The following is a 57,671-nucleotide window of genomic DNA, read 5'->3' as shown; positions in this document are numbered from 1 at the left end:
CAGCACTACCGTAAGTACCACGCAATTCCATGTCGGCCAGCGTCCCGGCCTCTGAAGACAGCCCGGTGACACGCCCGGAGAGCTTGCCGACATTGACGGTGTAATTAGGTTTGACGAAATAATCCGAGAAATTGACCCGGCCGTTATTCAGCGTGATCTTGCCGATCCTGATCGGCAGCGACGACCCGGCGGGTGGTGCCACGGCCGGCGTGACTTCCGGGGCGGCCGCAACCGCTGCGACTGCAGAGGCATTGCCGGACGCAGCACCGTCCGCTGGCGTGGCAGCAGCTTCCTGGCGCAGGATGTCAGCCAGGTTGAGGCGACCATTGGCATTCAGGATCAGGCGCGAGAAAAAATCGCTGAGGGCAATTTCGCCGACATCGATTTTCATCGGTGCCAGCTGGAAGTCGATTTTGCCAACGTGCAGCGACTTCCATTTCAGGAAGTCATTCTTGTTTTCCCGGTCAACCAGCTGCAGGTTGCCCAGTGTGGCCGAGCCACGATAGGCCAGTTTCAGCGCGTCTTTTGCCGCCTTGGGGTTGAGCGAAAACTCCAGCTCGCCAGTGTTGGAAAACTGGCCGCGTTGCAGATTGGCATTCAGGTGGGGATCGATATACCCCTGCAGCACGTCGATGGGCACACCGGTGGTACTGACTTTGAGTTTGCCGGCGAGCGGCTCCACCTGGACACCGCCGCTCACCTCCAACTGGCCGGTCCGGTTGAGTTGTGCTTTCAGCTGCAGCTGCGCCTGTTGTTGCGGAATTGTGCCCAGATTGTCGGCCACCAGTTCGAGCGCATCGATTTCCTGCACGGCGTTCGGCTGCACACTCCGATCTTCAAACCGCACGGCCAGATCGGACACCTGCAGGCGCGCCAGGGTGGCGCGCCAGGGTGGCGTCTGACTGGCGGGCGCCTTGTTCGCGCTACGTTTGCCGGCTTGCAACTGCGGCGGACTGAGCCAATGCACGGCGCCATCCGCCGCGCGCAACACGCTCAGCCGGGCACCCTGCAGACGCACGGCGGCGACCTCGACCTGTTGCCCAGCAAGATCAAGCTGCACCCCTTCCACGGCCAGCTGGCTGGCGCGCAAGGCGTCGGCAAAATCGATGGCAGCCGTCAGCGAGTCCACCTGCACTTTTTTCAAATCCTGATCGAGCGCCGCCAGGCGCAGCGTCACGCCATCCACACTACCGACGACCGGGGGCGTATTCGACGCATCCTGCCAACGCAGGCGCGCATCGTTGAGCTGCAATCCGCCCAGCGACCAACGCAACGGCGTCTTGCTGGCGTCTCCCGCCGCCGGCTGCACTGCCTCCTCTGCCTTGCCGGTGGCCTGCGAATCCGCCTGCAAACGCTCGATCACTCGCAGAAAATTGAGTTCCCCCCTTTGGTTCACCGCCGCATCGACTTCCAGGCCATCCAGCGTCACCTGACGCAGCGCAAAATTCTGGTTGAACGGATCGATTTCTGCCACATCAACGCTCAGCTTCTGCCAGGCAAGCAGCGGCGCACCCGCCGAATCGGTCAGACGCAAACCGTTCAGCGCCAGCTGACCGGTCAGCACCAGCGAGTTGACACCACCAGGAAGCTCGCGGAACACCGCCTGCACACGGCTGTCGAGTTTTGCCGCCGGCAGACGCAGGGGAAAGTTTGCCGGCAGGTATGCACCGATACCCGCCAGATCGAAAGCGTCCAGCGTCAGGTTAAGCCGGCTCTCCCGGTCCTCGGCAAACGGCGTGCTCTCGCCTTCCAGACGCAGCGGGGCGCCATTGATGTTGGCGGCAAACAACGGCTGCACCTCGACATCAGCCTGATACGGCAGGCTGGAGACGAAAGGCAGACCCAGCTGCACACCATCGATCCGGTGCAGCTTGCCATGCAGCTGGTCGTCGAAAAGGATCTCGCCTTCCTCGATGCGAATATTGTTAAGGGAAAAACGCGGCGGCGGACCGGCCGGTGTATCGTCTGGCTGCATCCATGCATCGAGTAGATCTGACACGTTCAACCGCCCGTCGGCATAGCGGCTGATCGCCAGGCGCGGGCGCCGCAGTTGCAATTCATCCACCACCACAGCCAGCTTGAACAATGAGGCTGAGGAAAGGTTGACGAACAGCTCATCGAATCCAGCGATTTCCACCGGTGCCGCCACCACCGTAGCGTCCGTCGCCTCGCCAGGTCTGGCGCGCACCGACACACCGTTCAGGCGCAAGGAAAGCCGTAACGGATTGATCTCGACCCGCTCAATCACGACCTCGCGCTGCAGGCTGGCACTCAGTTGCTGCAACAGAATGTTTTTCAGGATCGGCGGCAGCACAAAAAAGCCCAGCAGCACCAACACGACAAAACTGCCCAACAGCCATTGCCCGCGCCGGCGATTTTTCGGCGTATCCATTCGCTTACAAATCTGTGACAATTTCATTAAAAAATGCGAATTAGCTGTGTTCATGCTAAATTCCAGCGCAGGATAAAAATAATTCGCTGAATCTAGCACAGTCCCCCTCCAGCAAGATATTCACTTCGCGCTGTTTCACCTGATACCGTTACATCGCAGCCCTGCCATGCGCCTGCTCACCAACGCCCGCCCCCTGCACTGCACTCGTCGCTGGTGGCATCTGGGACGAACCTTCTGGGGGCCTGCCGCCTGCTGCATCGCCTGCCTGCTGCCCCTGCCAGCACAGGCGGACACGCTGACCCGCATCAAGACACGCAATGCCGTTGATATCTGCATCTGGCCGGATTACTACGGGATTTCCTACCGCAATCCCAAAACCCGTGAGATATCAGGCATCGGGATTGATCTGGCGCATGCGCTGGCGGCGGATCTGGCGGTAACACCACGCTTCATCGACAGCTCATTCTCACGCCTGATTGATGACCTGCTCTCCGAACGTTGCGATGTCGCCATTTTCGCCATCGGCATCACTGCGGAGCGGCAGAAATACCTGCAATTCACCCAGCCTCACCTCAACAGCGGCACCTATGCCATCACCACGCGCAGCAACCGGCGCATCCGCACCTGGCAGGACATTGACCAGCCGGGCAATGTGGTCGCCGTAGCACGCGGCACCTATCACGAAAACGTCATGCGCCGCCAGTTACGTCATGCGCAGCTGCTGGTCACCCAGCGCCCCAATGGGCGCGAGGAAGAAGTGCAGTCGGGCCGCGCCGACGTCTTCATGACCGATTACCCCTACAGCCGGCGGATGCTGGAAACAACCACCTGGGCACGTTTGATCGAACCGCCACCGGAGATGGAAAAAATCCCCTACGCCTTTGCCCTGAAACCGGGCGACCCCGTCTGGCACAGCCGGCTGGAGCAGTTCGTCGCCGACATCAAGGCCGATGGCCGACTGTTCAAGGCAGCCCGGAAACACTCCCTGCTTCCCATCATCGCGGCTGATGCCCATGCCCGCTAAACCCTGGTCACCCCGCCGCATCTTCTTCAGCGTGCTGACGCTGGTCAGCCTGCTGTTCCTGGGCAGCACCGCTTACACCCTGTGGCGCCTGCACGCAGAAACCATGAACCGCATCGCTGCCAGCAGCGATCTCTACGCCCAGGTATTCGCCACCCAGCTGGCGCACACCTTCAATGCCGTCCGCCTGACCCTGGAACAACTCGACCCACACGCCACCGACAGCAGCCTGCAGCTGGCCCTGCTGCACGCCCCCTACCTGCGTTCCCTGTCACGCCTGGATGCCCAGGGGATGATCGTGGCCAGTTCCAATCCAGCCAACGTCGGCACCCGGATCGACCTGCAGACCTTCCTGCCGGACAACGAATTTCCCGGTCACTTCCTGCGTGCCGCCCTCCCCTGGGCGGGGCGCGATTTCAACCAGGGCCGGCAAACCTCGGCGCAACAGCCGGCAGCGGCCGACAGCCAGTTTCTGATCCCCGTCCTGCGCCACATTGACAGCACCGCCGGGGAAGCCGGCAGCTTTCTTGCCGCCATCAACCCGGGTTACTTTCTTGATTACTACGAACAACACCGTGGCCACCCGAAAAACATCGTCGAGGTGCTGCGTTACGACGCCAGTGTGCTGCTCTCGACGGATCCACAACGCCGCCCCGGTAGTCTGCTGACTGGCGCCCCGGATGCACAGACACTGGCCAAGCAGGTCAGCGGACGCTTCACCGGCGAACGGCAGGGCCAGGCCGCCGGCCCGGGAAGTTTCTTCGAGGCCCGTGAAACCCCGTTTTTCGTCAGCATGCAGATCGATGAAAAAGAAGCCATGGCCAGCTGGCAACAGGCAGCCTGGCACAGCACCGCTACCACCCTGCTCCTGCTGCTGGCGACGCTCGCGGCCAGCAGCCTGTACTTTTTCCGCTACGAGCGGATTGCCCGCCAGCGGGCTGCTGATACCGAACAGATCCGTCTGCATCACGCGGCGCTTTCCGCTGCTGCCAACGCCATCATCATCACTGACAAGGAGGGGCGCATCGAGTGGGCAAACCCCGCCTTCTGCAACATGAGCGGTTACAACATGCCAGAAATCTTGGGCCGCACCCCCGGCGAGCTGCAAAATTCCACCAGCCAGAACAGCCGCTTCTATAAACGGATGTGGCAAACCATCCTGTCTGGTCAGGTCTGGCGCGGTGAAATCCTCAACCGCCGGCGCGATGGCAGTCTGTACAGTGAAGACCAGACCATTACGCCCGTCCATGACGACAACGGCGGCATCCGCCATTTCATTGCCGTCAAGCAGGACATCCATGAGCGCAAGGAAACCGAGCGCCGCCTGAGCGAGCTGTCACGGCAATTGATCAGTGTGCAGGAAAGTGCCCGCCGCCGCCTGGCGGGCGAACTGCACGACCGCACCAGCCCCAACCTGGCGGCCCTCAGCATCCATCTGGATGATGCATTCGACCGCCTGGCGGCGCATGACGACCCCGAGCTGGCGCTACGCTTGGAGGATATCCGCGCCCTGGTGGAAGACACCGACGCCAGCATCCGCGACATTTCCAACGACCTGCGCCCCCCCATTCTCGATTACGCCGGCCTGTGCGCTGCCCTGACCAGCCATCTGCAGGCATTTACCAGCCGCACGGGTGTCGCAGCCCAACTCCACTGCTCTGAAGAGGAGACGCGGCTGCCGGCGGCGCAGGAATCGATTCTTTTCCGGATCGCCCAGGAAGCCCTGACCAATTGCGCCAAGCATGCCCAGGCCAATCGGGTCGATGTGCATCTGCTGCGGCACCCCGATCACATCGAACTGCGCATCGAAGATGACGGCTGCGGCTTCGTCCTCGAAGAACTCGGCCAGAGCACAGGTTCCGCTGGCCTCGGTATACTCACCGTGCGCGATCTGACCGAATTTTCCGGCGGCCAATGCCACATCGACACCCAACCGGGACGTGGCACGACCCTACGCATCGTACTGCCCATACAAGGAGAAATTGCGTGACTTTTCGCTTGCTGTTAGTGGATGACCACCAGATGTTCCGCGAAGCTCTGCATCTTCTGCTGGAGCGCAATCCGCGCCTGGAAATCGTGGGCGAAAGCGGCGACGGGAACGAAGCACTGGCACTGGCGCGCACCCTGCTGCCCGACATCGTCTGCATGGACATCGACCTGCCGGGCATCAACGGCATCGAAATCACCCGCCGCCTGCGCGCCGAACGCCCACATGTGCGCATCATCGCCCTGTCGATTTTTGCTGACCGGGGTTACATCTCCGACATGCTCAGTGCCGGCGCCCTGGCCTACGTCACCAAAGCAGCCGCCAGCTCCGAATTGCTGCGCGCCATCGAAGCTGTCTGCTACAACCGCACCTATCTCTGCCCGGACGCCACGCAGGCCATCCGCGATGTTCTGGGCGACCGCAACAAACTGGCCACCGGCAAACTCGGCGGCCGGGAAACCGAAGTCCTGCGCCTGGTCGCCAGCGGCCTGACTTCAGGACAAATTGCCGAGAAACTCGGTATTGCCCAATCCACCGTCGAAGTCCACCGCCGCAACATCATGCGCAAGCTGCGCATCGACAGTGCCGTCGGGCTGACTCACTACGCCATCCGTCACCGCCTGATACCCTCGGTCTGAGCCACCAAATGCCAACATGATTACGTGTTTACCGGTAATCACCTAAGCATTTCCGGGAATAGAGCGTGCCTTGCCCAAGACCTAGAATGCGAAACACTGTAACAACATCAGTTATCCGCAAACGCCAGATGCTTACAGCAGAAGCCTGCAGTACGCAGAGCGGACTGGAGCAATTCTTTTAGCCCCTGAACCCTGACACTCATCTGACCGTGGACACCCGTACCTTCACCACTCAACTCACCAACCACCCTGAGCAGATCTGCGAGGTGTTCGATCACCTTGACGAAGGTATCGTCTGGCTGGACGAACAGTTCCGCATCAGCGGCTTCAACCAGACTTACCTGCACCTGCTCGGCTTCAATGAATTCGAGCCGCTGATCGGACGCCCGTTCAACGATCTGCTACAGCAGATGCACGACAGCGGTGAATTGATCGAACAAGCGGAGCAGGAAAACTACATTGCCGACAGCCTGCGCCGGATGCAGAACCGGGAGCGCTGGCAGCTGACCCGTGTGCGGCCCAATGGCACCGTCCTGAAAGTCAATTGCCGCCCCCTCGCCAGCGGCGGCTATGTCTTCACCTACACCGACATCAGCGGCGAAAGCCGTGCCTTTGAGGAATTGCGTCGCAATGCCAAGGCCACGGTGGTCGCCTTTGCCAACTTTTCCGAACACCGTGACACGGATACCGGCGCCCACGTTCTGCGGGTCGCCCGTCTGGTCGGTGAAACCGCCCGTCTGCTGCAACGGCGCGGATTTTTTCCCGAAATCCTCGACGACGCCTATATCGACCAGGTCGCCACCGCCAGCATCCTGCACGATGTCGGCAAGATCGCGACGCCAGACCGCATCCTGTTCAAGGCCGGACCGCTCGACACCAGCGAGCGCAACACCATGCGCCAGCATGCCGCTGACGGTGCGCGCATGCTGACCCAGGCCAGCCTGCTCATGGACAACAGCCGCTACCTTGCCCTCGGTGCGGAAATTGCCCTCACCCACCATGAGTGGTATGACGGCAACGGCTACCCCAACGGGCTGGCCGGGGAAGAAATCCCGCTTTCCGGCCGACTCTGCGCCCTTGCTGACGTCTTCGACGCCCTCACGTCGCGCCGCCCCTACAAAGCCCCCTGGAAAATCCTGCAGGCCATCGAACAGATCCGCAACCTGAGCGGCACCCAGTTCGACCCCGTGGTCGTTGACGCTTTCCTCGAGGTCGTCGAGGGACGCAACCAGGTCAAACTGGTCGAATGGCATCCCAGGATGAGTGTGGGCAATACCCACATCGATGAACAGCACCAGATCCTGATCGACACCATCAATCAGCTGGCCAACGCCGAAATTCAGAACGACCGCGCCATCGTGGCGATGATCATCGATGAGCTGATCAACTACACGGTGTTCCACTTCCAGTACGAAGAAGATCTGATCGCTGCGGCCGGCTATCCCGACCTCGAGCAGCACCGACGCATCCACCAGGGATTTGTGCGCTGGATCCGTCAGGTGCGTGAGGAATTCACCTACCGCACACGCTACCAACTGGGCAGCGAAATTCTCGGTTACCTGCGCGACTGGCTACGCAACCACATCCTCGGCGAGGATCAGCTGTACCGCCCCTTCATCCACGAAGAAGAAAACGCCTGACAACGGACCGGGAACTTTGGTCCCGAAACTCACCGGCGGCAATACGCCGGGAAGGGTGGTGCCCATGGGCAGGATCGAACTGCCGACCTCTCCCTTACCAAGGGAGTGCTCTACCACTGAGCCACATGGGCACTGCCGGATGACTGCCCGCTCGCCTGATAAAAACAGAAACAGAGAGACAAGGCGGTCAAGACGCGCGCCCCACACATACGATAACCCAGAGGTGGGTGCGGGCACGAAGGCGCGCATTAGACCAGAATAAACGCTACAAGCCAATCGATTTATCACTACGCAGCCTACCTGGCGGACTCGGGCACGGCCAGAAAACTCCCGCCCCCCGCGCCCAATCCATCTCAACACTCCCTGCGGTGCAACTCGAACCCCGCGAGCAACTGACTGAGGCTTTGCGCTGTTCCCAGCAGTTGTTCTGCCGCCAGCCGGGCGGCACGTGCCGAGTCGGTATTACGCTCGATCAGATCGGTAATCTGCTGCATGTTCACCGCCACTTCTTCGCTGGCGTGCCCCTGCTGCTGCGCAGCATCAGCAATCTGCCCAGTCATCTGCGACACCCGGGCCGAGGCCTGGGCCACCCCTTCCAGCCCTGCGACACTCTCGTGCAGCATGCCAATACCCGCCTCAACCTCGCTGCACGCCACCCCCATGCTGCTTACCGCACGAGCCGTCACCGTCTGAATAGATTCCACCGTCGCCTTGATGTCAGCGGTGGATAGTGTGGTTCGCTCGGCAAGTTTGCGCACCTCGTCTGCCACCACGGCAAAACCGCGCCCCTGCTCGCCGGCCCGGGCCGCCTCAATCGCTGCGTTCAGGGCCAGCAGATTGGTCTGACCAGCGATGTCGCTGATAACGCTGGTAATGTCACCGATCCTGGCAATCGCCTGGTCGAGCTGGTCAATTGTCTGGCTGGAGGCCTGCACGGCATCGACCACCCGTACCGTCGCTGCCATGCTTTCGCTGATATGACGGTTGCTCGCCACCACCTGTACTTGCGCTTCCGTGGCAGCCTGCGCCGTGTCCTGCACGCTGGCCGCCACTTCCTGAACCGACTGGCTAAATTCCTCGGTCACGGCCGCCACCCCCTCGACGCTTCTCTGCTGTTGCTCCGACTGGCGACTCACCTGCTGCATTCTGGTTTCCAGTTGCTGGCTGCGCGCATCGATGGTATGCGCTGCGCTACTGATTTCATCGAGCACCACTTTGAGGTTGTTCTGCATCACTGCCAGGTGGCTCAACAGCTGGCCGGTTTCATTATCACCATCGATTTCGATCTCATCGGTCAGCCGCCCTTCGGCGATACGTTCAAAAAGTGCCACAGTTTTACGGATCGGTCCGGCAATACCAAGGATGAGGACAGCACCTGCACTGATGGCCAGCAGCACAGCCAGTACCAGCAGACCAACACTCAGGTTGCGCACCGATTGATAACGCGCCTCCGATTCCTGATAACGCGCGCTGGCACCGGCTGCAAGCTCATCAATCAAGGCGCGTGTCGCACTTTCCAGTTCAAGGTAAAACGGATTGACGTTGGTCAGCAGCATCACGCTGGCGTTGTAATACTGTCCGGCCTGTAGCAGCTCGAACACCGGATCAAGACCATCGCGCGAATAATTCTCACGCGCCGCCAGCACCAGATCCAGCAGGTTCTTCTCGCTGGGGCGAAGTTCGGTGGCGTGCAGTTGGGTCAACAAGCTTTCGATTTCCTGGCGGTTATTTCGATACACCGCGAAATAACGCTCCTGCGGCTCGTCATGCAGGGCGGACGCCGCATTGGCAGGATCGTACTGCATGGCCAGCATGAGCTGCGTACGATTGTCCGCCAGCAGAAAATTGATGCGATTGACCAGATTGGTGGGCTGCATTCCTTCCTCATACATGCTCACCAGCTGTGCATTGGTGGCCTTGAGGCCGGACAAGCCGGTAAAGCCGAGTACCGCCATCATCGCCAGCAACAACAGCATCGTGCCGCCGATTAAGGCACGCAGGGACAGACGGCGCCGGCGCGTGCCGGGCAAGCTGCCTTTTTGCCCGACACTGGCATACAACTGTTCTGCCAGCGCCCGTTTGCTGACGCCCAGGGGGGTGCGTACCGATTGATAGCCCACGGTTTGCCCATCGCGTTTCAAAGGCATGGCAAACGCTTCAACCCAGTAGAAATCACCATTCTTGCAGCGGTTCTTGACCGCACCACGCCACGGTTTACCCGCCTGCAAAGTAGCCCACATATCGCGAAACGCTGCTTCCGGCATGTCCGGGTGGCGGATCACATTGTGGTTTTTACCGATCAATTCCGCCCTGGAAAAACCGCTGATCTCGGTAAAGGCATCGTTGACGTAGGTGATGATGCCTTTGAGATCAGTCCGCGAAACGATGTAGGTATTCCCGGGAAAGGGAACTTCATTCTGGGTGACGGGGTGATTGTTCTTCATGCCTGGCCTGTAAGTTGCGTTGCATGGACGGCGCAACGACGCTGCCAGACGTGGCGCTAACCCGCTGGCAGACCTCAGCGGAAAGTTAACAGCGCAGTGTTAATGCTTCTTTACAGGCAGGGAAAAACTGCTGTGTTTGCGACTGCACGCACGCGCAGTCCCCCCAGGGAAGTCTTTATTCCGGGGCTCAGGCAAAAACGTTACGCCAGGCGCGCAAGGCGGCGAACACCTCGACCGGGTCAGCACTCGCGGCGCCGTGGGCACGGGCAGCGGCAATCACCGCGGGCTGATCGCAGCGCAGGAAGGGATTGGTCGCCAGCTCTTCCGCCAGATCGAGCGGGACGGTAGGCAGGCCTGCCTGCCGGCGGACATCGACCCGTGCTAGGCGGGCCAGGATGGCCGGATTCCCCGGTTCGACGGTCAGGGCAAACGGCAGGTTCATCTGCGTGTACTCGTGGGCGCAATAAATGCGCGTTTCTGCCGGCAACGCGGCAATGCATGCCAGCGCGGCATGCATCTGCTGCGGCGTACCTTCGAACAAGCGACCACAACCGGCGCCGAACAAGGTGTCACCACAAAACAAGGCCGTCGGCGCCAGATAGCCAAGATGCCCGCGGGTATGCCCGGGAATGGCAAGGACACTGACCGGTACCCCGAGTACATCGATCGTTTCACCCCCGCGCAAATGCTGGCTGGCCCCTGTGATAGACTCGTCGGCCGGTGCAAACACCGGGCAGGACCAGTAGGCGGCAAGTTCCGCCACCCCACCCTGGTGATCGGCGTGGTGGTGCGTCACAAGAATGCCCGCTAGCCGCAGCTGCGCCGCCGCCAGATAGGCCTGCACCGGCGCCGCCTCTCCGGGATCGACAACAAAGGCTTCCTGGCCGCGTTGCAACACCCAGATGTAGTTGTCTTTGAAAGCAGGAATGTACGAGATTTGAAACATGCCGGAACTATCCCGTCCAGACTCAGGCTTGTCAAATAGACCATTGACCGAACAGGAACTGGCACGCTGGCTGCGTTCACCGCTCGGCCGTTACGTGGTGGACTGGGAAAGTACGCAGATCGATAGCGAAGTGGCCGACATTTTCGGTTTCAATGCCGTCCAGATCGGACTACCCCAGCAGGACTTCCTGCGTGCCAACCGCATCGCGATGCGGGCACGGATCGGCTTGGGTGAGACGACGCATCCGGCAGCCCCGGTGGCCGCCCAATGCCAGCCGGAAGCTCTGCCCTTTGCCGGACAAAGCATTGATCTCGTGGTCCTGCCGCACGTGCTGGAATTCTCCGCCGACCCGCACCAAGTGCTGCGCGAAGTGGAGCGGGTGCTGATTGCCGAAGGACAGATCGTGATTTGCGGCTTCAACCCCCTGTCACTGTGGGGCCTGCGCAAACAGGCCCGGCGCCGGGAAAGCTTTCCCTGGCGCGGGCGCTATCTTGCCCTGCCACGGCTCAAGGACTGGCTGAGCCTGCTCGGCTTTGAAATCGAATCCTGCCAGTTCGGCTGCTATGCCCCGCCGTTCGAGCAACAGAAATGGCTGCAACGCTGGCAGTTCACCGAGCAGGCCGGGCGCCGCTGGTGGAAATTTTCCGGTGCTGTCTATATGCTGCGCGCCGTCAAACGAGTGCCCGGCATGCGCCTGATCACTCCCTGCTGGCAAAAGAAAACCCTGCGCAACAAGGCCTTGCAGCCTGTTGTGCGTAAAACCCCAAAGGAAATCCATGGTCAGTAATCCGGCGCACACTGCGGTCGACATCTTTACCGACGGCGCTTGTCGCGGCAACCCCGGCCCGGGCGGCTGGGGCGTCCTGCTGAAAAGCGGCGGGCACGAAAAGGAAATGTGGGGCGGCGAAGCGGCCACCACCAACAACCGCATGGAACTGCTGGCGGTCATCCGCGCCCTGGAAGCCATGAAACGGCCGGTGCATGCCCGCGTGCACAGCGACTCGCAATACGTGCTGAAAGGCATCAGCGAATGGATTCATGGCTGGAAAAAGAATGGCTGGAAAACCGCCGACAGGAAGCCCGTGAAGAATGCCGATCTATGGCAGAAGCTCGATAGCCTGCGCCACCCGCACCAGCTGGAATGGATCTGGGTCAAGGGCCATGCCGGCCATCCGGAAAACGAACGCGCCGATGCCCTCGCCAATCGCGGCATCGACGAATTGCTGAAGGAAGCGTGATGCGCCAGATCGTTCTCGACACCGAAACCACCGGGCTGGACCCGCGCCAGGGCCACCGCATCATCGAAGTGGCCTGTATCGAACTGGTCAACCGCCGCCTGACCGGCAACCACCTGCACAAATACATCAACCCCGAGCGCGAGATCGACGCCGAGGCGCAACGGGTGCACGGCATCAGTCTGGAGTTTCTTGCCGACAAACCGAAATTCGCCGATATCGCCGACGAGTTCCTTGAATTCATCAACGGCGCCCAACTCATCATCCACAACGCGCCGTTCGATTTGGGTTTTCTCAACGCTGAACTCGACCGGCTGGGTCGGGTTCCGGTGGAGACCCTGTGCCAGGGCGTGATCGACACCCTGAAGGACGCCAAGGAACTGCATCCGGGCAAGCGCAACAATCTCGATGCGCTGTGCGAGCGCTACGCCATCGACAATTCCGGCCGCACCCTGCACGGCGCCTTGCTCGATACCGAACTGCTGGCCGAGGTGTACCTCGCCATGACGCGCGGCCAGAACAGCCTGATGATCGATGCCGACGACGCGCCGCCGGTACGCCTGGACGCCGACGGCAAGGCGCGGCAGCGGAAACCGCTGCAGGTGCTGCGGGCCAGCGCCGAAGAAGAAAGCGAACATGCCCGCCTGCTGGCCGACATCGACAAGGAAAGCAAGGGGCAGTGCCTGTGGCTGGCACAAAACGCGGCAGCGGCCACTGCGGCAGGCGGCTGAAACAATGCCGGCCCTGCAACTGCAGCTCTGGCTGCTGCTCGAACTCACCCTGTATGCCCTTCTCGGCCACTGGCTGTTGGCACTGACACCCGGGCAGGCCCTCCTCGCCGGCAGCGGCGGACTGGTTGCCCTGCGCGTGTGGCAAAGCCTGAGCACCTGGCTCTTTGCTGCGTACTACGCCAGCCCCGCTGAGCCACGCCCCACTTTCGGCCAGATCCTGCGGGAAGCTGGCGCCAGCGTATTCACACAACTCCTGGTCCTGCCCCTGCCCAGCCTGTGGATGCCGCCGGACCGCATCGTTGCCGGCCGCCCCATCGTCTTGCTGGTGCACGGCTACACCTGTAACCGTGCCGTCTGGTGGCTGCTGCGCCGGCGCCTGGAAGCGGGCGGCCTGACGGTTGCCAGCGTCACCCTCGGCCCGCCGCTGGCCAGCATGGGACGCATGGTGCCGCTGCTGGAAGAGCGCATCCAGGCGTTGCGCCAGCACTGTCGCAATGCGCCGCTGATTCTCGTCGGCCACAGCATGGGCGGCCTGGTCTGCCGATCCTGGCTGGCCCGCTACGGTGGCCAGGGCATCCGCCGCCTGATCACGCTGGCCACGCCCAACGGCGGCACCCACCTGGCCCGTTACGGCTGGGGGCAGAACAGCCGCGAGATGCAGGTCGATTCGCACTGGCTACGAGATCTGGCGCATGAACAGCCCAGCATCCCCGTCATTGCCCTGGAAAACCCGCTCGACAACTTCATCATGCCGCGCGCCGGGCAACGCCTGCCGCAAGCGCAGAATCTCACCACGCCCCCCGTCGGCCACCTGAGCGCCCTCTACGACCGGCGGATTGCCGATCAATTGATCTCACTCTGCCGCGATTGATCACCGGCAACCCCTTCATTTCCGCCCTTTCCGCCTTCTCCGAGAGCACCCGTCATGCCCAGCCCGCAGCAACGTACCGAAGCGCAACAGCTTGTCGATTTCATCGCCGCCAGCCCCAGTCCCTGGCATGCCGTCAGCCGTGCCAGTGCCGAGCTCGACGCCGCCGGCTTCACGGCCCTCGACGAAAGCCAGCGCTGGACACTTGCGGAGGGTGGCAGCTATTACGTCAGCCGCGGTGGCAGTGCGTTGATTGCCTTTCGCCTCGGCCACGACCCGGCGGCGGGCCTGACCCTGATCGGCGCCCATACCGATTCGCCAGGACTGCGCGTCAAACCGCAGCCGGCGGACAGCCAGCACGGTGTAGACCGACTGGCGGTCGAAGTTTACGGTGGTCCCATCCTCGCCACTTTTGCCGACCGCGATCTCAGCCTGGCCGGGCGTGTCGTCGTGGACACCCCGACGGGACCACAGACGCGCCTGCTGCACATCGATCGCCCCCTGCTGCGCCTGCCCAATCTCGCCATCCACATGAACCGTGAGGTCAACGAAGCAGGACTCAAATTCAACAAGCAGACCGAACTGCCGCCGATTTTTGCCCTCAGCACGGCGCTGCTGGCGAGCGAACGTTTCCGGCAGCTACTGGCCGAACACCTGAGCGTTGCCGCCAGCGACATCCTGACCTGGGAACTTGCCGTCTGCGACACGCAGAAAGGCTGCTTCTGGGGCGCCGATGAAGAATTCATCGCCGCGCCGCAACTGGACAATCTCGCCTCCTGCCACGCCGCCCTGCGCGCCCTGCTCGCCTGCCAGCAACCGCAGAAAACAGCACTGATCGCCTTGTTCGATCACGAAGAAGTCGGCTCGGAAAGCGGTACCGGCGCAGGCGGCCGTTTCCTCGAGGATGTGCTGGCGCGCATCGCCCAGCAGCAGGCACTGGATGCCGAAGACCAGCAGCGCGCGCTGCGCCGCAGTTTCTTCATCAGTGCCGACATGGCACACGCCTGGCACCCCAATTTCCCCCAGGCCTACGAACCCGGCCACCGCATCCGCATGAATGGCGGCCCCGTCATCAAGCACAACGCCAACCAGCGTTACAGCACCAATGCCGAAAGTGCCGCCCGTTTCATGGCCATCTGCGCCCAGGCCAAGGTGCCCTGTCAACAGTACGCGCATCGCAGCGACCTCGGCTGTGGCAGCACCATCGGCCCCATCCTGGCGGCCCGTCTTGGCGTACCGGCAGTCGATATCGGCAGCCCGCTGTGGGCCATGCACAGTCTGCGCGAAAGCGCCGGCTGCGCCGACCATGCCTGGCTGATCGACGCCCTGACGGCGGCGCTGCAGGAACAGCCGGCCTGATCTGGCTCAGTCGCGCCGCCCGGCGGCAATCTGGCGCGACAGGAAGATCAGCGGCAGCAGACCGACCACGACAATGGCCAAGGATGCCGTCGAAGCTTCTGCCAGCCGCTCGTCTGACGCCAGGGTGTAGGCCTGCACGGCCAGCGTATCGAAATCGAACGGTCGCATCACCAGCGTCGCCGGCAATTCCTTCATTACATCCACAAACACCAGTAGTCCCGCCGTCAACAGGCTGCCGCGCAGCAACGGCGCATGTACCCGGCGCAATACCCCGGCCTGCCCCATGCCCAAACTGCGTGCAGCGTCGTCCATGGCCGGCGTGATACGTGCCAGACCGGCTTCCACCGCATGCAGGGCGCTGGCCAGGAAGCGCACCAGATAGGCATAGACCAGTGCCGCCACGCCACTGCTGAGCAGCAGACCCGGCGCCGCGCCGAACCAGCTTGCCCACCAGCCCGCCAGCCACAGATCGAGACGCGTCACCGGAATCAGCACCCCTACCGCAATCACCGAGCCGGGCACGGCGTAGCCCAGCCCGACCACGCGATTGAGCAGGGTCGCCAGGCGTGCCGCCAGCCCGGCCTTGGCCCAGCGCGCGCCATAGGCCAGCAGCAAGGCGAGCAGAACACCGATGACTGCCGTCACCCCGGCCAGCAAAAAGCTGTTGCGCGCCAGTGTCAGGAAACGCCAGCCAAATTGCGCATCGCCATCGTTGATCGCCATATCGAGCAGACAGGCGGCCGGCAGCAAAAAGCCAAACAGCAGTGGCAGCGCACAGGCCAGCACCGCTGCCAAGGCAGCCCAGCCGCGCAAAGGCCGGCGCTGTACCGCATGCTTGCCGCCGGCACTGTCGTGGTAACGCGCCCGCCCACGTGACAGACGTTCGCCCGCCAGCAGCAGCAGGACCACCGCCAGCAGCAGCGCCGCCAGTTGTGCCGCTGCCACCCGGTCGCCGAGCGAGAACCAGGCGCGGTAGATGCCGGTGGTGAAGGTATCGACCGCAAAATAGGCCACCGTCCCGAAATCGGCCAGCGTCTCCATCAACGCCAACGCCACACCCGCAGCAATGGCGGGGCGGGCGAGCGGCAGGGAAACACTGAAAAAAGCCCGCCACGGTCCCTGACCAAGACTGCGTGCCGCTTCCATCGCCCGTCCGGCGCGCTCAAGAAAGGCCGTACGCACCAGCAGGTAAACGTAGGGATAAAGCACGAACACGAACATCAGCACCGCACCGGGCAAGGTGCGTACGTCGGGAAACCAGTAGTCGCCGTAACGCCAGCCAAACGCTTCGCGCAGCGCACTCTGCACCGGTCCGGCAAAGGTCAGCAGATCGGTATACATGTACGCCATGACATAGGCCGGAACCGCCATCGGCAACAACAGCGCCCACTCGAACACTCGCCGCCCGGGAAAATCGTGCAGCGCAGTCAGCCACGCCGTTGTCACCCCGATCAAGGCCACACCCAGCCCCACCCCGAGACACAGCGCCAGGGAATTGAGCACATACGCCGGCAACACCGTCGCCGCCAGATGCTCAAGGGTGGCGCTGGTGCCCCCCTGGAACAGGTTGGCACCGATACCGACCACCGGCAGCGCCACCAGGAAGGCGATGCACAGTCCGCCAAGCAGCAGAGGCGACGGGCGGAATCCGCGGAGCTTTTGCAAAAGAGTAATTGTGCGCATGATTGAGAATCGTATTCAATCGCGAATTATAATCGCCCCATGAACCGACTCGAACTTAGTGGCGTCGTCCAGCGCTATGGCAAGCACATCGCGGTCGATGGTGTTGGCTTCCAGCTCGCCGCCGGACGCATCGCCTGTCTGCTCGGCCCTTCCGGCTGCGGCAAAACGAGCCTGCTGCGCTGCATCGCCGGCTTTGAAGACATTGTCAGCGGCGAAATCCGTCTGCACGGCGAACGCGTGGCTGCGCCCGGTTTTTCCCTGGCACCGGAAAAACGCCGTATCGGCATGGTTTTCCAGGACTACGCGTTGTTTCCTCATCTGAGCGTGGCACGCAACATCGCCTTCGGCCTCGACCGCCGCCAACACGCCGCCAACGCCCGGCGAGTGGACGAGTTGCTCGCCACCATCGGTCTGACCGGCCAGGGAGACAAGTTTCCCCATCAGCTTTCCGGTGGCCAGCAACAGCGCGTGGCACTGGCCCGCGCCCTGGCGCCCCGGCCCGAACTGGTGCTGCTCGACGAACCTTTTTCCAATCTCGATGTGGATATGCGCGAGCGACTCTCGCTCGAAGTACGCGACATCCTCAAGCGGGAAGGCTCGACGGCGCTGCTGGTCACACACGACCAGCACGAAGCCTTTGCGCTCGCCGACGACATCGGGGTCATGCAGAACGGCCGCATCCGGCAATGGGATACGCCGGCACAACTGTACCGGCAACCTGCCAACCGTTTTGTCGCCGGCTTCATCGGCGGTGGCACGCTGCTACCCGCCATAGTCGGCGCCGCCGGCCACCTGTGCTGCAGCTTCGGCACGGTCAGCCCGGCCGCCCCGGTCGCAGCCCCGGCCGGCACCCACGTCGATCTGTTGCTGCGCCCGGATGACATTCATGCCGACCCGCTCAGCCCACTGCAGTGCACGATCCGCCAGCGGGCCTTCCGTGGCGCCGACATCCTGTACACCCTGCGCCTGCCCGACGGCTGCGAAATTCCGGCACTTCTGCCGGCAAACCAGGACTATCCGCCTGGAGCCACCATCGGCATCCGGCTGGCCCCACAGCACTCCATCATCTTTCCGCACGAATAAATACGAACAAAACAAACAAGAACAATTCTTGTTTACAAAACAACACAAGACCTCTACAATGAGAGCCATTCTCAACAACCAAGGAGGCATCATGCAGAGTTTGTTACTCCATACCAGTCTCGCTGCCCTACTCCTCTGGCTGGCTGTTGCCAGCATTGCCGCGTAGGAGGATGGTCATGCCGAACCCGGAATTATGGGCTGCCGTCCTCAGCCAGGTGTTGATTCACGCAGAAACCGGCTGCCGCCATTCGGCCCTGCATGCAGCTCGCCTGCTCGACCATCTGTGCGAACAGGAAATTGATCCCCAGACCCGCCTGCTGTGCGAGCGCGCCAGCCAGCGTCTCGATCTTTCGGGAATGCGCCATGCTTGCGCCGCTTGAAAAGCGTGCCGTACTGGAGCGCATGCCAGCATGTTCTAACGAAAAACCACGGCCCACGCCAACTTGATCTAGATCAAGTTATTGACAATGGTTCTTATTTATATAAACTCACGCCACTCTGCGGACCCACTTCAATCATGCACAGTACCGCCCAACCCCCGCTCCAGTCGCCGCAGCCTGCACCAGCGCCGGCACCACAGATGAATAGCGCCGAATTACTGAAAGGCGCCAGTTCCGTTGAAATCCAGCATGCCGGCCAGCGCTACCTGTTACGCGTCACGCGCGAAAACAAGCTCATCCTGACCAAGTAAGCCTTCATCCTTGCCGCACAGTTTTTTCTCTCCGTTGCAAGACTTTTCCCACAGCCAGCCCGCCGATATGCCAGCAAGCCAGTGGCCTTTTCAGCTCCGTGCGAAAATCTTCCCCTCCCGCCCATGAGCTACGCCCTCTCCCAGAAATCCACGTTCCAGCGCAGCGGCCTGCTTGGCATCGTCATTGCCGTGCATGTCGGCGTTCTGCTACTCGTCTTGGCAGCCAAAACCATCGCGCCGCAGATCATGGAAATGCCCCTGATCGTCGATTTGCTGCCCGCGCCTGAAATCGAAGCCCCACCGGAAGCCAAACCCCTGCCGGTAGCCGCCCCCACCCCGGTCAAACCGCAGCCCCGCCCCCGCCCGCAACCCAAGGAAATGCCGGCGCCGGTACTGGAAACCACCCAGAGCACGGCGCCCGCCGAGCACGCTCCGGTTGCACCGCCCGTCATCGAAACTCCACCACCGCCGCCCGCACCGCCTGCCGTCACCCAGGCGCGGTTCGACGCCGATTACCTGCGCAACCCGCCGCCGCCCTACCCCCCTCTGGCCCGCCGCATGGGCGAGGAAGGCAAGGTGGTGCTACGCGTTGCGGTCACCCCTCAAGGCAGCGCCTCCGAAGTCCAGATTCACACCTCTTCCGGTAGCACGCGCCTGGATGAATCGGCACAAAGAACAGTGCGCAACTGGAAATTCATCCCCGCCAAGCAGGGCGACACCGCCGTGTCCAGCTGGGTGCTTGTCCCCATCATCTTCAAACTGGAGCAGTAAACCATGCAGGAAACCGCCACTGGCAACGTCTTCGGCCTTGCCCACCTATGGGCGCAGGGAGACAACGTTTCCCACGCCATCGCCATCCTCATCGTCCTCATGTCCGTGATCAGCTGGTACCTGATTCTTGCCAAATCGCTCGACTGGTGGCGACTGCGCAAAGCCTCCAAAGCCGTGGCGTCGTTCTGGGCGGCCAAGAGCGTGACCGAAGGCATCGACCAGCTGCGCGCTGCCGGCGAAGACAGCCCTTATGCACAGCTGGCCAATCAGGCCAACTGCTGTAACTGCGACTGTGAAGCAGTGAGCGGCCGCCTGGTGTCGCAGTTCGACCCGTCCGAACAGATGGAACGCGCCCTGCGCCAGCAACTCGCCACCACCCAGGCCGGCATGGAAAGTGGTCTCACCTTTCTCGCCACCACCGCCGCTACGGCACCGTTTGTCGGCCTGTTCGGTACGGTGTGGGGGATTTATCACGCCCTGATCGCCATTGGCATGAGCGGCCAGGCGGCGCTGGAAAAAATCGCCGGCCCGGTCGGTGAAGCGCTGATCATGACGGCCGCCGGCCTGGCCGTCGCTCTGCCGGCCGTGTTCGCCTACAACACATTTACGCGCGCCAACCGCCTGATCCTGGCCGATCTCGACGCCTTTGCCCACGACCTGCACGCCTTCTTCACCGTCGGCAAGCCACTGCTCGCCACCAGCGCCCAGATCCACCCGCTGCGTGCCCGCGCCGCGCAAGGAGCCGCCTGACATGGCCATCGGCAGCTTCAACAACACCGGCAGCCAGATGCCGACCGCAGAAATCAACATGATCCCGTTGATCGACGTCATGCTGGTGCTGCTCATCATCTTCATGATCACTGCGCCGCTGATGACGCACTCGGTCAAGGTCGATCTGCCGCGCGCATCGAGTACACCGACGCCGGAAAAGCCGATGGTCCTGCAGGTCGCCATCACGGCTGACAACCGTGTCTTCGTCGGCAGCGAACCGGTCGACAGCCAGCAGCTCGAAGCCCGCTTCCGCGATGCCGTCGCCCAGGACAGCAATGTCGAGTTGCACCTGAAAGCCGACCGTGACAGCCGCTATGAAAGTGTCGCCGAAACCATGAGCGCCGCCCGCCGCGCCGGCCTGAGCAAGATCGGTTTCGTCACCCAGCCGACACACGAGTAAGCCGTACCGCAGCACCACACGCCCCTGGACTCTCACCGGGGGCGTCGTTTTTCCACCTCTTTCGACTTTTCTTAAACCATCCCCACTCCAGCCAGCCGTGGCAATGCCAGCCAGAGAAACCTTATGGAATTCAAGACATGTCTGCCTACAAGGAATTTGCTCTAAGTCCACTGACTCTGGCTATCCTCGTCACGCTGAGCGGACCGGCGCTCGCCGACAAACAACTCAGTGAAATCACCGTCAGCAGTGGCAAGACGGTCGGTACCCGGCCTGTGTTGCGTGACGAAATCATCGCCACCGAATCGCTCGGCGCGCGTGAGCTGGAAAAGACCGGCGCCACCATGCTGACCGAGGCGCTCGACAAGCGCCCCGGCATTTCGGTGCAGACCGAATGCTCGATCTGCAATGTGCGCAATGTCGTGCTGAACAATCTGCCGGGACGTTACACCACGCTCCTCATCGACGGCATTCCCATCTTTTCTTCCGTCTCCACCGCCTACGGACTGGACAGCGTCAGCCTGGGCGGGGTCGAGCGCATCGACATCTCGCGGGGGGCCGGCACCAGCCTGATCGCGCCGGAAGCCCTGGCCGGGTCGGTGGATATGGTGACGCGTCGGCCAACAACCGACGAATTCAAGGCGGTACAACAATTCGGCGCCTTTGGTCAGGCCAACACCGAACTCTTCGCAGCCCGTGCGTTCTCCGGCGGCGCCCTGACCGCCAATTTCAACTACAACACGCACGACACCGTCGATGCCGATGGCAACAAGGTATCGGAATACTCCGGCTATGAGCGCAAACTCGGCGGCATCGGCTTCTTCTTCGACGATGTGGGCGGCTTCAAGATTCGCGGCCGTCTCGATCTGGTTGATGAAAAACGCATGGGCGGCGCCATGGGCGACAACTACGGCAAGGTCAAACGCGACGAAAGCGGCAACCCGTTCCGCTGGAACAAGGGAAAGAATGCGTCACCAAGTCCGGACGGCTGGGTTGCCGTGGCCGGCACGGAGGATGGCACGGTAGCCCCCGGCGGCATCGTGCCTTACAGCGGCGGCCAGGGCGGCATGTCGGAGATCATCTTCACCGACCGCCAGCAGTTCGTGAGCAGCGCCACGCATGCCCTCGGGGCCGGCAAACTGCGCCTGGCCCTGGGACTGGCCAAACACAAGCAGGATTCCTACTACGAACACTCGCTCTACAAAGCCGAGCAGACGCAGTATTACCTGGAAGCGAGCACCCAACAGCCCTTGGGCGCAACGCTCGTCACCGGCGGCCTGACCTACCGTTATGAAGACCTGAAGAGCAAAGGGGCAATGGCCGACGGCACACCGAACGACGGCATCGACAACTACGAATACAAAACGCCAGGCGTCTTCCTGCAGGCCTACCACGCCTTTCTCGACGGCAAAGTGGAAATCAACGGCTCGGTGCACTACGACGATCACAACATTTTTGGCGGCATCACCAGCCCACGCTTCAATGTGCTGTGGAACCACAATCACGCCTTGAACAGCCGTTTCGCCGTGGGTCGCGGCTTCCGCGCCCCGACCTCCTTCTTCGAACAGGATCACGGCATCCTCGACACCTCACGCATCGTGCGCGAGATCAAGGAAGCAGAAATTTCCGACAACGCTTCCTATGCCCTCTCCTACGCCGGCGACCGGCTGGCCTGGGTCGGCTCCCTGAATTACAACCGCATCAAGAACATGGCGCTGCTTGATTCCGGCGCCACCGACGCCGCAGGCAGGCCCATCACCATCTTCACTTCTGCCGACAAGCCCGTCACCGTGGTCGGTGGTGATCTGACCCTCACCTACAAATTGACCCCGGCACTGGAAACCACGCTTGCGGCGGAACACTTCAAATACCGTTTCACGGAACCCGGCACCCTCGCTTTCGCCCGCCCGGAAACTCGCGCCTACCTGCGTCTGGATTACGAAAGCGGGCCATGGACCGGCATGCTGCGCGGCACCTGGACCGGCCCGATGGACCTGAAAAAGTTTTACGACTACGCCAACACCCCACGCTACAACTTCGACGGCACGCGCAAGCTGGACAAAAGCCCGGCCTACTGGACGCTCGACCTGCGGGGTGAATATCGCATCAACAAACAATGGACGGCCTTTCTCGGTATCGATAACCTGACCGATTTCAAGCAGTCGGACAAGGAAAGCATGTTGTGGGTCGATCGCCACGGCAACTTCGATGTCACCCAGATCTGGGGGCCAAATCGTGGCCGCTTCGTATATGGCGGCCTGAAACTGAGCCTTTAATTTGCCCAGCCACCGCATGCACCACGACCGAAAAGCGCTTCCTGTCGCGCTTGTCCTTGCCCTCACCCTGAGTCCTCCTGGGCATGCCGGGGTGCCGCCGGCACTCGATTTCGAGTTGTCCGATGGCGCCCGCTTCGTACGCCTGGCGGCGCTCCCAGAACGCCCTACCGTAGTCAATTTCTGGCGCGCCGACTGCCCCCCCTGCCTGCGCGAACTGCCGCTGCTCGCTGCCCTCGCCAGTCAGGGTACTGCCCGCGTCATCACCATCGCCCTGCAGCGTCCGAGTGAAACCGCCAACGCCCCGGAGCATGTCCTGAACGCCTTGCGCCCCCCTCTACTCGCCCTGCACGGCCCCAGCGAACCGCGTGGCCTGCTGGCTCGTTTCGGCAACCGCAGCGGCGCCCTGCCCCACACAGTCATCCTCAACGCACATCGCCACAGTTGTGCCCATCACAGTGGCGAGATCAATGCCCACTGGCTACAGCAGCAACTCGCGCTTTGCGCAGCGCAGAAAGCCCCCAGCCGATGAACACCTCCACCGCTCCGGCCATCCTCCTGGTCGGCCATCCCAATGTCGGCAAGTCGGTACTCTTTCACCGCCTGACCGGTGCCTACGTCAACGTATCCAACTACCCGGGCACGACGGTCGAAGTCACTCAGGCTCCGGCACGTTTTGACGCCAGTGCCACGCTGCTCGACACGCCCGGCGTACTCGCCCTGCCCTCGCGCAGCGACGATGAGCGCGCCACCATGCGCGCCTTGCTCAATGAAACAAGCCGCTGCCTGGTGCAGGTGGGGGACGCCAAGAACCTGCGCCGAACCTTGACCCTGACCGCACTCCTGGCTGAACTGGGCGTTCCCATGGTGCTGGCCCTGAACATGCACGACGAAGCCATGGCCCGCGGCGTAACGGTGGATATTCCGGCACTGGCGGAGGAGCTGGCCATTCCGGTACTGGCCACCGTCGCCACCGGCGGTGAAGGCATGGGCGAACTCACCAGCAGCATCGCCCGCGCCGCCGTGCCCGACCCTCTGCTGCATTACGACCCGCTGCTGGAAGAAGAAATCACGCTCCTGGCGGCAGCCATCGCAACGCACGCGCCGCACCCCAGCCTGGCCGCCCGTGGCCTCGCCATCCTCTTCCTCGGCAATGACACCGAGGTGGACAGCTGGTTGCGCCAGCACGCCGGCCCGGCCTACGCCCAGCTCGACGCACTGCGGCGCGCCGCCAGCCAGCGCGCCGAAGAGGACCTGCCCGGATTGCTCGCCCGCCAGCGCACCGAAGCTGCCGATGCGCTCGCCACCAGCGTCAGTCAGCGCGCCGTACGCAGCTCACCGCTGCTGGCGCAGCGCATCGGCCAGGCCGTGGTGCACCCGCTGTGGGGTATTCCCATCCTGCTCGGCGTGCTTTACGCGGTCTATCTCTTCGTCGGCGTCTTCGGTGCCACCACGCTGGTCGGCCTGCTGGAGGAAGACCTGTTCGACGGCATTCTCAACCCGGCCGTCACCGATTTCGTCACCACGCAGATCGGCAACAACGGGTTGAGCGATCTGCTGGTCGGCCAGTACGGCCTGTGGACCATGGGCATGACCTACGCGCTGGCGCTGATCCTGCCCATCGTCAGCACCTTCTTCATTGCTTTCGGCATCCTCGAAGATTCAGGCTACATGCCGCGCCTGTCGGTCATTGCCAATCGCATCTTCGCCCGCATGGGCCTCAACGGGCGCGCCGTGCTGCCGATGGTGCTGGGGCTGGGCTGTGTCACCATGGCGACGCTCACCACCCGCATTCTGCACAGCCCGCGTGAGCGCCTGATCACCATTTTCCTACTGGCGCTGGCCATTCCCTGTTCAGCCCAACTGGGGGTCGTGCTCGGCATGCTTGGCGGCGTCTCCTTCTCCGCCCTGCTGGTCTGGGCGCTGGCCATGGTCGGCGTGCTTTTCCTGAGCGGTTTCCTGGCCGCCCGTCTGGTCCCCGGCCGACGCATCCCCCTGGTGACGGAGCTGCCACCGATGCGCCTGCCGATTGCCGGCAACGTCCTGAAAAAAACCACCGGTCGCCTGAAGTGGTATCTGATCGAAGTCATTCCGCTGTTCCTGATCGGCACTTTCCTGATGTATCTGCTCGACCGGCTCGGCATTCTGCCAGCCATCATCGAAGCCGGCGAACCGCTGGTCAGCGGCTGGCTGGGACTACCCAAGGAAGCCTCCGCCGCCTTCGTGATGGGTTTCCTGCGCCGCGATTTCGGTGCCACCGGCCTGTTCATGCTGGCCGACGCCTTGAGCCCGGTGCAGGCCATTGTCGGCATGATCACCATCACCCTGTTCGTTCCCTGTTTCGCCAGCCTGCTGATGATGATCAAGGAACGCGGCCTGAAGACCGGGCTGGCGATGCTCGCCATCATCGTGCCGTTCGCCTTCCTGGTGGGCGGCCTGTGCAACCTCGTCCTGACCGCCCTCTGGTAAACCGACATGAGCCCTCACCACGACGCCCGCCTGCCGCTCGCCTTCATTCCTCCCGGCGAAGAAGTCCGTCTGGCCGGCCTGGGCGATGAAATCGACGCCTTGCAGCGCGAACAACTCACCGCCTACGGCCTGGCCGAAAACCGCCCCTTGCGCGTCCTGCAGCAAAAGCCGATGACCGTCATCCTGGCCGAAGAAGTCGAACTCGCCCTCGAACACAGTGTCGCCCGCCACATCTGGGTCGTACGTTGACGACCCGGCAGCGCCGGATCTGGCTCAGACTTGCAGAAAGCGGTCGGGAATGAGCTGACGCAGCAGGCGGCTGCCTACCCGGCGAAACACAGGGTTGTGCAGGGCCACAGCGCCCAGCAGACCGACCAGGCAGCCCAGCAGGGTATCGAAAAAACGTTCCTGAATCAGACCATGCGCCGTGGCATGACCGAGTGTCGCTGCTTCCGCCAGCAGGATGGTCAGTACAAAGGGCATCTGCCAAGCAGCAGGCCGCCCGCTGTCAGGGCGTGGCCCAGCGGCGCAGCAAGTTGTGATACACCCCGGTCAGTTTCAGCAAGCGCGGATCATCGGCCGCCACACTGCTGGTCATGCCCTGGATCGACTGGTCGAGGTCAAACAGCAAGGTACGGGCGCCATCATCCTGCACCATGCTCTGAATCCACATGAAGGAGGCAATGCGCGCGCCCTGCGTCACCGGCGTCACCCGATGCAAGCTGCTCGACGGATAAAGCACCATGTCGCCCGCCGCCAGTTTGGCCGCCTGAATGCCGAACGGCCCTTCGATTTCCAGCTCCCCTCCTTCGTATTCCTCGGGTTCAGCGAGAAAAAGCGTGGCGGAAAGATCGCTGCGTACCGAAATCGACGTGCCCGGCACCTGCATCACCGCACTGTCGACATGCGCACCATAGGTGCCTCCATCGGCATAGCGGTTGAATTTGGGTGGGTAGATCCGGCTCGGCAAAGCCGCCGAAATGAACAAAGGATGGTTGCCCAGTTTGCGCAGGATCTGGTTGCCCAGCTCCACCGCCAGCGGCGAACCGTCGGCCAGCTGCTGGTTGCGCTTGACTGCCCGGGCCAGCGTGCCGGCCGTCTTCAGGCCATCTTCCCAGGGGGCCGTGGCGAGTTGGGCACGAAACTGCCGGACTTCATCCTTGCTCAGAACACCTGCGATCGGAATCAACATAGTCAGTCCTCTTGCGTTGCCTTGAAAATCATTGCGCTGCTGATATCGGCCAGCGTCGCACAGCCCGCCTGCGCCATGCAGGCTTCCAGCTCTTCGCGCAGCAAGCGCAGCATGTGCGCCACGCCGAGCGCCCCGGCCACCGCCAGCGCATAGGTTTGCAGCCGCCCGACCAGAACGGCATCCGCCCCCAGCGCCAGCGCCTTGAACACATCGCTACCGGCCTGGATGCCGCTATCGAGCAACAACGGGTAATTCGCTCCAACCGCCTGACGAATGCAGGGCAGGACGTCCAGACTGGCGGGAACGCCATCGAGGCCGCGCCCGCCGTGGTTGGAGACGATCAGCCCGGCCACCCCGAGAGACTGCAGGCGGGTCGCATCCGCCGGGTGCAAGACACCTTTGACGACCACCGGCAGATCGGTCTGCTGCAACAGCCAGGCCAGATCATCCCAACCTGGCGCCCGTTGCATCACGCCCTGAAATATCCGGCTCTGCCCCCGCTCAAGAGTGATCGGCGCGACCGGCGGGTAATGCGCCAGATTGGCGGCCTGGACATCGTCCGGCATCCGGAACCCGGCCCGCTGCGCACGCGGGCTGGGCAGCTTGATGGCGCTATCGAGCGTCACCACCAACACCTTGTAGGCGGCAGCCTCTGCCCGCCGGAGCAGGTCGAGGGTGATTTCCCGCGTTTCCTGAAAATACAGCTGAAACCAGCGTTCTTCGCCCGCCTGCTCCGCCACCGCCTCAAGGCTGCAACCGGCCAGGGTACTCAGCACGAAACCGCTGTCGGTCGCCGCTGCCGCGCGCGCCACTTCGATCTCGCCCCGCGCGTGCGCCAGGGTCTGGTAGGCCACCGGGGCCAGCAAAATGGGATGCTGCAGCGGACGACCGAGGAGCGTGCGCGCCAAGTGTCCGTGCCGCACATCGCGCAACAGCCGCGGCCACAGGCGCACGGCATCAAACGCCGCATGATTTGCCGCCAGCGTCACCTCCCGGCCACAACCGCCGGCAATGTAGGCATGCCGCTCCGGCGACAGAAAATGTTCCGCCGCCCAGACATAATCCTGCGCACAACGAATGTCGGCAGGTAGCGAGGTCAGCGCAGGACGGTTTTCTTGCATCGGAAGCCTCTTGAAAAAACGGACGGATCAACTGATCCGTCCGCTAACTACTCCATGCGATCAGAACTCGTAATTGAACGTCAGCCGGGCGTTACGCGCATCGCCCTTGTACAGGAAGGAACCCGAACGGTAGGCCGCCAGGTAATAATCCTTGTCGAAAACGTTACCTACATTCAAACGCAACTTGGCTGCCTTGTTCAGACGGTAATCGGCAAAGAAATCCCAGACGGTATAGCCGGGCACCGGCTGCGAATACTGCCCCTGGGCATTAAACGCCGCCGCACTGTCCGGTTGTCCCGCATATTTCTTGCTCTCGTATTTGACCGCAGCGCCCAGAGCAAATTTTTCCGTCGCCTGGTAACGCAACTGCGCCGACGCCGTCTTGTCGGCAAAGTTGCTCAAGGTCTTACCACGGCTGGCGGGCGTTGCCGATTTGAGCACTTCGGCATCCATGAAGGCCACCCCGGCAAAGGCGCTCAGTTTATCCGTCAGGTTGCCGGACAGGCCGAACTCGATGCCGCGCACCCGGTTCTTGCCGCTATTGAAGGTACCGGCAATACCGTAATCCGCGCCTTCCATCACATCCGACTTGGTAATCTGGAACACCACCGCCGTCGCCAGCAACTTGCCGCCCAGCAGGTTCCACTTGGTTCCCAGTTCGACATTCTCGGTTTTTTCCGGCTTCGCCCCGGCGGCCTGGCCATTGAAGGTGATCAAGCCGCCGTAACCGCCACTGGTCCCGACATCGGATTCGCCGCCATTGATGTCCTTGGCCGTGGCATAGGTCAGATAAACGTTGGCATAGGGCAGGAATTTGTAGGTCACGCCAACATGACCATTCCACATGTCGTCGCTGTAGTTGTAATCACCCGTCCGCACTGCGGTCGTAGCATTACGCGTGACCAGGGACAGCTTGGTGCGGTCGTAGCGGACACCGGCAAAAGCGGTCCACTTCTCGCTCAGATCAACCGTATCCATGACATAGGCGGAAACCGTCTTGGCCTGCCAGTCTTGATCCCAGCCGCCCTTGCTCATGTTGCGCGACACGGCACCCCGTACCTGGTCGAACGCGACCGGGTTGGCACTGGTTGCACCGACAAAACGGTACACCCCGTTGAGCACGCTGTGATCGGTGTATTCCAACCCGAAGTTGAGCTCATGTTTCATGCCACCCAAGACGGTATTGACGAAGAGGTTGGTCTGATTGGCCAGATAATCCACCTCCTGCCAGCCGTTGTGCGTGGACAGACGCAGACTGCTGTCGCTGACATAGCCCGCACCCGTCGTCACGTAGCCATTGTCAGTGCGCCCGTAGCGGGTGGCATTGGTAAGAGTCACCCCATCATTGATGCGATATTTCAGACGTGCGGTGAAGGTATCCACGTCAGAGGTCAGGAAATCCTGCATCTGCGCATAGACCGGTTCCTTCTTGAAGGGCTTGCGGTTAGGCACCGTGCCGTACAGATACGAGCCCAGATCGGGGCGGTCCTCACCGCGGAAACCGTAGTAATCGAGCAGGATATTGAGATTCTCGCTCGGCTTGATCAGGGCGGACAGCGCCACGCCCTTGCGCTCGCGGTTGGCCGGCGCACGATCCGGCACATCTTCCTTGGCGTAGAGCAGATTGGCGCGCAGGGCAACGCTATCGGTCAGGGTGTAGTTGGTGTCGACCGTCAGACGATGGTGCTTGTCGGTACCCACACCGACCGACAGTTTGGTGAAATCGAAATCGGTCGTTGCCTGCTTGGTGATCGAATTGATCGCCCCACCCGCCGTGCCGCGACCGGCAAAACTGGAACTCGGGCCTTTCGAAATCTCGACCTGTTCGACGGCAAAGCTCTCGCGGATGCTCATGCCGGGATCGCGCAGTCCGTCCACAAACACGTCGCTGCGTGCTTCCTGACCACGGATGATGTAGCGGTCACCAAAGGCATTGCCGTTTTCGCCCGTCCCGAGCGTGATGCCGGGTTGCGTGTCGAGAATGTCGCGCAGATCGGTGTAACCGGAGTCTTCGATCTGCGTCTTGGTCAGGACGCTGATCGTGGCCGGTGTTTCAGCCAGTGGCCGGGTCCGGCGCTCATCACCGGAAATGCGCGCCTTGTACGGCGCATCCGCTTCGGAATAAGGGTTGTGATCATAGGCCCGCTCCACCACGGTCACCGGCGCCATTTCGACCTCCTGCGCCAGCGCCACGCCGGGCACCAGCATGGTCGATGAAATTCCCAGGGCGATCCCCGTTTTCCTGAGGGCACCCGGGGCGCCAGAGCTTGCCGACGAGGCGAGGGGCTGGGTCCGGAACGACCCCGGAACCCTGATTTTCTGGTTGTTATCGTGCATCTTCATTGATCCGCAAAACGCCGCACCAACACCTGTACCGAACGTACCGGAAAACCAGGAACAGGGTTCAAGGCATCAGAAGCACGCCAGCACGGGGCATCCTGCGACAGACATAGAGAAAGGAGGAGCGAACTGCCGGGGTGGATCGACTACCGTCATCGCGAAAGAGAACGGCTGTGCGCAGCACAATGCGGCGCGCTCGACCCCTCCGCGGCATAACTGGCTGGCGTTGGGCTGGCTTGTCAGAATGGGAATCTATCTCATTCGCCTTGCTTTTACAAGTCGACACAGAGACGAGACATCGGCGCCGGAACCTAGCAGGCGCGGGACAACAAGCGATCCAGCTGATTGGCAAAAGCCTGTCGGTCAGCACTTGAAAGCGACGCCGGGCCACCGGTTTCAACGCCGCTGTTGCGCAAGCTTTCCATGAAATTACGCATGCTCAACCGCTCCTGGATGTTGCCCTTATCCAGCAATTCACCGCGCGGATCGATCACCACTGCGCCTTTGGCAATCACCAAGGCCGCCAGCGGTACATCGGCCGTCACGACGACATCACCCGCCACGACTTCCTGGGCAATTTTCTGGTCCGCCACGTCGAAACCGGCAGGCACCTGCAGCGCCTTGATCCACGGCGAAGGCGGCACCCGCAACATCTGATTGGCAATCAGCGTCAGCTCGATCCGGGTACGATTGGCCGCACGATAGAGAATTTCCTTGACCGCCACCGGACAGGCATCGGCATCCACCCAAATTTTCATCCTGACTTTCCCATGAAGTTATCCCTGCCGAGCCCGCGGTTCGACGACGAAAGATGACATGCTTTGGCCCACGACGCATCAATTATCCTGCCACAGGCACTGACATCCCTTGCTCAGATCCACCGCTTTCGCAGTTGCCGAAAAAAGCGACAGGCAATGGAAGGCATAAGCATAGTGGGCAATATTATTGAATCGCCTATCGCTTCGCCGTAAGCTCCGCCCTGCGCTTTTTCTCCACACCATTCACTCAACAACGGAAACGCCATCATGAAACTTGAAACGCTTGCCGTACACGGCGGCTACAGTCCCGACCCAACGACCAAATCGGTTGCCGTACCCATCTACCAGACCACTTCCTACGCCTTCGACAGCACCCAGCACGGCGCCGACCTGTTCGACCTCAAGGTCGCGGGCAACATCTACACCCGCATCATGAATCCGACCACCGACGTGCTGGAAAAGCGCGTCGCCGCGATGGAAGGCGGCATTGCGGCGCTGGCCATGGCCTCGGGCATGGCGGCGATCACCGCTGCGATCCAGACGATTGCCGAAGCCGGCGACAACATCGTCACGTCCAGCACCTTGTATGGCGGCACCTACAACCTGTTTGCCCACACCCTGCCGCAATATGGCATCGAGGTGCGCTTCGCCGATTACCGTGACCCGGCAGCCTTCGAAAAACTGATCGACGGCAAGACCAAGGCGGTGTTCTGCGAATCGGTCGGCAACCCGCTCGGCAACATCACCGACTTCGAAAAGCTCGCCGAGATCGCCCACAAGCATGGCGTGCCGGTCATCGTCGACAACACCGTGCCCTCGCCTTACCTGTGCCGCCCGTTCGAGCACGGCGCCGACATCGTCGTCCATGCCCTGACCAAGTACCTCGGCGGCCATGGCAATTCCATCGGCGGCATCATCGTCGATAGCGGCAAGTTCCCGTGGGCCGAGCACAAGGCCAAGTTCAAGCGTCTCAACGAACCGGACGTGTCCTACCACGGCGTCGTCTATACCGAAGCCCTCGGTGCCGCCGCCTACATCGGCCGCGCCCGCGTCGTGCCGCTGCGCAACATGGGCGCGGCGATTTCGCCCTTCAACTCGTTCCTGATCCTGCAGGGCATCGAAACCCTGGCGCTGCGCATGGACCGCATCTGCGACAACTCGCTGAAGATCGCCCAGTTCCTGCAGAAGCACCCGAAGGTCAGCTGGGTCAATTACGCCGGCCTGCCCGACCACAAGGACCATGCACTGGTGCAGAAGTACATGGGTGGCCGCGCCTCCGGCATCCTCAACTTCGGTGTCAAGGGAACGAACTGCGGAGGCCGCGAAGGCGGCGGCAAGTTCCAGGATGCACTGAAGCTGGTCACCCGCCTGGTGAACATCGGTGACTGCAAGACGCTCGCCTGCCACCCGGCCTCGACCACGCACCGCCAGCTGTCGCCGGAAGAACTGGCCAAGGCCGGTGTCTCCGAAGACATGATCCGCCTGTCGGTGGGCATCGAGCACATCGACGACCTCATCGCCGATCTCGATCAGGCCCTCAACGCCGCCTGATCCTCTGCGCCAGCCGCGGAACAACAGCCCGGGTGACTGCCCGGGCTGTTTTGCAAGCCCCGGGGCTTATGCGAAAATCCTGCCCATGAAAAAATCTTCGCCCCTCCTCTGTCTGCTCCTGCCGGTCGCGTTGCTGCTGAATGGCTGCGACCAGTTGTCCTCAACGCTGGGGGTGGAAACACCGGCACAAAAAGAAGCCAAGAACGACTCCGAGGGACGCGCTGTCGGCAGCGCCTGCCGCCATTCCGGACGGGCCATCGAAGATTGCTATTCGATCTACGCCTGGCTACCAAAATCAAGCATCTATGCCGGCTGGCGCGAAATGGACGAGTACATGCGGGAAAACAAGCTGGACACCATCGCCCCGCAACTTCCGCCACCGCAACCGCCAAACGCAAGCAAAAAGAAAAAGAAGGCGAGCAGTGCCGACACCGACCTCGTGCCAGAAGCAGCCCCCCCGGCTGTGCCTGCTCCGCAGCCGGCTCCTGCGGCTCCCGCCACAGCGGAACCGAGCAACGCCCCTGCTGCCAGCTGACCCTCGCCTCCCGCCGGCAACACCGGAAATGCGGGCTCACTCCTGCGGCGTAAGAATTTCCTCGCACTCCGTCCCGCCATCGCTACGCGCCGTGCTCAGAATGGGGAACATGTGCCATAGCCAGAGCGCGTAGGCCAGAGCCCAGCAGGCACCGGACGCGCCCCACACCACCCCGGCCGGCAGCACCGGCCAGGCACTGGCGGCGCGCAGCAGCGCCCCCAACACCAGCGCCGCAGCGCCAATCGGCACCCAGGCGCGTCGCTCGAGCGGATGACCGCTATGAATGCGCCCGGCAATATTCAACACAGCGTAGACGGCAATCCCCAGCCCCCCCACGGTCAGCAGGTGACGCCCGGCAGAAAATGTACCGCTGGCCAGCAACAGGTCCCAGCCGATCAGGGCATAACCTGCCGCCATCAAGCAGTACACCGAAAACAGGATCAACGGCCAACGGCGCAACAAAGCACGGCCAAGGTGCCAGTCGCTCTGCAGATGCAACAGTGCCGCCATGGCTGCCAGCGCCAGCCAGCCGCCCAGACGGTTGCCGGGCAGGAAGAATTCAGCGGCGGTATAGGCGGCGATGCAGACGATGGCGAGATTGCGCTTGGGCGGGCGGGCGCGATACACGGTATCCGCCGCCTCGCCGCGCCGGGCGGCTTCCTCGTTCAGCGCGTCGTTCATGATGCGCATGGAAATCCGGCTCATGGCAAGCACGATGAAAATCATGAACAGGCCCAGGGCGACATGCAGCCAGCGCCCCGGCGGCTCGTCGCGCAGAGCGTCGACATAGAAGCCCGCCACCACGCCGGCCAGCGCCAGCAAGGCCCAGGCGAAGGAAATGTGCCGTCGGTCCGGCGCGGCGAAAAGACGCGGGGCCAGCAGATAAAGCAGCCCGCCGAGCAAGGCCAGATGCGCCGCCCCGGACAAGGCCAGCGCCGGCGCGCCGAGCAGCCCGGACAACCAGAAGCCCAGCCGCCCGAGCAGCCACAGCCCGAACAGCCGGCGCACCGTGCACGGTGCGATGCTCGGCGTATCGGTGAATTCCGGGAAAGCGGTCAACGCGAAACCGGCCAGCGCCGCCAGGGCAAAGCCGAAAATCAGCTCATGCGCGTGCCAGATGAACGGCCCGCCCGGCACCTGCGGCACCGGCAGCGCGCCGCCGGTCAGGAGAAACAGCACCCACCAGCCGAGCAAGGCCACGGCCATGCCCGCCGAGGCCAGGAAAAAGGAGCGGAAACCGCACATCCAGACGGGGGCGCTTGGCAAATACATTCGCAGCTGCATTTTCATCATGTCCGGCGCTCCTGCGGCGGCGTCAATGGCGTCTGCTGTGTCACCTGCATTTGCGTCGACTCGATTTGCGTCGACCGCACCTGCGCCGCCCCAAGCTGCGGCGGCAGAATGTCGAAGCTCGCGCACACCGCCGGGTGCTGCAGAAATTCGGCGGTCAGGCGGTACACCTCGGCATCGCTGCGCAGGCGGGCCGGTTGCTGCAATTCCAGGCGATGCACGATGCGCCCCGGCTCTGCCGCCATGACGAGAATGCTGTCGGCCAGCCGCACCGCTTCCATCAGGTCGTGGGTAATCATCAGCACTGTCAGCCCGTGCGCCGCCTGATGTTCGAGCAGCAGGCGATGCAGTTGCTGTTTCAGGCCGATGTCGAGCGCCGAGAACGGCTCGTCCATCAGCAGCAGATCGGGCGCCAGCACCAACGCCCGAGCCAGCGCCGCCCGGCTCTGCATGCCGCCGGACAGTTCGTGCGGAAACTGGCCGAGCGCCAGCGCATCCAGCCCCACCGCCTCGGCCAGCGCTTTCGCCCTGTCCAAACGCTCTACCACCGGCACGCCGAGCGCCTGCAAGCCGAGCGCGATGTTGTCCTGTGTAGTTTTCCAGGGCAACAGGCGCGGCTGCTGGAACATCACCGCCGAACGCTCGAAAGGATTGCCGAGCGCGCCTTTCTGCACGCTCAACAGACCGGCGCACAGGTGCAGCAAGGTGGTCTTGCCGCAGCCGGAAGGCCCGACCAGCGCCACCGTGCGCCCGGCCGGGACGCTGAATTCAATATCTTCCAGCACCGTACGCGGCGGATAGCTGTGGCTCAAGCCACGGATTTCCAGCGCCTGACTCATCGCATCCGCTCCCCGCCGCCTTCCTGGCTGCGCCAGCGTTCGAGTTCGCGCTTGATCGGCTCCAGAAAGAGATATTCCACCGCCAGCAGGGCCAGCACCACGGCGGCGATCCAGGCCAGCGTCGCGGCTGTGTCCAGTTGCGAGCGGCTCACCGCCAGCGCCGCGCCGACGCCGTCGGCGGACGACAGCAATTCGGCCATCACCACCACCTTCCACGACGTGCCGAGCGCCGTAATCCAGGCCGGAAACAGGTAGGAAATGACGTGCGGCAGGTAGAGGTCGAAGAATTTCATGCGCGCCGGCAAGCGGAACACCGTCGCCATGTCCTTCAACTGCCCGTCCAGGGTGCGCGTGCCTTGCAGCGCGCCGACGAAAATCACCGGAAAACAGGCGATGAACACGGTGAATACCGGCGTGCCGTCGCTCGCGCCGAACCACAGCATCGCCAGCACCAGCCAGGCAATCGGCGGCGTGCCGAGCAGCACGGTGACGAGCGGGCGCGCCATCATCGAGGCGGTGAGCGACACCCCAGCCAGCATGCCGAGCAGGCTGCCCGCGGCAATCGCCAGCGCCAGACCGATCAGCGCGCGGCGGGCGGTGACGAAGAGTTCCGGCCAGGCCGCGCCACTCCCCAGCAAGTCGCCCAGGGTGGCGAACACGCTCAGAGGATCGGGCAGGATCAAGGCGCCGTAGAGGGCGCTTCCCGCTTCCCAGGCGGCGAGCAGGAGAAAGAGGCTGGCGAGCGCCCCCCAGCCGCTCCACAGATAAGCCGGAATGCCGGCCAGCCAGGCGCGCAGGAGTTTCATGGGGAGTACGGAGCGGGCAGAAGAACAGGTAATCGGGGGATCATCGGGCGGAGTCAGGGTGATAGTAGAAATCCGGCGCCGGCAGTTTGCCGCCGATCAGACCCGGCTGGCGCTCGTACAGGAGCTGAAAGAAATATGTCAGTTCGGGCTGCGCATCAGCGGCGGTGACGAACACGGCATTATCGACGCGCACCGAATCGGCGACAGCTTCCGGCGTCAGCAGATCGATCCGCCGGGCGACCAGCGCACCGCACTCCTGCGGCTGTTGCTCGCACCAGCGCAGGGAGGCGGCATAGGCCTTCTGAAAACGCTCGATCAGCGCCGGGTGGGCAAGCACCTTCCCCATCGCCACGATCCCCGCCTGTGGAATGCGCGCCTCACGCCGCAAAAGCCGCCCCCATTCCTGCTGCACATCGACACTGCGGTATAAATCGGGCGCGATCAGGCTGACCGGGAAGGATTTGGTCTTGCGCAGGGCCATCGACACGGCCGGCTCGGCCAGCAACGCGTGATCGGCCCGCCGGGCAATGAGCAACTGCATGGCATCGAGCGGAGTGCCGACGTAGCGCAGGCGGAAATTCTTTTTCGGGTCCAGCCCGGCCTTGGCGGCCAGCGTCTGGAACACGATGTCCGGCATGTCGGCGCGGAAGGGCATCAGCACTTCCTTGCCCTGGAAATCGGCCAGGGTTTTCAGCTTGGGATCGCGCGACACCAGCCACAGCACGCCCCAGGTGGAAATGTTGATGAGCTTGAGCTTCACGCCGCGGTTGTACAGGTTGGCCGCGACATTGCTCGGCATGGCAATGAAATCCGCCGGCTGCTTGCTGTCCAGCGCCAGCACGCGCAGCTGGTCGGGATCTTTCCAGGGTACGAACTCGACCGTTTCCGCCACGTCCTTCAAAGCGCCGCTTTCGACCATGTGGATGAGCGGAAAGGAGACGGCGGCAAATGGACCGGACAAGGTCAGTTTCGGCAGTCTGGCGGGGGTAGAGGCCGCTGTTGCGGCCGCTCCGGGAGCCGCCGCACCGACGCTGACGGACACCACACATGCCGCCAACAACCCGATATAGCGGGCAAGAAAAGCCAACTTCATTTCTCTCTTCCTCGTAAACACAAACGCCGCCATCAATCCCCCCGCCTGCAATAGCGCCGGCAACTCAGAAACTGCCACGCCAGGCAATCTGGACATTACGCCCCGGCGCCTTGATCTCGCTGCCGGACAGCCCTTCGCTCAAATGCTCATGATAGGTCTTGTCGGCAATATTCCTGACTGCCAGCCGCAGGCTCTGGTTTTTCGCGAACTGCCAGGTTGCCCCCAGATCGGCGGTGACGAACCCCGCCGTACGGTTTTCCGTACCATTGGTAAAGCGGGTGGCGACACGTTTCTGCTCATCGACCAGGCGCAGCGTGAAATCGCCCTTGACGCCGGGCATGATCTGACCGATCCAGCCAAGCGAGACTTCATCTGCCGGCATCTGGAACAGCGGCTCGTTCATGTCGTCGTTCTCGCCGCGAATGCGCGAGTAGCTGGCGTTCAGCCAGTGACTGCCGCTGACCTGCCAGGCCACTTTCGCCTCGAAACCCTTGATCGTCGCACTGCCGAGGTTGACGGTCTTCTTGCAGAAGGCATTCCCGGCACAAGCCGGCGTCGTGGCGGCAGGCATGATCTGGCCGGTGAGGTAATTGTCGATCTTGTTGTAAAAGGCGGACACTTGGTAATTCAACGCTGAGGTCTCACCCTTGATCCCGATTTCATACTGATCCGCCTGCTCTGCCTCGACCTCTGGACTGCCGGTGTAATAGTAACCATCGCCCCGTGGCCCGGATTCGAAACGCTCGCGCATGCCGGGAGCACGGAAGGCACGGGCATAACTGGCATACGGACGCAACAGCGGCGCCACTTCATAAATCGCCCCCAGACTGCCGGAAACGGCACTTTCCTTCTCTTTCAGCCCGGAAAAACGGCGCATCGCCGGATTGGCTGCATTGGGATTCATACTTTTTGCACTTCCCTCAACCTGATCCCAGCGCAAACCGGCAAGCACATTGAGCTGGCCAAAACGCATGTCATCCTGCAGATACAAACCCAACGCCCGAATTTCAGCATCCTGAAACGGATTGTTCACCACCGGTGCTGGAAATGCCGGCGGCGAACTCATGCGCCGGTCTGGATTACCGCTCATTTTCCAGGCGTTCACACCAAGCGCCAGCTGATGCTGCGGGTGAACCCACCAATCCGCCTTGGCGTCGACGCCATCGGTACGGAAGGTGACCTCATTGGTGACCATGTCACGGTTGAAGCGATTGGCCCAGGAGTAGATGCTGCGCTCCATCTCCTGACGATAGACACGCACATCAAAATTGAACGGCGCCGCCCCGTCCCCCTTGCGGCTGTAACCCGCTTCGTACAGACGGCGCTCCTGTTTCGGCGAATGCACGGTATTCGTACCAACCGCCGGATTGGCCGGATTGATGGGGCGGGTCGAACCCGGGTACCAGACATCTTCATCCCGGTGCCATTGCGCTGAAACGCGCAACTGCTGCTGACTGTCGATGCGGAAGCGGTACTGGCCGATGACGGCATCGGAATCGTAACCGGTGCGCTTGACGCGGCCTTCCGGCGACTTGTAATCGTCGATGCGCGCCAGCGACGCACCCAGCATCAGCGCGTGGTCGCCCGCGCTGGCGTTCATCACCGCCGTGCCACGCCAGCCCTGGCTGACACTGTCGTAGCTGGCTCCGGCATTGACGCCAACGCCCGGCGTGAAGCGCGCCTGCGGCATCAGCACGTTGATTGCGCCACCGAGCGCCCCCGTCCCGTACAACACCGACGCCCCGCCTTTGACCACCTCGATGCGCTCCGCCAGACCCAGCGTCATGAACGAGGCAATCGCACCGGCCGGCTGCGCCGAATTGAAGCGCATGCCATCGACCAGCAGCACCATGCTTTCCTTGCCTAGGCCGCGGATGACCGGGTTCTGCCCCTGCGCGCTATCGTTGGAAACGGCGATCCCCGGTTCGCCGCGCAAGGCATCGCCGACGTTGGCCGCGCCGCGCCGTGCGATCTCTTCCCGATCGAGCGACAACGTGCTGACCGGCGTTTCCAGATCCGCCGCGGCATAACCCTTGGCGGTGACGTTAACTGTGGCCAGCGTCGCTTCTTCAGCACGGACAGGGGCGAACACGCATAACAGCGCCAACGCCAACGGGGAAATACGGGGCAGATCCATGAAATAACTCCGGAAAGCATGGCTGGCTGGCGTCGTGCTGGCTTGCCGGTGAGGTGTTGAACAAAGAAAAGCAGACTCTAGTTAATGATAACAATTCTCACCTTGATTGACATCAAAGATCCAGTCCGTGCTCCCACATCCGGTGCCATGGTCGGAGACAAAACGGCCACCCTCACCCAAAACATCCGCACAGTAAAAAACTGCACCTTTCCGATGTCTTCCAGAAAAAACGATAAAAATACCTGCAGCAGGCATTGCACGGCGACCGCAAATCATTGATAATCCCGCGCTTCCCAGATCGGCCAATACCGCCGGTCGCTTGACTAAAGGAAATGAAATGAAAGCCGAAATCCACCCGAACTACCACGAAGTGCAGGTCACCTGCTCCTGTGGCAACACCTTCGCCACCAAGTCGACCATGGCCAAGGACGCCTTCCACATCGAAGTCTGCGCCGCCTGCCATCCCTTCTACACCGGCAAGCAGAAGATCGTCGACACCGCCGGTCGTGTTGAGAAGTTCAACCAGAAATTCGGCGCCATGCGTCGCAAGACCGCAGCCTGATCCGCAGTTCACGAATACCAGGGGCAGCCGGCAGGCTGCCTTTTTCATTTCTCGTCTGCATGCCCAGTCTCCAGAAACTACGCCAGGGAATCCAATTGCCACCGTCCGGCTGGATGCTGGCCGGCATGCTGGCGCTCTACGTACTGGCCGGTTTATTTGGCCGCGATCCGTGGAAGGGCGAAGACGCCATCCACATTGCCACCGCCTGGCAAATGCTCTCCAGTGGCGACTGGCTGGCCCCCATGCTCGCCGGCAGACCATTTCACGAGCCTCCCCTCTACTACTGGAGCGCCGCCATCAGTGGCTGGCTCTTCGGCCACATCCTGCCTCTGCACGACGCCTTGCGTCTAGCCAGCGGCGCCTGGGTTGCCCTGACCCTGGTGGCCCTGTATTACGCCGGCCGCGAACTGCACGGTGATGAACACGCCGCGGCGGCCCCCATGGTGCTGGCTGGTTCGGCCGGCCTGCTGCTGCATGCCCACGACGCACAGCCGATGCTGGTTGCCCTCGCCGCCTACGCCGGAACCATCGGCGCCGGCGCCTTGATGGCACGCAAGCCGTGGGCCGCCGGCCTGTTCTACGGCCTCGCCCTGGCCGCCTGCCTGCTCGGCGCCGGCATCGCTCCCACCCTGCCGCTGCTGGCGATCGCACCTTTCGCCTGGTATTTCGCCGGCCAGCGCACACAGGCAGCGCAGACCCTGCTGCTCGGCCTCGCCCTGGCCACCCTGCTCGTTGCCCCCTGGCTGCTGGCACTCGACCAATGGCGCCCCGGCCGTCTCGATGCCTGGCTGCACACCGAACTCACACCGCTGGCCACGCCCTTCTCCTTCACAGGTCTCGCACGTTTCAGCAGCCTGCTCCCCACATTTGCCTTTCCAGCCCTGCCGCTCGCGCTGTGGGCCCTCTGGCACGCGTGGCGGCAACGAAAACAGGCGAGCCATCCGGCGCAACTGCTGCCACTGATCCTCTTTTTCCTGACCTTGCTGCTACTTGCCTGGGCGTACCGGCCCCGGGAAATCCCGGCCCTGCTACTGCTCCCGCCCCTGGCCTTGCTCGCCGCCCCCGGCGCCCTGAATTTGCGCCGCGGCGCGGCCAACGCCTTCGACTGGTTCGCCATGAGCCTGTTCAGCCTGCTGGCGGCGCTCGTCTGGCTGGCCTGGTCGGCCATGGCGCTCGATTTCCCACCGCGACTGGCACAACGCGTGGTGGAATTACGCCCAGGTTTCGTCGGTGAATTGAATGCCTGGCACCTGTTGCTGGGGATTGCCATCAGTGTCTGGTGGTGGTGGCTGATCGTCACCGCGCCACGCTCTCCCTACCGCAGCCTGACGCACTGGACCCTGGGTTTCACCACTTTCTGGCTGCTTGCCACCACCCTGATCCTGCCCTGGTTCGACTACGGCCGCAGTTATCGTCCGGTTGCCGAAGCCGTCGCCAAGGCCTTGCCAGAGGGCACCACCTGCCTGGCCGAACGCCATCTCAGCCCGGCACAGCGCGCTTCACTGGCGTACTTCGCCAACCTGGCACCGCTGGACTGGAGCACCCGCGCCGGCCAGCAGTGCCGTTGGCTGCTGGTGGTCGGCGACCAAAGCAGCGAACTCAGCGCACCAGATGCCAGTTGGCGACTCGTCTGGCAAGGCAACCGCCCGGGTGAGCGGCGCGAGAAATTCCGTCTGTTCCAGCGTTGATTCCGGCGTACCTGCCCGCCTTGCCGGAATCACGCAGCTCAAGCGTCGGCAGATCGGGGCACAAGAAAATGCGCCCGGTAGTACTTCAGCTCATCGATCGACTCGTAAATATCCGCCAGCGCGGTATGTTTGCTCTTTTTGCTGAACCCCTTGTAAATCTGCGGCTGCCAGCGCTTGCACAATTCTTTCAGGGTGCTGACATCAAGGTTGCGGTAGTGGAAGAAAGCTTCCAGGGTCGGCATGTAGCGCGCCATGAAGCGACGATCCTGACCAATCGAATTACCGCACATCGGCGAATGGCCCTTGCCGGAGTATTTCCGCAGGAACTCCAGGGCGGCAGCTTCCACATCCGTTTCGGACAAGGTCGATTCGCGCACCTTCTGAATCAACCCGGAACGGCCGTGCGTGCGTTGATTCCATTCATCCATCGCCGCCAGCGTGGCGTCCGACTGATGCACCACCCAGGACGGCGACTCCGCCACCATCCGCAACTCGCTGTCGGTCACCACCATGGCCAGTTCGATGATGCGATCGCCCTCCGGATTCAAACCGGTCATTTCCATATCCAGCCATACCAGGTTGTTTGCGTTGCCTGCCATATAATTGCCCGTAATCAAGAATAATGTTGCCTAAGCCGCAATTCTCGCACACCTCCTCCCTCTCCCTTAGTTCCTTCCCGTGCCCGACACTTTCCGCCTCCTGTTCCTCTGCATCCTGGCCCTGACCTGCGGCATCCGCTTGTGGTTGAAATTACGCCAATGGCGTCACATTGCTGCCCACCGCTCCACGGTCCCGGCGCAATTCAGCGAACACATCAGCCTGGCTTCGCATCAGAAAGCGGCGGCGTACGGCATCGACCGCAGCAAGGTGGCATTGGTCGACATCGCCGTCGATACAGCCTGGCTGCTCGCGCTGACCCTCGGTGGCGGCCTGCTCGCCCTGCATGACTTCTGGGCCGCCCGCCTCGACGGTATCTCCTACGGCCTGGCGCTGATGTTCAGCGTGATGCTGCTCAGCGGTCTGGTCGATCTACCGTTTTCGCTCTACAAGCAATTCGTGATCGAAGCCCGGCACGGTTTCAATCGGATGACGGTGGCGCTGTTCGCCAGCGACCTGCTGAAGCAGACCCTGCTCGGCCTCGTCATCGGCGCCCCCGTACTGGCGACCGTACTGTGGCTGATGGAAGCCATGGGAAGCCTGTGGTGGCTCTATGTCTGGCTGTTCTGGAGCGTGTTCAACCTGCTCATGTTGTTCATTTTCCCGACCTGGATCGCCCCCTTGTTCAACAAATTCACGCCCCTGCCTGACGGCGAAGCAAAACAGCGCATCGAAGCCCTGTTGAAACGCTGCGGCTTTCGCAGCAACGGCCTGTTCGTAATGGACGGATCGAAGCGTTCGGCCCACGGCAACGCTTATTTCACCGGTTTTGGCAACAACAAGCGCATCGTCTTTTTCGACACTCTGCTGGAGCGCCTCTCACCCAGCGAAACCGAAGCCGTGCTGGCGCACGAACTGGGGCACTTCCGCAAACGCCACGTGTTGCAGCGCATGTTGCTGATGTTTGCCAGCTCGCTCCTGTTCCTCGCCCTACTCGGCCAACTGATCGACGCCCCCTGGTTCTACGCCGGACTGGGCGTCCCGGCGCAGAGCACGGCCTTGGCACTGACCCTGTTTTTCCTGGTCGTACCGGTCTTCCTCTTTCCGCTGACACCGCTGACCAGCTATTGGTCGCGCCGCCACGAATTCGAGGCCGATGCCTACGCCGCCGAACACACTGCCGCTGGTGAACTGGTACACGCACTGGTCAAACTCTATGACGACAATGCCGCCACGCTGACCCCGGACCCTCTGCATTCGCTCTTTTACGATTCCCACCCCCCGGCGGCGCTGCGCATTCTCCGCCTGCAGGGAGTACAGGCATGACCCTGCAGGGACGCATCATCGCCGCCCACGGACGACACTATCTGGTCGATACCGGCAATGGTGAGCATCTACCCTGTGTAACGCGCGGCAAAAAGAGCGATGTCGCCTGCGGTGACTGGGTGGAAATCATGCGCACCTCCGACGATCAGGGGGTCATCGAAAACATCCTGCCACGTCGGCAACTGCTTTACCGCTCCAACGAAACGCGGCAGAAACTGATTGCCGCCAATGTCGACCAGGTCGTCATCGTCGTTGCCTGTGCGCCGGCCTTTTCCGACGACCTCATCACCCGCGCCATCATTGCGGCCGAGAGCGAGGAAATTGAAGTTCATCTCGTGCTCAACAAATGCGACCTGACGGAGACCCTGCCACGTGCCCGCAAACAGCTCTCTGTATTCGCCGATCTCGGCTACCCGGTCCTGGAACTGTCCGCCCGCAGCAGCGCCGACCTGCTACGTCCCCGACTGCAGGGCAAGACCAGCGTATTGGTCGGGCAATCGGGCATGGGCAAATCAACCCTCATCAACGCCCTGATCCCGGATGCCGGTGCCGCCACACGGGAAATTTCCAAAGCACTCGATTCCGGCAAGCACACCACCACACACGCCACCCTCTATCCACTGGATGCCGAAAGTTTCCTGATCGATTCCCCTGGCCTGCAGGAATTCGGACTGGCGCACCTAGAACGAGGCGAAATCGAATATGCCTTCCGCGAATTCCGCCCCTACCTCGGACACTGCCGTTTCCGCAACTGCCGCCACGGCCAGGAGCCCGGCTGCGCCCTGCGCCCGGCCCTGGACTCAGGCGAAATCGACAAAAGCCGCTTCGCCAGCTATGCCCGGCTCACTGGTGTATAACCGGGCCGCCCATCGGTGCTATAGGTAGAAAACGCAAAAACAGACATAATTCGGCAAACTGTTGCGACATACGGAAAACGTCCATGCAAGCCCAACCCAACATCCTGATTGTTGACGACGTACCCGAAAACCTGAGTGTCCTCGGCGAGCTGTTGCAACCCACCTACCGCGTCCGCGCCGCCAACTCCGGGGCCCGCGCCTTGCAGATCGCCAACAGCCCGCCACCACCGGATCTGATCCTGCTCGACGTCATGATGCCGGGTATGGATGGGTATCAGGTGCTCCGCGAGTTGCGCGACAACGCCACGACGCGTGACATTCCCGTCATTTTCGTCACCGCCATGGATGGCACCGATGACGAAGAAAAAGGCCTCGACCTGGGCGCTGTCGATTACATCACCAAACCCATCCGCCCCGCCATCGTCCTTGCCCGTGTCCGCGCCCAGCTTGAACTGAAACGGGCGCGCGACATCCTGAGCGACCACAACGCCTATCTCGAGCAGGAAGTGGCGCGCCGCATGGCAGAAAACCAGTTGATCCAGGAAGTCAGCATCCATGCCCTGGCCCACCTGGCAGAAACACGCGACCCGGAAACCGGCAACCACCTGCGTCGCACGCAGGAATACGTCCGCACCCTGGCGCGCGGCCTGAAGCACCACCCGCGTTTCTCGCATTACCTCGACGAACGCACCATCGGCCAGCTGGCACAATCGGCGCCGCTGCACGACATCGGCAAGGTCGGCATCCCCGACCACATCCTGCTCAAACCCGGCAAGCTGACACCGGATGAATGGGCCATCATGAAAACGCACGCCGAAATCGGTGCCGAGGCCATTGCCCAGGCCATCGCCGATTCTGCCCGACCGGTGGAATTCCTGCAGATCGCCCAGGAAATCGCCCGCGGTCACCACGAAAAATGGGACGGCAGCGGTTATCCGCGTGGCCTTGCTGGCGATGGCATTCCCATCTCCGCCCGCCTCATGGCGCTGGCCGACGTCTTCGACGCGCTCATCTGCGCGCGGGTGTACAAACCCCCGATGCCTTACGAAGAGGCTTACTCGATCATCGTTTCCGGCAGCGGTACGCACTTCGACCCGGATGTCGTCGACGCCTTTATCCGCGAATTCGACACCTTCAAACGTATCGCCGACAACTACGCCGAGTAACCATCATGAGCGCTTCGGACGCCACCGGCATGCTGCGCCACCTTGACTCTCACCTGGCGCTGGCCCTGGGTACCGCCCAAGCGGGCGTGTGGGAATACCTGCCGGAACAGGACCTACTGCGTTGCTGCTGCAATCTGCACCGCATTCTCGGCGAAGATTGTGCCACCACGAGCTACCCGCTCAGCAGCTGGCAAACCCGTATTCACCCGGAAGACCGAGCGGCGTACGCGGCAGCCATGGCGGCACTGCAACGCGGCGAACACCCCGGGCACACCCTTGAGTACCGCATCCGCCATGCCAGCGGCAACTGGATCTGGGTGCGTGACTGCGGGCAGCGCAGCCATCTCGCCGATACCGGCACGGAATTGTTCCACGGCATCCTGACCGACATCAGCGCGCACTATCACGACCGCCAGCACATCGCCCGCCAGCACCGGGCGCTCGCGCTGCAGGCCGGCATCGCACGCAAGGCAGTGCGGGCCAGCGAAGAAGCTCAGTTTCTGGCCGAGCTGTGCCAGCTCTTCATCACGACCGGAACCTACCTGGATGCGCGTTTCCTCTCGCTGCAAGAGGCAGAAGCGCAGCCGCCCGCGGTGCACGAATTGCGCCTCCCCATCTTGGTGGAAGGGGGGCTCAGCCTGCAGTTGAGTCTGAAATATCAGCCCGACAACGAACCGGATGCAGAAGAAAAAACCCTGCTCGCCGAACTCGCCGATGAAATCAGCCTGGGCATCGAACGCCTGCGGGCACGCGCTGCCGTGGCAGAAAGCGAAATCAACCTGAACAAGCTGTGGCGCGCCCTGGAGCAAAGCCCGAACAGCGTACTCATCACCGATCTGCAGGGCCGGATCGAATATGTCAATCGACACTTCGAGAAAGTCAGCGGCTACAGTGCAGCGGAAAGCATCGGCCGCAATGCGGAATTCCTGGCTGGCAGCAACCATGATCCGATGCAGGCGAAAACCCTGTGGGCGGCGATCGCTGCCGGGCAGACCTGGGAAGGCGAATTCCGCAACCAGCACAAGAATGGCAGCAACTACATTTCGCACGCCATCATTTCGCCGATCCGCCAGAAAGACGGCAGCATCAGCCATTACCTGTCGATTCAGGAGGACGTCACCGAACGCAAGGCCGAGCAAGCCGAGCTGTCCCGTTACCGTAAGGAACTCGAACAGCAAGTTGCCCAGCGTACCGGCCAGTATCTGCGTGCAAAGGAAGAGGCCGAGGCAGCCAATCGTGCGAAGAGCGCCTTTCTGGCCAACATGAGCCACGAAATCCGCACCCCGCTCAATGCCATCATCGGCCTCACCCATCTCCTGCAACGGGATCTGAACACAGCGCCGCTCGATGAAAGCGAGACGCGCCTGACGCGCATCGATCAGGCGGCGCAGCAACTCTTGCAACTGCTCGACGACATTCTTGAATTGTCGCGCCTGGAAGCCGGTATTGTTTCGAGCGAAACACAGGAATTTTCGCCGCTCGCCCTGCTTCAGGAATGCCGCTCACAACAGCTGCAGCAGGCCACCGGCAAAGGTCTGGCCATCACCATCGAGCACCCGCTGAACCTCCCTGCCCGCGCCCTTTCTGACACCAGCAGCATCCGCCAGATTCTCTATCAGTTGCTTTCGAACGCCATAAAGTTCACCCAGGACGGCATGGTCGGCCTGATGGTGACGCAGGAAACAGACACCAGCGGGCGCGATTTCCTGCGTTTTTCAGTCAGCGATACCGGTCCCGGCATCAGCACAGCAGCGCAGCAGCGCCTGTTCCTTCCTTTCGAACAAGGCGACCCTTCGCTCACCCGCCAGCATGGTGGCAGCGGCCTGGGACTGGTCATCTGTCGCCGTCTGATCGAATTGCTGCACGGAGAATTCGGGGTCGACAGCACCCCCGGTCGAGGCAGCACCTTCTGGTTCACTGTTCCGCTGCACCGCCCGGGGACAACGGCGCAAACCGCATCGGCAAGTGTCCCCCAGAATCCGGGCAGCGAACCGCTGAATACAGTCCCCGGCCTCAATGCCGCAGCCGGTTTGCATGCCGTACGGGGCAAACGCGCCATGTATGTGCGCCTGCTCGAAACCTTCATCCAGACACACAGCGGTGATTTCGCACAGATGCGGACCCTGCTCGCCACCAACCAGCACGAGGAAGCGCGCCGCCTGGCCCACTCCATCAAAGGCGCCGCCGCCACCCTCGGCGCAAACGTGGTGTTCGAAAGTGCGGCGGCCACCGACCAGGCTTTCCGTCAGGGGCAGCCAGCCGAGGTCGTGTTGCAGCATATTGCGCAAACTGAAACGCACTACCAGGCCCTGCAGGATGCCCTGCGCCCCATCCTCGCGCAAACGCGTGAGCAGCTACCGGCCACCCGCCTCGACCCACACGCCTTGCGCCAGCATCTGAACGGCCTGAGCCAGTTGCTGCACGAAGGGGATTTCGCCGTACACCAGCGTCTACAGAAAGAAAACGACGCCTTGCAGCAACTCCTCGGAGATAAATTCCTGCGCTTCCAGCAGCATATCGAGCATTTCGATACAGGTGCCGCTGCCGCCTTGCTGGACGAGGCTCTGGCAGCACTGTAGACCTGCCCTGCTGGCGCCGGCAGCCTTTCAGGCTATGCCTGCAGCCAGCGCAGGATGCCCTCTCCAGCGCGGTAACCACTGGCCAGACAGGCGGTGAGCAGATAGCCGCCTGTAGGCGCTTCCCAGTCAAGCATTTCCCCTGCCACGAACACACCCGGATGCTGCGTCAGCATCAAATCTGCGTTTACCGCGCTGAAGGCAACCCCGCCCGCCGTGCTGATGGCCTCCGCCAAGGGTCGGGCGGCTACCACCGGCAAAGGCAGATGCTTGATATGGCGAGCCAGCTCAGCCATGTCACGCAGCCCTGCTGCGGGCAGCAGTTCATGCAGCAGCGCCGCCTTGACACCACTTATGCCCAGCCGCCGACGCAGGTGGTTGGCCAGCGAATCGCGCCCTCGCGGCTGCAGCAGGGCCGCCTGCACATCAGCCAAGGAGCGCCCGGGCAACAGGTCGAGATACAGCACCGCCGGTTGCCCGGCGAGCAAGGCATCGCGTAACGGTGCTGCAAGTGCATAAATCAGGCCCCCTTCGATCCCGTACTCGGTGATGTTGAATTCACCTTGCCGCCCTTCCGGCGCTGGACCACAGCAGCTTGCACGTACCGTTTTGACGGCGGCACCGGCAAAACGTGTGCGCAGATGCTCACTCCAGGCAACCGTAAAACCACAATTGGCCGGCTTGAGCGGCGTCACCGGAATACCCGCTGCCGCAAACACCGGCACCCAGGCGGCATCCGAACCCAGCTGCGGCCAGCTGCCGCCTCCCAGCGCAAGCAAGACTGCGGCACCACGCACCAGTACCTCTTGCTCCGGCCCCTGGAAACGCAACCGTCCATCTGCGGACCAACCCTGCCAGCGATGGCGTACCTGAAAACGCACGCCGCGCTGGCGCAAGCGCTGCAACCAGGCACGCAGCAACGGTGCCGCCTTCATCTCGCGCGGAAAGACCCGGCCTGAACTGCCGACGAAGGTCTCGATACCCAGGCCATGAATCCACTCGCGAATGGCCTGCGGCCCGAATGCATCCAGCCAGGGGCGGATTTCTGCCGCCTGCGGGCCATAACGGGAGACAAAGGTATCCAGCGCTTCGCTGTGGGTGATGTTCATGCCGCCCACGCCGGCCATGAGGAATTTACGCCCCAGGGAAGGCATGACGTCATAAACTGTCACCTGCACCCCCGGGCTGCAGGACAAACGCTCGGCAGCCATCAAACCCGCCGGGCCACCGCCAATGATGATGATTTCACGCACGTGGTCTAGATATCGGTAAAAGCAGGGGCAGTAAAACTGCGCAACAGAGCCTCTGCGGCACTGGCAGAAAGTGGTTTACCCCAAAGATAGCCTTGCTGCTCATGACACCCGTGTTCCTCGAGAAGCGTGCGCTGCGCTTCGTTCTCGACACCTTCGGCCAGCGTTGTCAGACCGAGGCTGCGCGCCAGCGAGATGATGGCACAGACGATCGCTGCATCATTGGCATCTTCATTCACATCACGCACGAAAGAACGATCGATTTTCAATTTATGCGCCGGAAACGCCTTCAGATAAGCCAGCGAAGAATAGCCCGTGCCGAAATCGTCGATCGCAATGCGGATGCCGCGCTGCTTGAGTGCATGGAGAATATCGACCGCCTGCTCGGCATCAGCCATCAGGACGCTTTCCGTAATCTCCAGTTCGAGTTGCTCCGCCGGGAATCCGGTGTTTGCCAGCACAGCGTCAATCCGTTCCAGCAAGTTGCGCTCTGTAAATTGGCGGGCAGAAAGGTTCACCGCCATCAATTGCTGCCCCAGCCCCGCCCGCTGCCAGGCCATGGCTTGCGCACAGGCGGTGGTCAGCACCCATTCCCCGAGCGGCACGATCAGACCGGTTTCTTCAGCGATGGGAATGAATTTCTCTGGCGGCACCAAACCATGCTGCGGGTGCTGCCAGCGAACGAGCGCCTCCCAACCAATCAGACGCCGCTCACTGATCGCCCACTGCGGCTGGTAATGCAGCACGAACTCTGCATCTGCCAACGCCCGGCGCAGGTCATTTTCCAGTTGCAAACGTTCCTGCACCGCCTGATTCATCGCCGGTGCGTAGAATGCCCAGGCATTACGTCCCTGCGCCTTGACCTGGTACATCGCCATATCGGCGTGCTGCATCAAGGTTTCGACCCGGGTACCATCGGTGGGATAGATCGCCACGCCCATCGAGGGCGGCGCGTGCACCTGCGTACCATTGATGACGTAGGCTTGCGCCAGCTCTGCCTGCAAATTAACGACGAGATGGGCACAGCGATTCTGGTCACCGACATTTTCCAGGACCACCAGGAATTCGTCCCCGCCCAATCGCGCCACCGTATCGGAGACCCGCACGGCAGCCCGCAACCGGCGTGCAGCCTCGATCAGCAGCTGATCACCAAACTGGTGGCCGAGGGAATCATTGATATTCTTGAAGCGGTCGAGGTCGATGAAGATGAGGGCCAGCCGGCTACCGTTCCGCTCCGCCCGGGCAATCGCGTGCTGCATGCGCTGTTCGAACATCAGGCGGTTGGCAAGACCGGTCAGATGATCGTGATAGGCCAGATACTGGATGCGCTCGTCGGCTTCCTTGCGCTCTGAAATATCGACGAATAAAGCCACGAAATGCGTCGTCACGCCATTTTCGCGTACTGCATTGATGACCGCCCATTTGGGATAGATCGAGCCATCTTTACGTTTGTCCCACACCTCACCGGACCATTGCCCTTCATTGATCAGGGCTTGCCACATCCGCTCGTAGAACGCCGCATCGTGCCGGCCAGAACTCAGCAGCCGCGGTGTCTGCCCGATCGCCTCGTTCGAGGCATAACCCGTAAGATGCGAGAAAGCAGGGTTGACGCGGATGATGACGCCATTGGCATCGGTCACCATGATCGCTTCCGAGCTGTATTCGAACACTTTTTCTGCCAGACGCAGACGTTGTTCGAACACGCTCAACTTGCGCTGGCGCACCTCTGTCAGTCTGTTCTCCAGACGTTTGCGCTCGCTGATGTCCGCTGCGATGCCAAGAAAACCACGAATCCTGCCATCCGCCGCATGCATCGCGGTCACCGACAACAGTACCGTCAGCCGCTTCCCGTCCTTGTGCAGATAGGTCCATTCGCGCTCTTCCGCCACACCGCGGCGGGCTTGCGCAACAAACACATCGAAACCGGGGTCCATCGGCTGACCGCTGATTTCGGACAAATAGCGTGCGCGCTCGGCCACCTCTTGCGGGTCGTGAAACAACGCGGGGGTATGCCGACCGATCACTTCCTCGGCGTGATAGCCCAGCATGCGCTCGGCGGCGGGATTAAAACTGAGAATGAGACCATTCTCGTCCGTCGTGATGATGGAGAAGTTGGCGCTCTGCAAAATTGCCACCCACCATTCCGGCAACGTGACGTCGTGCATCACATTTCTCAGTTGCAACAGAGTATGCCGAGGGGTGTTCATTACTGCAAAAATCTCCAAAAACCCACTCTTATATGGGCATCCCCACCCCAGGTCAACAGCAAATTAAATCACTACTCGTTTACCTGTAGCAAGCAAAAATACCCGTCGGCATAAAGGTAAAAGTGTTCGCGCACGCGTGAGTCTTTATAATCGCATCCCCCCTGATCGAATTTATCCGCTGTGTCGCTTCCGTCTCCGCTTTTTCCCCGGCCACAACTACCCAAACCGGGTCACCGCCTCGACCTCACCCTGCCTTCAGGCTCTGCCGACGCACTGTTCATCGCTGAACTGGCGAGCGCCCAGCGCGGACGATTGCTGACACTGATCACGGCCCGTGCTGCCGATGCCCAGCGGCTGATTGAAGAAATCGCCTGGTTCGCACCGCAACTGAAGGTGCGTCAGCTGCCCGACTGGGAAACCCTGCCCTACGACCATTTTTCACCGCACCAGGATCTGGTGTCAGAGCGCCTGGCCACCTTGTGGAGCATCACGCAGAACGCCCTGGACATCATTGTGGTGCCGGCCGCCACCGCACTGTACCGCTTGCCGCCGGCAGACTATCTGGCGGCCTATACATTCGCCTTCAAGAAAGGCGAAAACATTGATGCGGACAAGTTCCGCGCTCAGGTCACCCGTGCCGGCTACGCCCACGTCACCCAGGTAGTCGCGCCGGGCGAATACGCCATCCGCGGTGGTTTGATCGACCTTTTCCCGATGGGGGCTGCACTACCTTTCCGCATTGATCTTTTCGGCGACGAAATCGAAAGCATCAAGACTTTCGACGTGGATACCCAGCGCAGTCTGTACCCGGTCCCCGAAATCCGCCTGCTGCCGGCGCGCGAATTCCCCATGGACGAGGCCGGGCGCACCCGCTTCCGCCAGGCGTTCCGCGAAACCTTCGAGGGCGACCCTGGCCGCTCCGGCATTTACAAGGACATTTCTGCCGGCATTCCCAGTCCCGGCATCGAGTATTACCTGCCGCTGTTCTTCGAGCAAACGTCGCATTTTTTCGATTATCTGCCGGCGGACGCCCTCATCCTCACGCATGGCGACGTGCCTGCCGCACTGCGCACCTTCTGGAGCGACACCCGCTCTCGCTACAACCTGCTGCAAGGCGACCCGGTACGCCCCCTGCTGGCGCCCGACCAACTGTTCATGAGCGATGAAGCCTTCTTCGCCGCCTGCAAATCCTATCCACGCCTCGCCATCGGACGCAGCCCCGAGGAAACAAAAGAAGGGAGTAGCCTCGCCAACACCGCCGGACCGATGCCGCTTTCCCTGCCCAACCTGGCCATCAACCGCCGCAGCGACACACCGCTGGCGGCATTGCGCGACTGGCTGGACAGTTTTCCCGGGCGGGTCCTGCTGCTTGCCGAATCCGCCGGACGGCGGGAAACGCTGGCCTCGCTGCTCAGCGAACATGGACTGCAGGCTGGCACCTGCGCCGACCTCGGCGAATTTCTCGCCACCGACACCCGCTTTGCCCTGGCCGTCGGCCCGTTACAAACAGGCTTCATCCTCGACTCGCTGGCTTTCCTCACAGAAAACGAGCTATTCGCCAGCAGCCCTCGACGCAGCCGCAAGGACGCACAGCGCAAAGCCAGTTTCGACAACTGGCTGAAAGACCTCACTGAACTGAAAGTGGGCGATCCAGTAGTGCACGAAAGCCACGGCATCGGCCGTTACCGCGGCCTGGTGCATATGGACCTGGGCCTGGGCGAGCAGGAATTTCTCGAATTGCACTACGCCGGCGACGCCAAGTTGTTCGTGCCAGTCGCCCAGTTGCACGTCATTTCGCGCTACTCCGGCGCCGATCCCGATGCCGCGCCACTGCACACGCTGGGTTCCGGACAGTGGGAAAAAGCCAAGCGCAAAGCAGCGGAACAGGCGCGAGACACCGCTGCCGAGCTGCTTGCCCTCTACGCCGTACGCGCCGCCCGCGCAGGTCATGCCTTCACCTTCCAGGAAAACGACTACGCACTGTTCGCCGAGGGCTTCGGTTTCGAGGAAACCGCCGATCAGGCCGCTGCCATTGCCGCTGTCATCGACGACATGCGCAGCGGCAAACCCATGGACCGACTGGTCTGCGGCGATGTCGGCTTTGGCAAGACGGAAGTCGCACTGCGTGCTGCCTTCTGCGCTGTCGCCGGGGGCAAGCAGGTCGCCGTACTGTGCCCGACCACCCTGCTCTGCGAACAGCACTACCAGACGTTTTGCGACCGCTTTGCTGACTGGCCGGTAAAAATCGCTGAGTTGTCACGCTTTAACACTGCCAAGGAATCGGCGCTGGCACTGAAAGAATTGGCCGAAGGCAAGATCGACATCGTCATTGGCACCCACAAGCTGATCGGCAAGGAGGTCGCCTTCAACCGTCTGGGCCTGGTCATCATTGATGAAGAACACCGCTTTGGCGTGCGGCAGAAAGAACGGCTGAAAGCCATGCGCGCCGAAGTCGATGTACTGACGCTGACAGCGACGCCGATACCGCGCACGCTGGCGATGAGCATGGAGGGCCTGCGCGACTTCTCGGTGATCGCCACTGCCCCCAGCAAGCGTCTGGCCATCAAGACCTTCGTCAGCCGCCTGTCCGACGGCATCATCCGCGAAGCGGTGCTGCGCGAACTCAAACGCGGCGGACAGGTGTATTTCCTGCACAACGAAGTCGACACCATCCAGAACATGCGGGAAAAACTGGAAAAACTGGTACCGGAAGCGCGCATCGTGGTCGGCCACGGCCAGCTGAACGAGCGCGAGCTAGAACGCGTCATGCGCGATTTCACCAGCCAGCGCGCCAACCTCCTGCTGTGCACCACCATCATCGAGACCGGCATCGACAACCCGCACGCCAATACCATCCTCATCAACCGCGCCGACAAATTCGGTCTGGCCCAGCTGCACCAGCTACGCGGTCGAGTCGGTCGCTCGCACCACCAGGCCTACGCCTACCTGCTGGTTCCCGACGACAAGGCCCTGACCAAGCAGGCACGGCAGCGCTTGGAGGCCATCCAGCAGATGGAAGATCTCGGCTCAGGCTTCTACCTCGCCATGCACGACCTGGAAATCCGTGGGGCCGGCGAAGTCCTCGGCGACGATCAATCCGGCAACATGCAGGAAGTCGGTTTCAACGTATTCACCGACATGCTCAACCGTGCCATTGCCCACCTCAAGCAGGGCAAACCGCTGGATGCGGGCGATCTCACCCAGCCCCCCGGCGTCTCCGGCGAAATCAACCTGCGCACCCCGGCGCTGCTGCCGGATGCTTACTGTCCGGACGTACACGAACGTCTGAATCTGTACAAACGACTGGCCAACGGCGAAAACGGAGCCGACATCGACACCCTGCAGGAAGAGCTGATCGACCGCTTCGGCCCCTTGCCACCCCAGGCACAAGCCCTGATCGCCACCCACCGCCTGCGCCTGCTGCTGCAACCCTTGCTGGTACAAAAGCTGGATGCCAGCGCCGACCAGATCACCCTGCAGTTTGCCCCCGAATTTGCCAAAAATCCGCCCATCGAACCGCTGCGTATCATTCAACTGATTCAGAAGAACCGCCACTACAAGCTCGCCGGGCAGGATAAAATCACGCTTTTGCGCCACTGCCCCAGCCTGCAGGATAAAGTGGCCGCCATCAAGGACATGCTTCGCGAACTGACACAATGACTACAACTCAACTCGAAAACATCAACATCGCCTCGTTCGACCCCATGCCCAGTCCGGGCGAAATCCAGGCACGTGTGCCGGTGAGCGCAGCCGCCGGCGACACCGTTGCCGCCGGACGCCAAGCCCTGCGCGACATTCTGGATCGCCGCGACCACCGGCTGTTCGTCGTCGTTGGCCCCTGCTCCATTCACGACCCGGTAGCCGGCCTCGACTACGCTCGCCGTCTGAAGACGCTGGCCGATGACGTCAGCGATACGCTGTGCATCGTGATGCGGGTCTATTTTGAAAAACCACGCACGACGGTCGGCTGGAAAGGCTACATCAACGATCCATTCATGGACGACTCCTTCCAGGTCGATGTCGGCATGGAAAAGGCCCGCGCCTTCCTGCTGGCGGTCAATGAACTCGGCCTACCGGCCGGTACCGAAGCACTCGACCCGTATGGGCCGCAATACTATGGTGACCTGATTTCCTGGGCCGCCATCGGTGCCCGCACCACCGAGTCGCAGACGCACCGGGAAATGTCCTCCGGCCTGTCCACCCCGGTCGGCTTCAAGAACGCCACCAGCGGCGATCTGACAGTGGCCACCAATGCCATCCTCTCCGCCTCGCGTCCGCACTCTTTCCTGGGCCTGAACAGCAACGGCCAGGTCAGCATCGTGCGCACCCGTGGCAACCCGCACGGGCATGTCGTGCTGCGCGGCGGCGAAAATGGCCCGAACTACGACACGGTTTCCATTGCTTTGGCAGAGGCCGCCCTGGCCAAGGCCAAATTGCCGGCCAACCTGGTGGTCGACTGTTCGCATGCCAACAGCTCCAAAAAACCGGAAATGCAGCCGCTGGTCATGGCCGACATCGTCAGTCAGATCCGTGCCGGCAACAATTCCATCCTCGGCGTGATGATCGAATCCAATCTCGAAGCAGGCAATCAACCGATTCCAGCCGATCTGTCGCAACTGAAATACGGCTGCTCCGTAACCGACGGCTGCATCGACTGGGACACCACGGAAAAATCCCTGCGGGAAGCAGCCACCCTGCTACGCGATGTGCTGCCGGGACGCCTGGCGGACTGAATGACCACACTGCGGTAACGCCCCGTGCCTGGCCGCGATAGAGATATTGAGACTATGAAACTGGTGCTCCAGGGAGCCGCACTGCCCACATTCCTGCTCGAGAACATCGCTCGCGCGACAGGTGCTGAGCGCGTCGAACCTCGCCCGCCGCAAAGCACGCATTTCCATGGTGCGTGCCGTACAAATGAATTCGAACAGCTGCTGCCTCTGATCGAAGCGGAAAAACTGGATTGGGCCTTTGTCGCCAGCGACACAAAACTGAGCAATTTCGGCCTGATCTGTTTCGACATGGACTCCACGCTCATCACCATCGAGTGCATCGACGAGCTAGCTGATTTTGCGGGCAAGAAAGCAGAGGTGTCGGCCGTCACCGAAGCGGCCATGCGCGGTGAGATCGATTACCGCGAAAGCCTGCGCCGCCGCCTGGCCCTCATGGCAGGCCTTGATGCCCGCGTGCTGGCACGTGTGTTCGGCGAGCGCCTGCTGCTATCACCCGGCGCACGTGAGTTGCTCGATGCCTGCCAGCAAGCCGGCCTGCGCACAGCCATCCTTTCCGGTGGCTTCACCTACTTCACGGAGCGCCTGCGCATTGAACTCGGCTTCGATTTTGCCACCTCGAATGAACTGGAAATTTCTGGAGGCAAACTGACCGGCCGGGTCGTTGGCGACATCATTGACGCCAATGCCAAGGCACAGCATCTGGCTCGGTTGCGCGATGAACTGGGGCTGAGAAAAGAGCAAGTCATCGCCGTCGGCGATGGCGCCAATGATCTGCTGATGATGGCTGAGGCGGGATTATCCGTTGCCTATCATGCCAAACCGGCCACCCGTGCCAAAGCCGATATCAGCATCAACTTCGGCGGACTGGACAGTTTGCTCGCCCTGTTCGATTGAATTTATTTCGTGCCCGATTGCTGGCAGCGCGGCAGCCAGAACAGTGCTGAAATCGTCTTGGCATCAGTAATCTGGCCAGCAAAAACAGCGGCCGTCGCTGCCTCTGGTGACAGCTGCGTTATTTCAAGAAATTCATTGGCATCGAGCTTTTGCTCCCCATCGCGCACCAAATCATACGCCGCGAAAATCTCGATCCGCTCATCCGAATAGCCAATGCACGGGTGCATCACCCCAAGGTAGTGCCAACTCGCCGCCGTATAACCCGTCTCTTCCCGCAACTCACGCTGCGCCGTCTGCAGGGGATCTTCGCCCGCATCAATCTTTCCCGCGGGCAATTCGAGGAAAACGCGCCGCAACGGGTAGCGGAACTGCCGCTCGAATAACAAGTCACCACTCGGCAGAAAGGCCAGAATGACGACTGCCCCGGGATGGGTAATGAACTCCCGAAAAGACTCGGCACCATTGGGCAAGGCAACCCGCGCCAGATGTACCTGCAGAAAACCACCGGAAAACACTTGCTCCGTCTGCAGTTCAATCTCGATCAAATGCGCGTCAATGGACATGGGGCTATTTTCAGGTAATGAGTGACAGGAATAATAACGTAGCACCTGTCGTTCCGGATTTATTGCCTCACCGAATTTTCTTTTTTCAAGCGCAAAAGCCCCTAGTTACTTTGGTAACTAGGGGCTTTTGTTGGTATGTGTTGCCTGGCGGTGACCTACTTTCGCGAGCGAGATGCTCACTATCATTGGCG

Annotated in this window: 48 protein-coding genes and 1 tRNA gene (1 of these 49 running past the window's edge); 30 read left to right on the top strand and 19 right to left on the bottom strand. The window is 62.0% G+C overall.

What is annotated here, in order from left to right; translation table 11 throughout:
• Positions 1 to 2,392 carry the 5' portion of a DUF748 domain-containing protein gene (locus tag JYJ39_RS06080; protein ID WP_205202910.1) on the bottom strand. The gene continues 1,004 nt to the left of window position 1, outside the view, so only the first 2,392 of its 3,396 coding nucleotides appear in the window; it begins with the start codon at positions 2,390 to 2,392; the stop codon falls past the left edge of the window.
• A gap of 166 nt (positions 2,393 to 2,558) precedes the next feature.
• On the opposite strand from JYJ39_RS06080, the gene JYJ39_RS06075 reads away from it, so the two are divergent.
• The 4 genes from JYJ39_RS06075 to JYJ39_RS06060 all read left to right on the top strand — a co-directional run bounded on the left by JYJ39_RS06075 (position 2,559) and on the right by JYJ39_RS06060 (position 7,678).
• On the top strand, positions 2,559 to 3,416 hold the full coding sequence (locus tag JYJ39_RS06075; protein WP_205202909.1) for a substrate-binding periplasmic protein: 858 nt from the start codon (positions 2,559 to 2,561) through the stop codon (positions 3,414 to 3,416).
• Positions 3,406 to 5,403 (top strand): PAS domain-containing protein, encoded by a 1,998-nt coding sequence (locus JYJ39_RS06070; protein WP_205202907.1) that lies wholly within the window; start codon positions 3,406 to 3,408, stop codon positions 5,401 to 5,403. The genes JYJ39_RS06075 and JYJ39_RS06070 overlap by 11 nt, the downstream gene beginning before the upstream one ends.
• Positions 5,400 to 6,038, top strand: a complete 639-nt coding sequence (locus JYJ39_RS06065) for a response regulator (protein ID WP_205202905.1) — start codon at positions 5,400 to 5,402, stop codon at positions 6,036 to 6,038. Before JYJ39_RS06070 ends, JYJ39_RS06065 begins: the two co-directional genes overlap by 4 nt.
• Positions 6,039 to 6,247: 209 nt before the next feature.
• The gene (locus tag JYJ39_RS06060; RefSeq protein WP_205202904.1) at positions 6,248 to 7,678 is read left to right on the top strand and encodes a bacteriohemerythrin; all 1,431 of its coding nucleotides are present in this window, start codon (positions 6,248 to 6,250) and stop codon (positions 7,676 to 7,678) included.
• Positions 7,679 to 7,734: 56 nt separating this feature from the next.
• On the opposite strand, the gene JYJ39_RS06055 is transcribed toward JYJ39_RS06060, so the two are convergent.
• The 3 genes from JYJ39_RS06055 to gloB form a co-directional block, all read right to left on the bottom strand.
• A tRNA-Thr gene (locus JYJ39_RS06055) sits at positions 7,735 to 7,809 on the bottom strand.
• 222 nt (positions 7,810 to 8,031) lie between these two features.
• On the bottom strand, positions 8,032 to 10,122 hold the full coding sequence (locus JYJ39_RS06050) for a methyl-accepting chemotaxis protein (protein ID WP_205202903.1): 2,091 nt from the start codon (positions 10,120 to 10,122) through the stop codon (positions 8,032 to 8,034).
• 187 nt (positions 10,123 to 10,309) lie between these two features.
• Entirely contained in the window at positions 10,310 to 11,068 is a 759-nt protein-coding gene (gene gloB, locus JYJ39_RS06045; RefSeq protein ID WP_205202902.1) for a hydroxyacylglutathione hydrolase, read from the bottom strand.
• A 43-nt stretch (positions 11,069 to 11,111) separates the two neighbouring features.
• Here gloB and JYJ39_RS06040 point away from each other — a divergent pair, with 43 nt between their 5' ends.
• From JYJ39_RS06040 to JYJ39_RS06020, 5 genes are read left to right on the top strand one after another with little or no spacing between them, the layout of a single operon-like run.
• Positions 11,112 to 11,855: a class I SAM-dependent methyltransferase gene (locus tag JYJ39_RS06040; RefSeq protein ID WP_240189562.1), complete on the top strand. Its 744-nt coding sequence runs from the start codon at positions 11,112 to 11,114 to the stop codon at positions 11,853 to 11,855.
• The gene (gene rnhA, locus JYJ39_RS06035) at positions 11,845 to 12,306 is read left to right on the top strand and encodes a ribonuclease HI (protein ID WP_205202900.1); all 462 of its coding nucleotides are present in this window, start codon (positions 11,845 to 11,847) and stop codon (positions 12,304 to 12,306) included. The genes JYJ39_RS06040 and rnhA overlap by 11 nt, the downstream gene beginning before the upstream one ends.
• Entirely contained in the window at positions 12,306 to 13,034 is a 729-nt protein-coding gene (dnaQ, locus tag JYJ39_RS06030; protein WP_205202899.1) for a DNA polymerase III subunit epsilon, read from the top strand. The genes rnhA and dnaQ overlap by 1 nt, the downstream gene beginning before the upstream one ends.
• Before the next feature lie 4 nt (positions 13,035 to 13,038).
• Complete coding sequence (locus JYJ39_RS06025; protein WP_205202898.1) at positions 13,039 to 13,905, top strand: alpha/beta fold hydrolase; 867 nt, start codon at positions 13,039 to 13,041, stop codon at positions 13,903 to 13,905.
• Positions 13,906 to 13,959: 54 nt separating this feature from the next.
• Complete coding sequence (locus tag JYJ39_RS06020) at positions 13,960 to 15,261, top strand: M18 family aminopeptidase (protein WP_205202896.1); 1,302 nt, start codon at positions 13,960 to 13,962, stop codon at positions 15,259 to 15,261.
• Between the two features lie 6 nt (positions 15,262 to 15,267).
• Here JYJ39_RS06020 and JYJ39_RS06015 read toward each other — a convergent pair whose 3' ends face one another.
• Complete coding sequence (locus tag JYJ39_RS06015; protein ID WP_205202895.1) at positions 15,268 to 16,944, bottom strand: ABC transporter permease; 1,677 nt, start codon at positions 16,942 to 16,944, stop codon at positions 15,268 to 15,270.
• Between the two features lie 39 nt (positions 16,945 to 16,983).
• Between JYJ39_RS06015 and JYJ39_RS06010 the strand changes: the two genes are divergently transcribed.
• From JYJ39_RS06010 to JYJ39_RS05965, 10 genes are all read left to right on the top strand, one after another.
• Positions 16,984 to 18,027 carry an ABC transporter ATP-binding protein gene (locus tag JYJ39_RS06010; RefSeq protein WP_205202894.1) on the top strand — a complete coding sequence of 348 codons (1,044 nt, stop codon included), beginning with the start codon at positions 16,984 to 16,986 and terminating at the stop codon, positions 18,025 to 18,027.
• A gap of 176 nt (positions 18,028 to 18,203) precedes the next feature.
• Entirely contained in the window at positions 18,204 to 18,407 is a 204-nt protein-coding gene (locus JYJ39_RS06005) for a hypothetical protein (RefSeq protein ID WP_205202893.1), read from the top strand.
• 137 nt (positions 18,408 to 18,544) lie between these two features.
• Complete coding sequence (gene hemP / locus JYJ39_RS06000) at positions 18,545 to 18,718, top strand: hemin uptake protein HemP (protein ID WP_205202892.1); 174 nt, start codon at positions 18,545 to 18,547, stop codon at positions 18,716 to 18,718.
• 123 nt (positions 18,719 to 18,841) lie between these two features.
• Positions 18,842 to 19,489 carry an energy transducer TonB gene (locus JYJ39_RS14015; protein WP_240189561.1) on the top strand — a complete coding sequence of 216 codons (648 nt, stop codon included), beginning with the start codon at positions 18,842 to 18,844 and terminating at the stop codon, positions 19,487 to 19,489.
• A gap of 3 nt (positions 19,490 to 19,492) precedes the next feature.
• A complete protein-coding gene (locus tag JYJ39_RS05990) occupies positions 19,493 to 20,239 on the top strand; it encodes a MotA/TolQ/ExbB proton channel family protein (RefSeq protein ID WP_205202891.1) in 747 nt (248 codons plus the stop codon).
• A 1-nt stretch (position 20,240) separates the two neighbouring features.
• Entirely contained in the window at positions 20,241 to 20,660 is a 420-nt protein-coding gene (locus JYJ39_RS05985) for an ExbD/TolR family protein (RefSeq protein ID WP_205202890.1), read from the top strand.
• A gap of 137 nt (positions 20,661 to 20,797) precedes the next feature.
• A complete protein-coding gene (locus tag JYJ39_RS05980) occupies positions 20,798 to 22,933 on the top strand; it encodes a TonB-dependent receptor plug domain-containing protein (RefSeq protein WP_205202889.1) in 2,136 nt (711 codons plus the stop codon).
• Positions 22,934 to 22,949: 16 nt separating this feature from the next.
• On the top strand, positions 22,950 to 23,462 hold the full coding sequence (locus tag JYJ39_RS05975; protein WP_205202888.1) for a TlpA family protein disulfide reductase: 513 nt from the start codon (positions 22,950 to 22,952) through the stop codon (positions 23,460 to 23,462).
• Complete coding sequence (feoB, locus tag JYJ39_RS05970; protein ID WP_205202887.1) at positions 23,459 to 25,399, top strand: ferrous iron transport protein B; 1,941 nt, start codon at positions 23,459 to 23,461, stop codon at positions 25,397 to 25,399. The genes JYJ39_RS05975 and feoB overlap by 4 nt, the downstream gene beginning before the upstream one ends.
• A gap of 6 nt (positions 25,400 to 25,405) precedes the next feature.
• The gene (locus JYJ39_RS05965) at positions 25,406 to 25,648 is read left to right on the top strand and encodes a FeoA family protein (RefSeq protein ID WP_205202886.1); all 243 of its coding nucleotides are present in this window, start codon (positions 25,406 to 25,408) and stop codon (positions 25,646 to 25,648) included.
• Between the two features lie 24 nt (positions 25,649 to 25,672).
• Here JYJ39_RS05965 and JYJ39_RS05960 read toward each other — a convergent pair whose 3' ends face one another.
• The 5 genes from JYJ39_RS05960 to JYJ39_RS05940 all read right to left on the bottom strand — a co-directional run bounded on the left by JYJ39_RS05960 (position 25,673) and on the right by JYJ39_RS05940 (position 30,810).
• Positions 25,673 to 25,882: a hypothetical protein gene (locus JYJ39_RS05960; protein WP_205202885.1), complete on the bottom strand. Its 210-nt coding sequence runs from the start codon at positions 25,880 to 25,882 to the stop codon at positions 25,673 to 25,675.
• A gap of 25 nt (positions 25,883 to 25,907) precedes the next feature.
• A complete protein-coding gene (locus tag JYJ39_RS05955) occupies positions 25,908 to 26,591 on the bottom strand; it encodes a Fe2+-dependent dioxygenase (protein WP_205202884.1) in 684 nt (227 codons plus the stop codon).
• A gap of 2 nt (positions 26,592 to 26,593) precedes the next feature.
• Positions 26,594 to 27,712, bottom strand: coding sequence for an alpha-hydroxy acid oxidase (locus JYJ39_RS05950; protein ID WP_205202883.1), 1,119 nt, complete (start codon positions 27,710 to 27,712; stop codon positions 26,594 to 26,596).
• 60 nt (positions 27,713 to 27,772) lie between these two features.
• Positions 27,773 to 30,049, bottom strand: coding sequence for a TonB-dependent receptor (locus tag JYJ39_RS05945; protein ID WP_205202882.1), 2,277 nt, complete (start codon positions 30,047 to 30,049; stop codon positions 27,773 to 27,775).
• 314 nt (positions 30,050 to 30,363) lie between these two features.
• On the bottom strand, positions 30,364 to 30,810 hold the full coding sequence (locus JYJ39_RS05940) for a YaiI/YqxD family protein (RefSeq protein WP_205202880.1): 447 nt from the start codon (positions 30,808 to 30,810) through the stop codon (positions 30,364 to 30,366).
• Between the two features lie 267 nt (positions 30,811 to 31,077).
• On the opposite strand from JYJ39_RS05940, the gene JYJ39_RS05935 reads away from it, so the two are divergent.
• Both JYJ39_RS05935 and JYJ39_RS05930 read left to right on the top strand, forming a co-directional pair.
• Positions 31,078 to 32,361 (top strand): O-acetylhomoserine aminocarboxypropyltransferase/cysteine synthase family protein, encoded by a 1,284-nt coding sequence (locus JYJ39_RS05935; protein ID WP_205202878.1) that lies wholly within the window; start codon positions 31,078 to 31,080, stop codon positions 32,359 to 32,361.
• An 85-nt stretch (positions 32,362 to 32,446) separates the two neighbouring features.
• Complete coding sequence (locus tag JYJ39_RS05930; protein ID WP_205202876.1) at positions 32,447 to 32,896, top strand: hypothetical protein; 450 nt, start codon at positions 32,447 to 32,449, stop codon at positions 32,894 to 32,896.
• Between the two features lie 36 nt (positions 32,897 to 32,932).
• Here the strand turns inward: JYJ39_RS05930 and JYJ39_RS05925 are convergent, their stop codons facing one another.
• From JYJ39_RS05925 to JYJ39_RS05905, 5 genes are all read right to left on the bottom strand, one after another.
• Positions 32,933 to 34,189: an NnrS family protein gene (locus JYJ39_RS05925; RefSeq protein WP_240189560.1), complete on the bottom strand. Its 1,257-nt coding sequence runs from the start codon at positions 34,187 to 34,189 to the stop codon at positions 32,933 to 32,935.
• Positions 34,186 to 35,025: an ABC transporter ATP-binding protein gene (locus tag JYJ39_RS05920; RefSeq protein ID WP_205202874.1), complete on the bottom strand. Its 840-nt coding sequence runs from the start codon at positions 35,023 to 35,025 to the stop codon at positions 34,186 to 34,188. The genes JYJ39_RS05925 and JYJ39_RS05920 overlap by 4 nt, the downstream gene beginning before the upstream one ends.
• Positions 35,022 to 35,831, bottom strand: coding sequence for an ABC transporter permease (locus JYJ39_RS05915; RefSeq protein ID WP_205202873.1), 810 nt, complete (start codon positions 35,829 to 35,831; stop codon positions 35,022 to 35,024). The genes JYJ39_RS05920 and JYJ39_RS05915 overlap by 4 nt, the downstream gene beginning before the upstream one ends.
• Before the next feature lie 40 nt (positions 35,832 to 35,871).
• Positions 35,872 to 36,924: an ABC transporter substrate-binding protein gene (locus JYJ39_RS05910; protein WP_240189559.1), complete on the bottom strand. Its 1,053-nt coding sequence runs from the start codon at positions 36,922 to 36,924 to the stop codon at positions 35,872 to 35,874.
• A gap of 64 nt (positions 36,925 to 36,988) precedes the next feature.
• Positions 36,989 to 39,061 (bottom strand): TonB-dependent receptor, encoded by a 2,073-nt coding sequence (locus JYJ39_RS05905; RefSeq protein WP_205202872.1) that lies wholly within the window; start codon positions 39,059 to 39,061, stop codon positions 36,989 to 36,991.
• Positions 39,062 to 39,398: 337 nt separating this feature from the next.
• On the opposite strand from JYJ39_RS05905, the gene rpmE reads away from it, so the two are divergent.
• Together rpmE and JYJ39_RS05895 are read left to right on the top strand one after the other, a co-directional pair.
• Complete coding sequence (gene rpmE, locus JYJ39_RS05900) at positions 39,399 to 39,623, top strand: 50S ribosomal protein L31 (RefSeq protein WP_205202871.1); 225 nt, start codon at positions 39,399 to 39,401, stop codon at positions 39,621 to 39,623.
• 59 nt (positions 39,624 to 39,682) lie between these two features.
• Positions 39,683 to 41,311 (top strand): ArnT family glycosyltransferase, encoded by a 1,629-nt coding sequence (locus JYJ39_RS05895; protein WP_205202870.1) that lies wholly within the window; start codon positions 39,683 to 39,685, stop codon positions 41,309 to 41,311.
• A 38-nt stretch (positions 41,312 to 41,349) separates the two neighbouring features.
• Here the strand turns inward: JYJ39_RS05895 and orn are convergent, their stop codons facing one another.
• Positions 41,350 to 41,910: an oligoribonuclease gene (orn, locus tag JYJ39_RS05890; RefSeq protein ID WP_205202869.1), complete on the bottom strand. Its 561-nt coding sequence runs from the start codon at positions 41,908 to 41,910 to the stop codon at positions 41,350 to 41,352.
• A 79-nt stretch (positions 41,911 to 41,989) separates the two neighbouring features.
• On the opposite strand from orn, the gene JYJ39_RS05885 reads away from it, so the two are divergent.
• The 4 genes from JYJ39_RS05885 to JYJ39_RS05870 all read left to right on the top strand — a co-directional run bounded on the left by JYJ39_RS05885 (position 41,990) and on the right by JYJ39_RS05870 (position 47,836).
• Positions 41,990 to 43,234, top strand: coding sequence for a M48 family metallopeptidase (locus JYJ39_RS05885; RefSeq protein WP_205202868.1), 1,245 nt, complete (start codon positions 41,990 to 41,992; stop codon positions 43,232 to 43,234).
• A complete protein-coding gene (gene rsgA / locus JYJ39_RS05880) occupies positions 43,231 to 44,091 on the top strand; it encodes a ribosome small subunit-dependent GTPase A (RefSeq protein WP_205202866.1) in 861 nt (286 codons plus the stop codon). The genes JYJ39_RS05885 and rsgA overlap by 4 nt, the downstream gene beginning before the upstream one ends.
• Positions 44,092 to 44,174: 83 nt before the next feature.
• Entirely contained in the window at positions 44,175 to 45,257 is a 1,083-nt protein-coding gene (locus JYJ39_RS05875) for a response regulator (RefSeq protein ID WP_205202864.1), read from the top strand.
• A 5-nt stretch (positions 45,258 to 45,262) separates the two neighbouring features.
• Positions 45,263 to 47,836, top strand: a complete 2,574-nt coding sequence (locus tag JYJ39_RS05870) for a PAS domain S-box protein (RefSeq protein WP_205202863.1) — start codon at positions 45,263 to 45,265, stop codon at positions 47,834 to 47,836.
• 32 nt (positions 47,837 to 47,868) lie between these two features.
• Here the strand turns inward: JYJ39_RS05870 and JYJ39_RS05865 are convergent, their stop codons facing one another.
• Positions 47,869 to 49,086: a TIGR03862 family flavoprotein gene (locus JYJ39_RS05865; RefSeq protein WP_275887959.1), complete on the bottom strand. Its 1,218-nt coding sequence runs from the start codon at positions 49,084 to 49,086 to the stop codon at positions 47,869 to 47,871.
• Positions 49,087 to 49,091: 5 nt separating this feature from the next.
• Entirely contained in the window at positions 49,092 to 51,248 is a 2,157-nt protein-coding gene (locus tag JYJ39_RS05860; RefSeq protein ID WP_205202862.1) for a sensor domain-containing protein, read from the bottom strand.
• A 222-nt stretch (positions 51,249 to 51,470) separates the two neighbouring features.
• On the opposite strand from JYJ39_RS05860, the gene mfd reads away from it, so the two are divergent.
• Genes mfd through serB form a run of 3 tightly spaced genes read left to right on the top strand, consistent with a single transcriptional unit; the run spans position 51,471 to position 56,917 of the window.
• Complete coding sequence (mfd, locus tag JYJ39_RS05855) at positions 51,471 to 54,950, top strand: transcription-repair coupling factor (RefSeq protein ID WP_205202861.1); 3,480 nt, start codon at positions 51,471 to 51,473, stop codon at positions 54,948 to 54,950.
• Positions 54,947 to 56,023 (top strand): 3-deoxy-7-phosphoheptulonate synthase, encoded by a 1,077-nt coding sequence (locus JYJ39_RS05850; RefSeq protein ID WP_205202860.1) that lies wholly within the window; start codon positions 54,947 to 54,949, stop codon positions 56,021 to 56,023. Before mfd ends, JYJ39_RS05850 begins: the two co-directional genes overlap by 4 nt.
• Before the next feature lie 54 nt (positions 56,024 to 56,077).
• Positions 56,078 to 56,917 carry a phosphoserine phosphatase SerB gene (serB, locus tag JYJ39_RS05845; RefSeq protein WP_205202859.1) on the top strand — a complete coding sequence of 280 codons (840 nt, stop codon included), beginning with the start codon at positions 56,078 to 56,080 and terminating at the stop codon, positions 56,915 to 56,917.
• A 2-nt stretch (positions 56,918 to 56,919) separates the two neighbouring features.
• Here serB and JYJ39_RS05840 read toward each other — a convergent pair whose 3' ends face one another.
• Complete coding sequence (locus JYJ39_RS05840) at positions 56,920 to 57,480, bottom strand: NUDIX domain-containing protein (protein ID WP_205202858.1); 561 nt, start codon at positions 57,478 to 57,480, stop codon at positions 56,920 to 56,922.
• Positions 57,481 to 57,671 lie beyond the last annotated feature (191 nt).

The organism is Azonexus hydrophilus (assembly GCF_905120355.1).
GTDB lineage: Bacteria > Pseudomonadota > Gammaproteobacteria > Burkholderiales > Rhodocyclaceae > Azonexus.
Note: the sequence above shows the minus strand (reverse complement) of the source record. Positions and strands in the feature narration are given on the sequence as shown.

Excerpts from the sequence above, each read along its gene's own strand:
- rpmE (WP_205202871.1), top strand. The coding sequence starts at position 39,399 with ATGAAAGCCGAAATCCACCCGAACTACCACGAAGTGCAGGTCACCTGC.
- JYJ39_RS06070 (WP_205202907.1), top strand. The coding sequence starts at position 3,406 with ATGCCCGCTAAACCCTGGTCACCCCGCCGCATCTTCTTCAGCGTGCTG.
- JYJ39_RS05905 (WP_205202872.1), bottom strand. The coding sequence starts at position 39,061 with ATGGATCTGCCCCGTATTTCCCCGTTGGCGTTGGCGCTGTTATGCGTG.
- orn (WP_205202869.1), bottom strand. The coding sequence starts at position 41,910 with ATGGCAGGCAACGCAAACAACCTGGTATGGCTGGATATGGAAATGACC.
- JYJ39_RS05975 (WP_205202888.1), top strand. The coding sequence starts at position 22,950 with ATGCACCACGACCGAAAAGCGCTTCCTGTCGCGCTTGTCCTTGCCCTC.
- serB (WP_205202859.1), top strand. The coding sequence starts at position 56,078 with ATGAAACTGGTGCTCCAGGGAGCCGCACTGCCCACATTCCTGCTCGAG.
- JYJ39_RS05955 (WP_205202884.1), bottom strand. The coding sequence starts at position 26,591 with ATGTTGATTCCGATCGCAGGTGTTCTGAGCAAGGATGAAGTCCGGCAG.
- JYJ39_RS05915 (WP_205202873.1), bottom strand. The coding sequence starts at position 35,831 with ATGAAACTCCTGCGCGCCTGGCTGGCCGGCATTCCGGCTTATCTGTGG.
- JYJ39_RS05990 (WP_205202891.1), top strand. The coding sequence starts at position 19,493 with ATGCAGGAAACCGCCACTGGCAACGTCTTCGGCCTTGCCCACCTATGG.
- JYJ39_RS05965 (WP_205202886.1), top strand. The coding sequence starts at position 25,406 with ATGAGCCCTCACCACGACGCCCGCCTGCCGCTCGCCTTCATTCCTCCC.
- dnaQ (WP_205202899.1), top strand. The coding sequence starts at position 12,306 with ATGCGCCAGATCGTTCTCGACACCGAAACCACCGGGCTGGACCCGCGC.
- JYJ39_RS06015 (WP_205202895.1), bottom strand. The coding sequence starts at position 16,944 with ATGCGCACAATTACTCTTTTGCAAAAGCTCCGCGGATTCCGCCCGTCG.
- JYJ39_RS05920 (WP_205202874.1), bottom strand. The coding sequence starts at position 35,025 with ATGAGTCAGGCGCTGGAAATCCGTGGCTTGAGCCACAGCTATCCGCCG.
- rnhA (WP_205202900.1), top strand. The coding sequence starts at position 11,845 with ATGGTCAGTAATCCGGCGCACACTGCGGTCGACATCTTTACCGACGGC.
- JYJ39_RS06005 (WP_205202893.1), top strand. The coding sequence starts at position 18,204 with ATGCCGAACCCGGAATTATGGGCTGCCGTCCTCAGCCAGGTGTTGATT.
- JYJ39_RS06020 (WP_205202896.1), top strand. The coding sequence starts at position 13,960 with ATGCCCAGCCCGCAGCAACGTACCGAAGCGCAACAGCTTGTCGATTTC.
- JYJ39_RS05860 (WP_205202862.1), bottom strand. The coding sequence starts at position 51,248 with ATGCACGACGTCACGTTGCCGGAATGGTGGGTGGCAATTTTGCAGAGC.
- JYJ39_RS05930 (WP_205202876.1), top strand. The coding sequence starts at position 32,447 with ATGAAAAAATCTTCGCCCCTCCTCTGTCTGCTCCTGCCGGTCGCGTTG.
- JYJ39_RS05895 (WP_205202870.1), top strand. The coding sequence starts at position 39,683 with ATGCCCAGTCTCCAGAAACTACGCCAGGGAATCCAATTGCCACCGTCC.
- JYJ39_RS06025 (WP_205202898.1), top strand. The coding sequence starts at position 13,039 with ATGCCGGCCCTGCAACTGCAGCTCTGGCTGCTGCTCGAACTCACCCTG.
- JYJ39_RS05840 (WP_205202858.1), bottom strand. The coding sequence starts at position 57,480 with ATGTCCATTGACGCGCATTTGATCGAGATTGAACTGCAGACGGAGCAA.
- gloB (WP_205202902.1), bottom strand. The coding sequence starts at position 11,068 with ATGTTTCAAATCTCGTACATTCCTGCTTTCAAAGACAACTACATCTGG.
- JYJ39_RS05945 (WP_205202882.1), bottom strand. The coding sequence starts at position 30,049 with ATGCACGATAACAACCAGAAAATCAGGGTTCCGGGGTCGTTCCGGACC.
- JYJ39_RS06010 (WP_205202894.1), top strand. The coding sequence starts at position 16,984 with ATGAACCGACTCGAACTTAGTGGCGTCGTCCAGCGCTATGGCAAGCAC.
- JYJ39_RS05925 (WP_240189560.1), bottom strand. The coding sequence starts at position 34,189 with ATGATGAAAATGCAGCTGCGAATGTATTTGCCAAGCGCCCCCGTCTGG.
- JYJ39_RS05870 (WP_205202863.1), top strand. The coding sequence starts at position 45,263 with ATGAGCGCTTCGGACGCCACCGGCATGCTGCGCCACCTTGACTCTCAC.
- feoB (WP_205202887.1), top strand. The coding sequence starts at position 23,459 with ATGAACACCTCCACCGCTCCGGCCATCCTCCTGGTCGGCCATCCCAAT.
- JYJ39_RS05960 (WP_205202885.1), bottom strand. The coding sequence starts at position 25,882 with ATGCCCTTTGTACTGACCATCCTGCTGGCGGAAGCAGCGACACTCGGT.
- JYJ39_RS05935 (WP_205202878.1), top strand. The coding sequence starts at position 31,078 with ATGAAACTTGAAACGCTTGCCGTACACGGCGGCTACAGTCCCGACCCA.
- JYJ39_RS05875 (WP_205202864.1), top strand. The coding sequence starts at position 44,175 with ATGCAAGCCCAACCCAACATCCTGATTGTTGACGACGTACCCGAAAAC.
- JYJ39_RS05910 (WP_240189559.1), bottom strand. The coding sequence starts at position 36,924 with ATGAAGTTGGCTTTTCTTGCCCGCTATATCGGGTTGTTGGCGGCATGT.
- rsgA (WP_205202866.1), top strand. The coding sequence starts at position 43,231 with ATGACCCTGCAGGGACGCATCATCGCCGCCCACGGACGACACTATCTG.
- JYJ39_RS14015 (WP_240189561.1), top strand. The coding sequence starts at position 18,842 with ATGAGCTACGCCCTCTCCCAGAAATCCACGTTCCAGCGCAGCGGCCTG.
- JYJ39_RS05940 (WP_205202880.1), bottom strand. The coding sequence starts at position 30,810 with ATGAAAATTTGGGTGGATGCCGATGCCTGTCCGGTGGCGGTCAAGGAA.
- hemP (WP_205202892.1), top strand. The coding sequence starts at position 18,545 with ATGCACAGTACCGCCCAACCCCCGCTCCAGTCGCCGCAGCCTGCACCA.
- JYJ39_RS05950 (WP_205202883.1), bottom strand. The coding sequence starts at position 27,712 with ATGCAAGAAAACCGTCCTGCGCTGACCTCGCTACCTGCCGACATTCGT.
- JYJ39_RS05985 (WP_205202890.1), top strand. The coding sequence starts at position 20,241 with ATGGCCATCGGCAGCTTCAACAACACCGGCAGCCAGATGCCGACCGCA.
- JYJ39_RS06075 (WP_205202909.1), top strand. The coding sequence starts at position 2,559 with ATGCGCCTGCTCACCAACGCCCGCCCCCTGCACTGCACTCGTCGCTGG.
- JYJ39_RS05980 (WP_205202889.1), top strand. The coding sequence starts at position 20,798 with ATGTCTGCCTACAAGGAATTTGCTCTAAGTCCACTGACTCTGGCTATC.
- JYJ39_RS06050 (WP_205202903.1), bottom strand. The coding sequence starts at position 10,122 with ATGAAGAACAATCACCCCGTCACCCAGAATGAAGTTCCCTTTCCCGGG.
- JYJ39_RS05850 (WP_205202860.1), top strand. The coding sequence starts at position 54,947 with ATGACTACAACTCAACTCGAAAACATCAACATCGCCTCGTTCGACCCC.